This window comes from Anaerococcus vaginimassiliensis (assembly GCF_900626155.1).
GTDB lineage: Bacteria > Bacillota > Clostridia > Tissierellales > Peptoniphilaceae > Anaerococcus > Anaerococcus vaginimassiliensis.
Map to the genome: position 1 here is coordinate 115,344 of NZ_LR130844.1, position 57,671 is coordinate 173,014.

Below are 57,671 nucleotides of genomic sequence, written 5' to 3' on the forward strand. Positions count from 1 at the left end.
TTGTTATTTTGTCCAGATCTAGGATTTGCCTTTCTTCTGTACTGGCGAGGAGATCTTGATCTTAGAAGTTTGTCTCTTTCTTCTTTCATCCTTAGATCATTTAGACTTGATATGTTTTGATCTCTCCATGTTTTTACAAAACCCATTACATATTTGACATCAACATTTCCACTTAACTTAGCCTGCCTAAAAGCTTCAGTTACAAGTTCTGGATCACAATTATATTCGAGAATTGTTTCTTGAATCCTCGTAATATCTGCCGGTGTTAGATTTCTATTTATCATTGTTTCAATATTTGTAAACATGATTGATTTTCTTTGAGCTAAATCATAAGCAGATTCACTTGACTCGTTATCCTCACTGTCGCCAAAATACATCTGCCTTAGGGAAACTATTTCTATATAATCAGTTCCATTGTCAGCTCTTTTTTGTCTAAAAATCCCCATGTTGACCCAATATTCAACAGCCTTATCGAATCTTTCATCAGAAAATCTCAACTGCCTTTTAATTTTTCCCGCATCTACCCTGTTGTAGTTATAACAATCCTTATAAATTAAAAGATAGACTTTAATAGCATCGCCGTCAGCCATTTGAACGTAGGTATTTAAAAACATATTTTCCAGTGGAGTTGTTCCCATATCTAGTTTCAAATCTTGCATCTTAAAGTCCATAATAATCATCCTTTTTAATTTTCATAGTGAGTATTTTAGTATATATCAACCCCGATTTACACTCAAAATACTCTTCGTCACATTCTATATCTTGATTTTCAAATACTTCTTCCTTGTAGTAATCTTCTACAAAACCACATTTTTTGTAAGCCTTTAGAGCTCTTTTATTAAACAGATTTACATCAAGAGAAACTTCCCTTAGCTTGTATATCAAAAAAGCTTTTTCTAATAATAAGTTGATAGCTTCTGGTCCATAACCCATTGAGGTATAGGCACTATCAAATACAATTCCAAGCTTGGCTTTTTTAGTAAGTGGATTAATTTGTTTTAGTCCTATAAATCCTATAAATCTATCGTCTTCTAATTTTTTTACTGCAAAATATTTCTTTCTTGGAGTAGAAATTGATCCATACCAAAGTTTTATTTCAAAATCTGATAGCTTGGAATAGTTGTAACCAACAAGCCTTGGATCAGAAAAGTCAATCCAAGTTTTTATTTCTTCTGCAGTTTCTTGATTCATTTTCTCTAAATAAATCCTAGGCATTTTCTTCTCTTTGACTTAGGTCTCTAAAGGTTGTACATGGTTTGTTGAAAAATAACTCAACAGTACCTGTTGCACCATTTCTGTGTTTAGCAAATATTAATTTCGCTATATTTGGATTATCTTCCTCATCATAATAATCTTCTCTATATAAAAGCATAACAACGTCTGCGTCTTGTTCTATAGCTCCAGATTCTCTCAAGTCTGATAGAATAGGTTTATGATCTGATCTTTTGTCTGCTTCACGAGAAAGCTGAGCTAGGGATAAAATTGGGCAATTTAATTCTTTTGATAAAGATTTTAATCCTCTAGAAATAGAAGCAATCTCATTTTGCCTATTTTCTTGTCTACCATCAGCTTGCATCAACTGTAAATAGTCAATAACAACAAGATCGAGTCCTGCTTCTGCCTTTAGTCGTTTTAGTTTACTTCTCATCTCTGAAAGTGTAATTCCAGGTGTTTCGTCGACATATATATCTTTTGAAGTAATTTCTTTGGTAGCGTGAATTAGAAGCTGCCAATCTTCATCTCTAATTGATCCGTTGATAATATTTTCAAGGTTTACCATAGAAACCATAGATAAAAGTCTTTGGTTAAGTTGGTAGGTACTCATCTCTAGTGAGAAAAAGGCAACAGATTTACCAGCTTTCGCTGCATTCCAACCTATAGTTAGACCAAGAGCAGTCTTACCCATAGCAGGTCTTGCTGCAAGAAGAATTAGCTGAGATTGTTGAAGACCTGACAGTTTGTTATCTACCATGTTTAAACCAGTAGTAACACCAGTTATAGTTCCATCGGCAAGAGTTAATTCGTTAATCTTTTGAAGTGTCTCTTCCATAGTATCTGAAAGTCTTACCAAGCCTTGATTGTGATTAACTTGAGAAACTTCAAATATCTTTGATTCTGCTGTTGATAATATAGAATCGATCTTTCCATCATGCCTGTAGCTTAAATCGATAATATCCTCACTTGCCCCTATTAGACTTCTTAGAATAGATTTTTCTTTTACTGATCTGGCATATGTATCGATATTTGGAGTATAAAATGAGGAGAGGGTAATCTCTGTGATAAACTCCTCCCCTCCAACTTCTTGTAAAATATTTTCATTCTTTAACTGGGATAACAAAGAAATCTCATCTACCTTGATGTCCTTTTCAAACATCTTGATGATGGACTTATATATCCTCTGTGTTCTAGAATCATAAAAGTCTACAGGTTTAATAATTTGATTGACACTATCGAAAGTTTCATTTTTTGCGAGAATACTTCCGATTATAGCTTGTTCTGCTAAGAAGTCATGTGGTAGGGGCCTTAGGCCCTCAGTCATTATTCTGCCTCAGCAACTACGTTAACTTTAAGGTCTGCGTTTACTCCTTCATAAAGTCTAGCATTAAGTACGAATTCACCAACTCCGTTGATTTGTTCAACTTCTTCGATTCTCTTTCTATCGATTTCGATTCCTTCTTCAGCTAGGCTCTCAGCAATGTCTTTGTTAGTTACTGAACCAAATAGTTTGCCGTCTTCTCCAACTCTTACTTTCTTTGTGATTGTTAGAGCTTCGATTTTTTCCTTAAGAGCTTCAGCTTCTTTTCTATTTTCAGCTTCTTCTTTCTTAAGTTCTTCTCTCATTTTTTCAAGTTCAGCCATATTTTCTTTAGTAGCTTTTACAGCTTTGCCTTGTGGATCTAGGAAATTTCTAAAATATCCTGGTTTAACATCTACAAGGTCTCCCTTAACTCCAACTCTTACAATATTATCTGTTAGTATTACTTTCATTTTCTTCTTCCTCTCTTAAATATTCATTTATTGCTTTCCTTAACATGTCTTCAGCATTTTCCAGCGTCATATCTAATTGGGTTGCAGCAGCTGTTAAGTGACCGCCACCTCCGATGCGCTCTAATATTAATTGTACCGATATATCGCCTAAGCTTCTACCTGATATGTGAATTTTATTGTTAGAAATGGTTAGCACAAAGCTTGCCAAAACTCCCTTAATATTTAACAAATCATCCGCAGCTTGCGAAGCTATTAAAGTCGATCCATCAATATCTCTTTTAAAGTGGGCTATAGCTATAAAATCATTCACTATAAATGAGTCTGCAATGACTTCTGATTTATATTTTACTATTTCAAAATCATCTTTAAACATTCTCTTGATATAAACAGAATCTGCACCCCATCTTTTAAGAATTGATGCTGCTTCAAAGGTCCTTACTCCAGTTTGGTAGACAAAGTTTTTGGTATCTACTGTTATTCCTGCAAGAAGGGATTCTGCAACAGCTGTCCTTGCCTTAAAGTCCTCATCTAGATAAGATAAAATCTCTGTAACTAGCTCTGATGCACTTGAAGCGTAAGGTTCGATATATGAAATAGTCGCATTTTCAATATAATCCTTACCCCTTCTGTGATGGTCGATAATAAATATATTATCGCTCTTTTCAAGAAGAGCTGGCGATTCAGTAGAATTCTTCCTATGGTTATCAGTTACTATTATAAGTGATTGGGGACTAATCTTTGCTAAAGCTTCACTTTCGGTTAAGATGTTTCCCTTTAGTTCATCTAATTCACTGGTGACCCTATCATACATATTTTCAATAGGTCTAGTAACTTCATTTAGGACGATGTAAACATCCTTTCCCATATCAAAAGTTCCTTCATATATTCCTAGTGACGAACCAAAAGAGTCCATATCAGGATTGTTGTGACCCATGATGTAAATATCAGGTGATGATTGGATCATTCTCTTTAGAGCTTGGGATATTACCCTAGATCTTACCTTGCTAGTTTTCTCTATCGCCTTAGTTTTTCCACCAAAGTATTCATAATTATCTTCAAGTTTGACTACAGCTTGGTCTCCTCCACGAGATAGGGCAATATCAACTGCCTCTCTTGAATCCGAATATATTTCTGTTGGATTTGATCCAGCTATACCAACACCAATTGATAAAGTTGGTGGCAAGCTATTTCCCTTGTCAATATTTCTAACTTCATCTAAAATAGAAAACTTAGATTCGTGAACATCTCTATAGTCTTGATATTCACTAATAACCATGAACCTATCATTTTCATATTTTCTTATCAGACAATTATGCTTTTTAAAATACTCATTTATAACCCTATCAATTTCGCCAAGAACAGCTGGTCTATCAACTGACTCGGTTGCATTTCTAATATCTTCATAATTATCTATGAAAACAGAATAGAAAACTAGTCTCTTATCCTTAAATAGCTGCTTGATGGACTCATCATAGGTATTATCTATACCATATAAGAGCGTCTGACTTTTGCCAGTTTCCTTGTTAGTTACAGTTTGATAATAAAATTGTAAAATTTTATCTTTGATGGTTATATTTTTAGGTAGTTTCAAACCATCACTTTTAAAATCTACTTCCTTAAAATCCGGTAGAAAACTTTCTAATTCACTACCTACAATAGATTTATTATCAAACAAGTCTCTAAAATATGTGTTATGCCACTTGATTGTTCTATCATCCTCAACGATTACTATAGGAAAGGGCATCTCAAAGACTACGTTTTTAGTTATAATGTCAAAAGAAACATTCATATCATCAACGTAGGCTTGGAGATCATCTAATCTCTGTTTGTTGATACTTTTTAGATAAAAGTACAAAACAACAGTCAGGATTATACCAATCGTTCCAAGAATCTGATTATAATAGAATAAAATCAAAGAGACAAGACTAGGCAGGAGTATTATAGCAATAATATTACTCTTTCCTACATACTCATCTTTCTTCTTCATTAAAGCTCCTTTTCTTTCTTACATCTAATATTATATCAATAAATCCCAAGATTATGAACAATATTATAAGAAATTGTAGCAAAATAATTACAAAAAACCACTGGAATCCCCTAGATAAGGGAATATTTGACTTTGAAATCATGTAATCATATGCTGACAATCCATTAAAGGCGAGAATTTCTACAAGTATAGCCAAAATATTGACTTTAACATAAGTCATATTTAACTTAAGAAAATTGCAGACAATATATATAATAGCCATAAATGCAATAATAGTCAAAATATCTTTGCTTTCAATTCTTATTTCGTTTATATTATCTAAATCCTCTAGGCTTCCTTCTTTTATATTTACATAATTTCTAATTAACTTTATCCCTAAAATAGAATAAATAACAGAAAAGAATGTAAACATACTTGGAAAAAGCGCAAGGCTTAATTTGTAAACATCTAAGGAGAAGTTATAGTCCAAACTACTTTCCAAATATTCTTTCATGTTACCTGCCAAAGAATCTAAACTTGCGCCTTCCCTTTTCATAGCAAAAACATATAGGCCAATGAAGATCAAGCTTAAAACTATAGCTACTAGAACAATCTCAGCTTTATCACTCTTGATATATTTAATCGCTAGTGTAAAGAGCAAACTTATAGCCAAAATCGAGATAAAAATAGCAAGGCTATCATACAAATCCAAATATAAAAGACTTATGCTAAAACTTAAAACAAATACTAAGAAAAACTTCCTAAAGCCATTTCTAAATATGTAAATACTAAAAAGTACGGGAACTAAAGCCAAAGGAATAATTGAAATATTAGATACGAATACTAAAATCCCAACCAAAGATAGCATAAAAACAGCTTCAACTATATTATTTAATTTCTTGTTAATATCCATAAATTTCCTTTCACTTAATCTAATAATAATTAAGCTATAGATATTTTACTACATCTTTCTCTTTACTCAATTATAAAGATTATAAATCATATCTTATAAGGCTTGGATTTATAACAAAGAATAAGTATCTTCATCAATTAATTTTCTCCTCTTAAATATTTTTATAGTAGATATTGAACATAGTAAAGAAAGACCATAAACTAATACCGAAACTAAAAGAGTTAAAAGACCTGCGACCTGAACAAACTTTGAATCTGGCACAAAAATGTTTACTATAAAAAAAGATGTCCATACAGAAATTGATGAATTTAGGGGAACACTTAAATATATTGATTTGAAATCAGTATATTTTCTAAAGATTATAAATGTTATAAAGTCAGCAAGAAAACCTGCTAGACCTACAGCAATACCTCCATAGATACTAAACCTAATTAATAAAAGTCCTAAAAGTCCTGTAATTATTGACACGGTACCAATTTTTTTTGTTTTTAAGACTGCCCCAGTTAAGATAAAGGTAAAAAGTGGGGTAGTCGTAAAAATTCTAGATCCAGGTATTGGGAAAAACCTAGATAATATGTAGAGTCCCTTACCAAATATAAACATCAAAGCAAGTGATATACCCATAATACTAATATCTTTTGTAGTTAACTTTTTCATAAAATCCCCAGTCTATTTTAAAATTTATCCTGAATAGAATAGCTATTCAGGATGATTTTTTAAGCATAAGAATGCAGCGATGGAAGGAGGGTGTTTACTCCAATATAGGTAAAGATTACACAAATAAAACCTACTATAGAAAAAATAGCAGCTCTCTTACCAGACCAACCCCTAGATTTTCTTAAGTGAAGATAAATTGCATAAACTATCCAGGTAATTAAAGACCAAGTTTCTTTAGGATCCCATGCCCAATACCTACCCCAAGCTGATTCTGCCCAGATAGATCCAGTAATCATAACTAGAGATAAGAAAATAAAACCAAATGCAGATACCCTATAAGATATTAAGTCTAAGTTTTCTTTATCAGGAAGGTTCTTAGAAGAAAAGTTATCATTAGTGAATTTATCTCTTGCAAGATACATCGCAGATACTCCTGCTGCAACTGCAAAGGCACCATAAGATACTATTGCAAGAGTAACGTGGACTGCCAACCACTTGCTATCAAGGGCTGGCATCAAAGGTCTAACTGATTTATCTCTCATAGCTGCATATCCGATTATTAAAAATAAAATTGGACTGACAAAAGTACCCATTGCTAATAGTTTGTACTTTCTCTCAAATATTAAGAAGCATAAACTAACTCCCCAAGCAAAGGCATTCGCAAATTCGTACTGATTGGATAAAGGAATCCTTCCTGCATTTACCCATCTTACTATAAGCGCTAATGTATGAGCAATAAAACCTGCTGTTAATACTTTCTTTCCAAGTTGACCCCATTTTTCGCTTTTGTTTACAAACAAAAGAACGAATAATACAACCGATACAAGATACCCTGCCAAGGCAAGATAAAATAATATATGTTCAATTTTTAATAAATCCATTATCTATTCTCCAATTCTTCTAAAATTTTATTTACTTTTCTCTCAAAAATTTTATCATTTTTACTTTGCTTTATAAAAATTTTGTTTTTATTTCCATCTTCTTCTACTAGTATCATTTCTTTAGGATTCACATAGAAGGATAAAAATAAACCTACTAATAAAATTATCCCTCCAACAAGAGCTATTGGAACCGCTGGATCTTTTGCTACTTGTAGCAAGGTAAACATCCTAGGATTTTCTAATACAAAGGTGTATTCTTCCCACTCGATTGGATCTCCTACGTGATTTAAACCCATATCCACTCTTTCTCCATCATAAAATAGTGCATATAAAGCTACAGGATGTTTCAAAAATGGAGTCACAGTTCTAGGTTTTGTAGGATTTTTCGAATCAAAATCTGGATAAAAATCTGCAAGCTGCAAGGCTATTTTCTTATCATCTTCTACAAATACTTCAGATTTGTATAAAATTTTTTCCTTATATGATTTTTCATTCTTAAACAACAAAGCATCTACAGCCCATCCCGTTGAATTTTGATAAACATTAAAATCACCAAACCTAAAAGGATGATTTACCATAGATGTACCTTTTTTTACTTCCTTGCCATCTTTGTCAAGGACAGTCAGCTCAGTTATGTATTGTTCAACAGTAAAATCTTCTCTAAATAATACATTATAATTATCTATTCTAATTTTATAGTCCGAATTTTCTAGCTCTAAAGTTTCACCTGGAACTCCATACACTGTTTCATCGAAACCTTTGTATCTACCATAACCAAAGGCAAGTATGATCACTATTATGGATAGGTGGGTTAACCATGAACCTAAGTGACCAATTTTATTTGAAAACTTGTATTTTATATTATTCCCATTTATGGTAGTTTCTTTGTAGTCGCCAAAACCTAAGTCCTTAAAAAGTTTTCTACTATCATTAACCTCGCCTATATCTCTAAAATCATTGATACTAACTAGCTTTTTTTCTAGATCCGGGTCTTTAAAGGAACTTTTTATTATAGGTCTAAATCTGTTCACAGAACATAAAAATAGATTAATTAGTAAAAGTCCTGTTAAAAACAAATACCATGGTGAAAAATACATATCATCAAGCTTGAATGCTAGAATAATTTCAGCCATTAGCGGTGAATAAGTATGCCTATAAAAGCTAGGATCGTTTCCTTGAGGAATTACCGTTCCAATTAGCGATGCAAGAGCTATCACTACTAGAAGGATTATCCCAACTTTCATAGTATAAAAAGATTTTATTATTCTTTTAAATATGTTATCTTTTTTCATGTAACTCCTTTAATATAAAAGGACTCAATTATTTAGTCTAATTGAGTCCTTGAATTTTATTTGTACTTATTTAATATCTCCATACCTTCATCAACAAGCTCTTCTGCTTCATCAAGGTTTTTGTGAGCTTTATTAGAATTGTGGAATCCTTCTCCATTTTCTACAAATACAAAATCCCATTTGAATTGAGCTTTTCTATGAATATCTTGAAGTTTAGCCTTGTCTTCTTCTGACAAGTCTCCTTTTTCGATATGAACTGCAAGCTCATCAATATAAGCTTTCAATTTATCACTAACTTCATTGGTTCTATCAAATACTCCGCCTTGAACTTCCTCAACCCATGCTATCAATTGATCTGCATCTTTATCTTTATGACAAGCAGTACAAGTATTTTCTAAAGTTTCCTTATTCTTTAGTGGACTTGTCCAGTGATGAGATTTAACCATAGACCCATCTTCTGCCTCTACTTCTGGCATATGACAATCTATACAGGTTAGTCCTGCTGACTCATGAGCTGATCCGTGGAATGTTTCGAATTCAGGATGTTGAGCCTTCAATAAGGATGCTCCCGTTTGTGGATGCTCCCAATCCTTAAATTCAATTTCGTCATAATACTTTAACATGTCGTCTGTCTCGACTCCATATTTTGTTGGCATGATTACTTCTTTAGTTTCATCATCTAAGTAATACTCAACGTGACATTGGGCACAAGCCAAAGTTTCAACTTTAGTTGTACTTGGCATTTCACCTTTTTCTATTGCATTTTTAGTATGTTGTCTAGTTACTTGGATATTAGGAACATCGTTCATATGACAATCATAACAAGATATAGTAGACATATCTGGCTTTGAATCTACAAATTCATCAAAATCCATAGAGTTTACATCTACTCCATCTTTCTCTAAGGCTACAACAAAATCAGCAGTTTTACATGCCAAACAACTTGCACCAGCCTTAGGTCGTTTAGTATTTAGTACATCCTCCAAAGCATAGTTGTGTCCTCTTGCCCTATCATATTGTTTAGAAAATCCATAACCTTCATAGAACTCTTTTAGATTAGGATTTTCTTCTAGATAGTCAACTTGGACGGAACCACCATATTTGGTCTCACTCATGTCAGCATTAGCTTGATATGTAGCATAAACATCTGGGTACATTTCTTTCCAATCTTCTGCTCTTTTTATTTCTGTATCTTGATTTGAACAAGCAGAAAGAGAAAATGCAAAAGCGAGGGAAGCTACTATACCCAACAATTTCTTTTTCATAGCTCCTCCTTTATATTTCTTATACTTTATTTATAACTTATAAGTAAAAATTTGTAAAAGAATTATCATGTTATTTTTGTAATTTATAATGTCGATATGATACGAAAGAAAAAAGTGCAAGTAAATATAAAACTTGCACTTAAAAGTTAATCAATGTTCAATTTTTCTAGAATTTCATTTCTATATTTTGTAAATTGTTCACTAGTTCTTTGCCTTGGATAAGGAAGATTTATATCTACTACATCCTTTATCCTTCCAGGATTTGCTTGCATGATTATTACCTTTGTTGACATGTAGATTGCCTCATCTACATCGTGGGTTACCATTATGGTTAGGTTTTTTTCTTCTTGCCACAAGTCTAAGATTAAATCTTGCATATTCATTCTTGTAAAGGCATCTAAAGCTCCTAATGGTTCATCTAACAGCATTATTTCAGGCTTATTTATTAGAGTCCTAATGAGAGATACTCTTTGTGCCATACCACCTGAAAGTGCGTTTGGATACAGATTCTTAAAATCTTCTAGTCCTACTTTCTTTATAAGACTTTCTACTTGTTTGTTATCTGTATTTTTCTTTAAGTCACTTGCAAAGGACACATTTTCTTTAACGCTTAGCCATGGGAATAAATTCGCCTTTTGAAATACCATTCCCCTATTTACAGAAGGACCTTCGATATTTTCCCCATCGAGACTTAGTGATCCAAAGCTTGGTTTAATAAGTCCTGCTATTAGTCTAAGCATAGTTGATTTCCCACATCCTGATGGGCCAACTATAGATATAAATTCGCCTTCTTTTGCCTTAAAGCTAACATCTGCTATGGCATGGGTCAAGCCATCTTGGTCGGCCCTTTGAAATAATTTTCCTACATTATCAAGTACCAATTCACTCATTAGTTAACCCCTTCCTTTTTCCAAACGAGGATTCTATCGCTAATTTTTTTAATTAAGATATTTACAATAATAAAAGTAATAGCTAAGAGAATTATCGCACCATACATTGCAGAATAGTCTGCCCATGAGCTCTTCCATGTTATATACCAACCAAGTCCTGATTCAACTCCCATCATCTCTGCAACTATAAGTGCATTACAAGCAGCACTCATAGCAGATACTAGTCCTTGGAAAATATTAGGACTTGCTGATGGTATGGCGATTTTTCTTACTATCTGCATATTGTTTGCTCCTAGGGTTTGAGCTGCATCATAGTAGGCTGGGTTCACATTTCTAATACCTGTAATTGTTGATAGACTTACTTGAAACCAAACTCCTAGGGCGATGATAAAGACTGCACCTTGGAACAAGTTAATTGCTAAAACCATTACAACTGGTAGCCATGTTGTTGTTGGAATTGGTCCTAAAAGTTTAAGAATTGGATCGACCCAATAATTTACCTTATCAAAATATCCTGCTAGTATTCCTGTTATTATTCCAAGAAGTGATCCTATGATATAGCCTGTAAATAATAATTTTAGTGATGATACTACAGACTCTAATAGATAAGATTTATCTGCTGCCATAGAGTTTAAAATCATATCTAACCATGGAAAATATGGCAATTTTAGGATAGCTTTTTTTAGGGTAAGTACATCAAAAATTATAAATATTACAAAAACAGCTGTAAATAGAGGCCACTTATATGATAAGCGGTCTCTAAGCCTTTCAATTTTAAATGATAGGATTAGCTCTATTAGATAGATTGCTATTAAAAATCCTAGAAACTTTGGATATAGATTTGTTGCACTTACACTAGGATCCGCATTTGGTAATAATAGATACTCTCCTATGGCTAAAAAAGCAACTATAAGTGGAATTAGAAGCTTAAAGAATGATGTTTTCTTACCATTATTTTCTAGCTTTTTCAAATCTTTTTTAGTTAGTTCATCTCGGATAGCATTTGTATCTTCCATACTAATCTATTTCCTTTCTTGGATTTTTACTTCTCCATTTCCTAATGGTCTCCAATATTCACTTATATAATCTTCTGTTGATTTAGATGAATCTATAAGGTTTAACTTCTTGTAATCGTCAAAGTATGCTCTGATTGTATCGAGTCCATCTTTATTGTCTAAGTTATAGTCATATTTTTTCAATAAATCAACAGCTACATCTGGATCTCCAGAGGCTAAATTTTTAGCTTGTAGTTTTGTTACAGCATCTTCAGGATTTTCTGCAACATATTGATTTCCCTTTTCAATTTGTTCTGCAACAAGCTCTGCAAGCATAGGATTTTGATCAACAAAGTCCTTGTTAAAGGCTGTTACACAGCAAACTTCTTTCTTGAAGTCCTCATCTGTTGTTAGAGACCTAATTGGTCTAATCTTGCCAGATTTTAGAAATTCTTGAGCAAATTGGTCATCAAGAACAGCTCCTTTTATTTCTCCATTTTCTAAAGCTTGGATAACAGCAGCTGGATCTACCGGTTTAATGTTTACTTCGTTTGGATCTATTCCATCATTAACCAAAAATCTTAAAAGTGTGTTGTGACCGCTGTTTCCTATACCGTTTGTTACAGCAATATTTTCTTTTACTAAATCTTTAGTTGATTGATATGAACTTTCATCTAGTACATAAAGTGATTTACAACCTGAATGACTTGCTGTAGAGAAGACATAGTTAAGTCCCTTAGTTGCCGGAACTAGGAGTCCACCGAATTCTCCAGTCATAACATCAATTTGTCCACTTCCTAGTGCATCTTTACCTGATTTAGTATTTACAAATTCTACATCAATATTGTTTTCTTTGAAGTACCCTTCGATTTCAGCCATGTTTTGACCTGCTATACAAAGATCTCCATCAAAACCGATTCTTACCTTTGTTCCGTATCTTGGTTCTTCATCAATAAAATGATTTTCATCTAGAACTTTTCCTTCTGTCTTTGTTTCTTCCGTTTGTGATGTTTCTGTATTTTGTGATGTTTGTGCCTCTTCTCCATTCTTAACACAAGATGAAAGGCTTAGTGCCATCAAAAGAGCTAGCGCAATTGTTTTTTTGTTTTTCATATTCTCTCCTTATTTACAACATGAATCGTATTCAACTTTTTCTATATCAAAGTTTGGATCGTCAAAGTTTATAATTTCTTCTTCTTGATAATCAGCAGTGCTAGCTTTCACTTGACTAGTTGCTGTAATTTTATTATTATCGATTGGATTTGTTTTTTGTTCTACTTTAGAAGTAGAACAGGCAGTCAAGATTGTAAAGCTAGAAATTATAGCTAGTTTTTTAATAAATTTCATATTACCTTCCTATATTTTTTTAGCATACAAAAGACCCCGCCCTGTAAAAGGACGAGGTCTACCCGTGATTCCACCTAAATTCATCTCTAGAACAATCTAGAAAACTCATTTGCGATATAACACTCGCACTGTCATAGCCTAATTAGTCAGCTACAAAACTCAAAGATGCACTTCCATACAAATAAAATCTAGGCTTTCTCAGCTATCACCCTCTCTGTAAGACTTATTCTATATGTACTTTTCTTATCATGGTTTTATATGGATTTTATATACTACTGTTTCAGTATACTATGTTTTTTAATTCCTTGCAATATGCTAGGAATTATTTTTCTAGATGTAAATTGAAAGCTACTAAGTATAATGAATATAGAATTATAAAGAGGAAAATATGAACAAAGAAACAATAAAAGATTTTGATATATCAATAATTTCAGATCCCCATGTCCTAGCTGGAAACTTGATGGGAACTAGCGAAAGTTTTATAAAAGAATTAAAAGTTGAAAGAAAGTTGGTCGTAGAAAGTGAAGCTTTATTTAAAAGAGCCTTAGAAATTGTAGATAGAGCCCAAAGCGAGTATCTAATTCTCCCTGGAGATTTAGTCAAAGAAGGAGAATATGAGTCTCACAAGCTTGTGGCTACATATCTAAAAATTTGGAAAGAAAAAGATCCTAAGAGAAAAATCTTCATGATTCCAGGCAATCACGATTTAAACAACCACAGGTCTTATGATTACAAAAAAGATCAAAAGACCAAAAATGTATCTCCTAGAGAATTTGAAGAAATCTATGATTTCATCTACAAGGATGATTCTATAGTTGAGTTTTATAGAGATAGCGATATTTTTAAGTCTTATCTGGATAAGGTAAATAAAATATATGATAGGTCTTATGAGTTTTCTTACTACGCCCATGGATATTTTTCGTATCTTGCAAGGATTAAGAAAAACTCATCAACAGAAAATGGACTATCTATAATTATGGTAGATACTTCAATTTATTCTGCTGATACTGAGGAAAAACATAGGGATGGTAGGGAAAATATCCCAGGATCTATTACCATAGAACAAATCAGATGGATTGTTCAAAAGATTGAAGAAGCAAAGTCTAGAAAGGATATGGTTATACTTGTCGCTCACCACGCCCTTGTACCAAACTTTAGAAATCAAGAAGTAGCCTTCTCTCCATTTATAATCAAAGAATGGAGAGACATATTGAACGATCCAGATCCAAGGATTAATAGAAAAACTCCAATAGAAGTCTTTGCTGATTGTGGGGTCAAATTTGTATTTACTGGTCACTTGCATGAAAATGGTACCGCCAAGTATACAAGTGCCTTGGGTAATTCAATCTATGATATCCAAACTGGATCTACTATAACCTACCCACTTCCAATCAGGCATATTTATATTGAAAATAAAACCTCAACAGATCACGGTTTTGATGTTTTTGTAAATACTGAGCTAATAGATAAATTCATCTATACAGATCATTATGGAAAACATCACAAAGTAGACGATGCAATCCTTTATACAATGACAGACCAACTAAGCTTAAATGACGTCATCCATAATTATATTAGGATCCAAGCAAATAATCCAAAGCTCGATAAATTGCATTTCAAAAAGGAAATTATAGACAATATAAGCTCAAAGACAGGTATCAATATTCCTTATGAAAACTATATGAATGAAATAGTTTTTCCTAAGATTGCTGATAGATTTCCCATTTACAGCAAGTTTATTGGAAGGATTATAGTAAATGACGTAAACAATCACTACGAATTTAGAATTAAGGCCCTAGCAAATACCTTATTTATAAAGGCAGAAAATATAGAAGAAGCTGTAGATAATATTCTAGCTCAGGCTGAGAAAATTTTGACACCAACTTTTGTAATCAATGCTATGGATAGGATTACTAATAAAATATTTTCTATGCCTATAGATGATGAAGGTCACACTTTCTATGATTTTGCCAATTACATTTACCAATATAGATCTACTAATCCAAAGGAAAAACCTGCCTATATCCAGCAGATGATTGATAATATAAATGATCATTCCTACGATATAATTGGAACCTTGCTTGATTATGGAGCAAGCGAAATCAATGAAGTATTTGATAAGGTGACTAGCGAAACAAAGCTTGAAAAAGATGGGTCAAATAAGAAATTTTTTAACGATTTGATTCAAACTAAGGGATTTCCTGTAAATCTCGCCTACAAATATATGGTAGCAAGAGTTACAACGCTCAGAGATTTACTAAACTTCTTTTCTAGATTTATAACTAAAAAATCTAAGATAACAGGAGTTGACTTGGCGAAAACTATTGCTTATTCAAGAGTTATGACAAGAGCTAAGGAAAATATATCAAATAAGATGTTCGGTCAAGCATCTTTGAGATATTTTGTCTTAGGTCTAATCGGTGAAATCAACCAAGAAATGACCTCTATTTATCAAAATGCCAACTTAAATGAATTAGACCACTATTTCAATTATATCGAATATGACGATACAAATAATTAATTGTTAGCTTAGAAAATTTATGTTACAATTTACTTAAAAATTAAAAAGGAGAATAAATATGGACGATGGAGCCTTATGGCCGAAATTAATACTTATAATTATACTAACAATGGTAAATGCCTTTTTTGCTTCTGCAGAGATGGCTATGGTTTCTGTAAACAACAATAAAATTAAAGAATTAGCTGAAAATGGAGATACTAGAGCTAAAACTTTGATAGCTTTATCAGCTGATCAGACAAGATTTCTATCAACTATACAAGTTGCCATTACCCTTGCTGGATTTTTCTCATCTGGTTCAGCTGCAACTAGTATATCAAAAGTTTTAGGAGACGTTTTTAAAAATCTTGGAATCGGATACGGACAAACCATAGCATTTATCCTTGTTACCTTTGCCCTATCCTATGTGACTTTGGTCTTAGGAGAGCTAGTTCCTAAAAGAATTGCCCTCCAAAATCCTGAATCTGTCGCATTAAAATCAAGCAAAATCATAGCAATAGCATCCAAATTGTTTTACCCTTTTGTAAGATTGCTTTCCCTAACAACAGTTTTGGTTTTAAAACTAATAGGTAAATACTCAGAAGATGTTGAAGAGAAAATATCTGAGGAAGAATTAAAATCCTACATTAGAGTTTCAAGTCAACAAGGTGTAATAAATAGCCAAGGCGAGGAGATGATTGTCAATATTATGAGCTTTGATGATAAAATCGCCAGAGAAATCATGACTCCTAGAACATCTATATATATGATAGACTACGATGAATTTAATATAGATACTATAAATGATTTGCTAGAAGAAGGGTACTCTAGGGTTCCAGTTTATAAAGATAGCATAGACAATATATTGGGCACAGTTTATATAAAAGATTTATTCCTAGAATATAAGAGAAATGACTACAAAAAAATAAATCTAGATAATTGCATAAAAGATGCCTACTATGTACCTGAAACTAAAAAGATAGATATCCTCCTTAAGGAACTTCAAGAAAATAAAAACTACATAGCAATCCTAATTGATGAATATGGTGGATTTTCTGGAATGGTAACTGTAGAAGATATAGTTGAAGAAATCGTAGGCGAAATAGAAGACGAATATGATGAAAAGCTTCCTGAAATACAAAAGATTAGCGAGGATGAATTCATTGTTGATGGAAGTATGGATATAGATGATGTCAATGAACATATAGGTACTTATCTTTATTCTGATAAACACGAAACTATATCAGGGCTTATAATAGAGAACCTAGATTTTATTCCTAGTGATAATACTTTAGATACACTATCAATTAGCTGTTTCGGTTGCGAGATAAGAAAAATAGTTGTAGATGACAAGAAGATTCTAAAGGCTAATATACTTATAAACAAAGATCAACAAGAAGAAGCAAAAAAAGAATACAAACTTCATTATAAGAAAAATAGACCCTAGCTAGGGTCTATTTTTAGTATTCATATTCATCGTGATGAAGGACTGGATCTTGGGTAAAGTTGATACCTAGTTCTCTAAGCATTCTTCTTTGATTATCCTCAAGGATAACTGTAGAGTGAGCATCAAGTCCTCTTAGCTTTTCAATTTGTTCCATAGCCATATGGCTTAATGGATTTGTAGTAGCTGATATAGATAAAGCTATTAGCATTTCGTTAATAGATAAGGAAGTTTCCTTGCCACCCAAGGATTTAGTTTTTAACTTAGAAACTGGCTCTATAATATGTGGTGAAATTAATAGAATCTCATCATCAAGCTTACCTAATTTTTTAAGTGCGTTTAATATACAAGCTGACGGAGCTGTTAGTAGGTCGCTTTTCTTACCTGAAATAATCTTTCCATTATCAAGTTCAATAGAAAATGCTTCTGTCTTACTAGTTTTAGCTTTATCCCTCGCTTTAACAGCTACAACCCTATCTTCGGGACTAATTTCTAATTGGCTCATTAGCATTTCTATTTTTTCTAGGGCATGGTAGCTTTCTTTGGCAAATCTATAGTCAATTAAGGTATTGTAATATCTTCTGATGATTTCTTCTTTGCTCGCTGTTTTAGCAGCTTCTTCGTCCTCTATACAATAGCCTACCATATTTACACCCATGTCTGTTGGAGACTTGTAAGGGCAAGATCCCATTATCTTTTCAAACATTTTCTTTAAAATTGGGAAGGCTTCAACATCTCTATTATAATTTACAGCAAGTTGACCATAAGAATCCAAGTGATATGGATCTATCATATTTACATCATCAAGGTTGGCTGTAGCTGCTTCATAGGCCATATTTACTGGATGTTTTAGGGCAATATTCCATATTGGAAATGTTTCAAACTTTGCATATCCAGCATTTATTCCAGCTTCATGGTCTAAATACATTTGTGATAAACAAGTTGCCATCTTGCCAGATCCTGGTCCTGGAGCTGTTATAACTACCAAAGGTCTTGTAGTTATGAGTCTTTCGTTTCTTCCAAAACCATCCTTAGAAATAATATGGTCTATGTTATTTGGATATCCTTCTATATCGTAAGTTTTGTAATTTGGAATATTAAGATTATCCAGATATTTAAGGTATTTGATAGCTTTTGGTTGGTTATCAAATTGGGTAATAATAATCCCACTTACATAAAAACCATAATCTTCAAAGGCCTTCTTTAGCCTTAGACTTTCAACATCATAAGAAGTTTCATTGTCACCTCTTACCTTGTTGTTTTCTATGTCATTGGCATTTATGGTAATTATTATTTCCGCTTGGTCTTTTAAGTTTAGGAGCATTTGTAGTTTAGAATCTGGCAAAAATCCTGGGAGAACTCTTGATGCGTGCTCGTCATCAAAAAGCTTTCCTCCAAATTCTAAGTATAATTTATCGAAACTTTCTATCCTCTCGAGAATCTTCTCTGATTGCAACTTCAAATATTTATCGTTATTAAAAGCTAATTTCACTCTGACCTCCAATCATATTCTTAGATTATACCAAAAAATCTTCTACAAAAAAAGTTATTTTTTGGGCATCATATGTATTTATTTTCTACTTTTATCTTATCGTACTTTATAGACAAATAAAAAAAGAGATGGGTATCCCACCTCCAATTTCTACTTATCTTCCATGGCTTCCCAACCATCTGTTTTAAATTCATTTCCTTCTGGATCAATCCAGTATGCTTCAATTCCATTTTCCTTAGCCTTTTTTAGTCCTGTTTCGTGGTCAACTATAAATAAATATGTTGACAAGGTATCTGCAAGAGCAATGCTATCTGCTTTTACTGATACTGATTTCCATTTATTAGATGGATATTTGGTAGCTGGATCTATAATATGGTGATAATTTTTGCCATCAACTGTGAAAAATCTTTGATAGTCACCACTTGTTACTACTGATGTATCTTTTACAGATACGATTGATGAATATGGATTTTCCTTATCTTCTAAGAAAGGATTTTGAACTGCAATCTTCCATGCTCCATTACTTGAGTTTGGATTTACTCCAATGATTACATCATCGCCACCAACTGATAGTATTCCTCTACTAAAGCCATTTTCCTTTAGCTTGTTTGCCATTTTTTCAGTAGCAAAGCCCTTTCCAATAGCTCCGATATCAATTTGTACATTTGGATCATTGATGTATACAGTTGAGTTTTCCTTGTCAATTTCAATGGCATCTATATTTTTATGCTCGCTTTTAGCTACTAGCTCTTCTTCGCTAGGAATGGCAGCTTTAGAGGGATCGTTGATTGACATTTCCCTATATTCGTGCCACAAACCTAAGAGGGAACCCATAGCTATATTGATATTTCCATCTGTAAGCTCATACATTTTCTTAGAATATTCAATTAACTCGATTATTTCAGGATCAACCTTTACAGGTTCTATCCCTGCCTTATCGTTAATTGTTTTAAAGTTGTTTACTCCTTCAAAATCGTCATAGGAGTTGTATAGCTTATGATATTTTGCAAGCTCTTCTTCTAAGATCTCACAAGATTTGTCAAAACTTTCCTTATCATCTGAGTATGTTAATAAAGTAGTTACTGTATCAAAATAATCGTAATATGTTTTGTCTAGTTTTTCTAAATTGTTTTCTTGAGGACTAGCATCTATTGTTTCTTCTACTTTATTTTCATCTTCTTTTACACTTACATTTTCTTCTGCCTTGCTAACTTCATCTGTAGCAGGTTCTTTATTATCCTTATTGTTGGCACAAGACGCTAAAACTAATACAAGTGCCAAAGGGTAAAATATCTTTCTTAATCTCATAATTTATTTATATTAATTGTCTCCATATCTTTATTTATTGGGATTGATTCGCCAAGAGCCCATGTTAGTAATATATCTGCTGCTGCTTTATCTCTAAAACTATTCCACTCACTTTCTAGACCTTGCTCATAGACAATATCTAAAAATTCTTCCCTAGGATCAATTCCATCATAATTATCCAGGAAATTATCTCTTTGATGTCTGTCAAGACTTGCAATAAAAGCTTCCCTAAGTTCGTGCTCGTCAAGCTCATCTGCAGTTGGTAGTAGCACGAAGTTTTCCACGTCTTGGTCTATATCAATATAGCTTTTTTCTATATCTTCTGGAGTTTGTATTTCCTGATTTATTCTTATAAAATCTAAAGATTCTGTATTTAACCACATATTCTTTAGATATGAATCTTCATCTATCAAGGTCCATTTTTCAACAAGCCACGATAGATTGATTGGTTTTCTAACGCTCATAAGTATTTATTTTTAGCACAAGTGCCTCATATTCCCAAAGCTCAAGGGCTAAATCTTCTCCTTTCTCTATTTTTATATTTCTCTTATCCCACCTACTGTTGCCATAGATTTCTGATAATGAGTCTATTACCTCTACAAATTCTAACTCTTCGTCATAAGGAATTTTGTAAGATGCTTTGTAAGTATTAGTCATGTTTAAAACAACCAAAAATCTGTCATCTCCTGATCTTCTTTCGTAGGCAAATACTGAGTTTACATTATCGTCTACAACTTTCCAAGAAAATCCTTCTTCATCAAAATCTTTCTCGAAAAATGCCTTCTCAGTTTTATAGAGGTAGTTTAAATCTTTTATAAATCTATTAAATGAATCATGCACTGGGAATTTCAATATATCCCAATTTATTGATCCACTCTCGTTCCACTCATCAAAGGTTGCGATGTCATTACCCATAAAGTTTAGCTTCTTGCCCGGGTGAGTCATTTGATAAGTGAAAAGTAGCTTAAGTTGTTTGAATTTTTCCTCATAAGATCCATTCATTTTATTCACAACAGCACCCTTTAGGTGAACGACCTCGTCATGACTTAGTGGGAGTACAAACTTCTCATTATAAAAGTAAAACATAGAGAAGTTTATATTTTGTTGATGGTCTACTCTATTCATAGAATCAGTCTTAAAATACCTCAAGGTATCATTCATCCAACCCAAATCCCATTTATAGTCAAAGCCAAGTCCGTCCTCATCAACACTTGCTGTTACCTTTGGATAGTCGGATGAGTCTTCAGCTATTAACATCACATCTGGGTGGTCACTTGCAATAGTTTTATTTAAATCTCTAATAAAGTTTATATTATCTTGGTGAACTCCACGGTTCTTATTTCCATTATAGTGAATCATGTAGCTAACGGCGTCAATTCTTATGCCATCGAAATGGAAATTTTCTATCCAATATGAAAAGGCTGATTTCATAAAACTTCTTACATGACCCTTTGAGTAATCGAAATTGTTGGAACCCCACTCAGAATATTTAAGGTCGGGATAAACTGATTCATACATTCCAGTTCCATCAAAATGATCGAGACCATAAAAGTCTGACGCAAAATGAACTGCAACCATATCAAGTATTACCCCTATCCCATTTTGGTGAAGGATATCTACAAATTTCTTTAGGTCAACTGGACTGCCGAACCTAGAGCTTGTCGCGAAAAATCCTGTAGATTGATATCCCCAGGATGGATAATATGGGTATTCAGTTATAGGCATAATCTCAACGTGAGTGTAGTTCATCTTCTTGACATAGGAAACTAATTCATCTACTATATCTAAAAAGTTGACATTATCTCCATAACGCTTCCAAGATCCTATGTGGATTTCATATATATTTAGTGGCTTATCGAAGTTCTTGCTCCTATTTTTAATGAAAGTATCATCAGCAAATTCGTAGCTATCATCTGTAATGATACTTGCAAAGTCTCCTTCTTTATCCATAGCCTTGGCAAAAGGGTCAGTTTTTTCTACAAAATTGCCCTCATGATTTACTACATACTTGTAATAGTCACCAACACTTGCCTTAAGCCTTATAAAAAAATAACCATACTCATAGTTTTTAGTCATAGCTACATTTTGCCAAGAAGTAAAATCACCCTTGATGTAAACTTCATCTGCATTTGGTGCGAGTACTCTAAAAATATAATATCCGTCACAATCTTTTTGCGCTCCCCAAATATCAGCTCCTGCACTTGAATGACCATCTATATAATCTTTAATATAACTATGGTTAGTTTCAATTATGTTAACCTTCATTATCTTCCTCAATCAAATGTTTTATATGTCTTTTCAAAATCTGAATTCCCTTTAGGTTTCTAGCACCTCTAGGGATTATTATATCAGCGTATTTTTTGCTAGGCTCAATATAAGTTTCATGCATAGGTTTGACCTGACCGATGTATTGAGTCAAAACAGATTCTAGGCTTCTGCCTCTCTCCTTGGTATCTCTTAGGATCCTTCTTTGAAGTCTTACATCACTATCAGCATCTACAAACACCTTGGTATCTGTAATTGACCTAATCTTTTCATCATATAAAACTAATATTCCTTCTATTAGAATAATCTTTGTAGGTTTAACCCTAACAGTTTCTTTGCTCCTAGTGTGATTATTATAATCATAAGTAGGCATATCAATCTCTTTGCCATCTAGAAGTTTTACTAGATCTTTATAGAACAAATCATTGTCAAAGGCACCAGGATAATCATAGTTTAAAGTTTTTCTTTGTTCAAAACTAATGTCATCATGAGCCTTGTAATAATTGTCATGTCCTATAACTGTAAGATCATCCTTAAAGTAGGCCGCAATTTCTCTTACAATAGAACTTTTGCCGCTGGCAGATCCACCAGCGACCGCAACAATTTTTACATCGCTCATAGCTTAATCTCGTTAACGATATTTCCTTCTAGATATTGGTAAAGATTGTCAAATACTATATCAGCTCTAATTTCCATTGCCTCTTTTGTATAAAAAGCAACGTGATTTGTTAAAATAACATTTTTAGCATTTCTTAGTGGATAATCTTCTGGAAGAGGTGGTTCCATATCAAATACATCTATTCCTGCTCTTAATTTATCTTCATTTAATAGTTTTGCTAGATATTCATTATCTACAACTGCACCTCTAGCACAGTTAATTAGTACAGCGTTATCTTTCATTAGATCTAGTTCAACTTTTCCCAAGAAATGTTTTGTTTCTTTGTTATTTGGAATGTGAAGAGAAACAATATCACTTCTTTTTAGAAGGTCTTCAAGGCTAACATATTCTACATTTTTAGCCTTAATTTCTTCCTTTTCTGTTCTAGAATATGCAATTATTTCACATCCAAAAACGCTTAGTAGGTCGATTAGTTTTGATCCGATGTTTCCAGTTCCGATGATACCGAATGTTTTTCCCTTGATTAGCTCCCCAAGTAGGTAGTTATTTTCACCATCAAAAATATTTCTTCTATTTTCATTAAACTTTCTTAGTACACCGATAGTTAGACCTAAAACAAGTTCAGCTACGGAATCATCAGAATATCCACTTGCATTTTCTACGACAATTCCCTTTTCCTTGCAAGCGTCAAGATCTACATGGTCAACTCCAGTAAAGGCAACATCTACTAATTTTAAATCAGTTTCTTCGATTACCTTTCTAGTTAATGGTTTGTTAGTAATCATTGCTACATCAGTACCTTGTAGTCTTTGAATTTTTTCATCATCATCTTTAGCTGACTTATCAAAATATTCGAATTCATGGCCTAATTCTTCTATTTTTTTCTTGTGATCTTCTATTATTTTTTCATCAACTTCTAATGGATCTATTAGACTAATTTTCATTTCAATCTCCTTTATCTAAATGTATATCGTTTACTTGATATTATTATACTCGATTTACATATAATTAAATAATAAAGCTCTGGAGATTTTTATAAGTTAACTTGTAAATATTAGTTTATTGTGATAAATTAATAATAGAATATAGAAAGGAATTAAGATGGCAGTTGGATTAGCTTTTACAGATGGTAAATGTATAGAAGCAATACATTATTATTGTGAGGTTTTTGGTATTGAGGAACCTAATAAGATAATTAGGTATAGTGATTTTAAAAAATATAATCATCCGGACGAGATAAAAGACAGGATATACAATTCCCATATCGACGTCTATGATAATAGGATCTACCTATATGATGTTACTAATGATAGTATGATTATAAATGGCAACAATGTGAGAATTGTAATAGAGACAAGTTCAGATAATTTATATAGAGCCTATATGAATTTTAGAAAAGACTCCACTGTTACTATGGAGCCTCAAAAAATAAACAAAAAATTATTTACAACTTTAATCGACAAGTACAATATATCTTGGCAATTTATTGCTGAAATTCAAGAATAAATCACTTCGATTTGTTCTTTTTCTTTTGCCTCAAATACCTAAAAAAAGTCTGGATTTCATAAAGGCATTCTTCTTCTGCTAGGCCAAATTCCGCATCAAGATAGTGAAGCTGACTTCTATCACCTGTTACATTTGTATTTGACCCACAAGCCCCTCTTTTGGGATCTCTAATGCCAATCACAAGCCTATCTATCCTAGAATTAATTATAGCACCAGCACACATGGAGCAAGGTTCCATAGTTACATACATTGTACATTCTTCTAGTCTAAAATCATCCATATACTCGCTAGCTTCTTTGATTGCCATTATTTCAGCATGTTTTAGGGCAGATTTTCCTTTGAAGGTATAATTGTGACCCCTACCTATTATCTCACCCTTATAAACTATAACTGCTCCAACAGGAACTTCTTCTACAAAACGAGCAAGCCTTGCCTCGCTAATTGCCTCTTGCATGAAAAACATATCCATCTTAGAGAAATTATTTTCTTTTTTATCTATCTCATTAACCAACTTAGCCTCCTAGAATTTCGCATAAAAATAAGCTGTTGATAACCAACAGCCATAATTTTGGTGTACCGAAGAGGATTCGAACCTCCGACACCCGCCTTAGGAGGGCGGTGCTCTATCCAGCTGAGCTACCGATACAAGTAAGGACTAAAAATTTAGTCCTCTATTATTATAACACTTTTTACCTTGCAATCAACAATTGAAGCAAGAAATTGACATTGTTTTTCACATTTCTAGTAATCTTTCCAAATGTACTTGCTTCTTCTACATCATCTTTAGAAAGTAAATCTATCTTGTAATCTTCTCCTTCATAGTTGACATCGACACTACCTAGTACTTGTCCTTTTTTGATTGGAGCTTTGATATTTTTATCTAGGTTGATTTTAGTAGCCACATGTTTTTTATCTTTAGAAATAATTGTTAAGTCTTCTGCTGGATATAAATCAATGTAGCCTTGTTTAGCAGATACTTCTTCTACGCTTTCTACACTTCTATTTGTATCTAGGACCTTCTCGCATGAATAGTATCTTGATACGTAATAGATCAAATCGCTCATTACACTATCTCTTATATCCTTTTCATCTGCTCCGAGTACTACTCCTACACACCTAAAATCGTCATTTCCATCTAGCTCTTTCATATCAAGTGTAGTAATCAAACAATAGCCAGCCTTTTCTGTAGTACCAGTTTTTAAGCCATCTACTCCGTCGATTTCATTTTTTAGTGGAATAGTTGAATCTTTTTTAATTCCTTTGCCTGGAATATTAACCTCATCCATAGATGAATAATTTAGAATATCTGGATATTTTTTAACCAAATCCATGGATAGCTTGTACAAATCTCTCGCTGAAGAGACATTTTCTTTGTCATCTTCTGTATCAATACCACTTGCATTATAGTACTTTTGACTTTCCAAGCCTAATTCCTTTGCTTTTTCGTTAATTTTTTTAGTAAAAGCTTCTTCAGATCCAGAAACAGCCTTAGCCAATAGATGAGCACAGTCATTACCACTTACTGCTATTAGACCTTGGAGGAGTTCTTCCACACTGTAAGTTTCATTTTCCTTTAGTCCTAGAGCGGAATATTCCCAACTAGTAAGTTCTTCTGCACGTTTGTCTGCCTTGACATTTGTATCTAAACTAATTTTTCCTTCTTCTATGGCATCTCTTACCAAATAAAAAGTCATTAGCTTTGTTAGAGATGCTATTGGTCTAACTTCATCAGCGTTTTTCTCATAATATATATCGCCAGTTTCCTCATTACCTATTAGGTATGCTGAAACATTCTCATCAAGACCAACTATTCTACCTTCACCCTTGGCATAAGCCATACTTGTAAATAAAAATACAAATATACTTAGAAGGCTTGCCAACCTAAATTTTCTTGTTTTCATATAAACCTACCTTAAAAAAGATTCTAGCTTTCTATAATTATCCCTCAATAGCTTTAGGGTATTTACATCAGCTTCTTTGTTGTATGAATAGTTAAGATTTTCTGCCTCAGCCATGCCTACTTTTCTAAAAAGTCCACAAGCTTTAAATAGGCAGTTGTATATATCTAACAATTCATTTGTTGGGAAAGTCAACTCCAAGTCTTCTCTATATTCCTTGCTCAAAGTATGAACTAGGTTTGACCCATCAACTCCTATATTTCTAAGACCATAAAACTTGTTTATAAGATGAAAATCTAACATCTTTAAAAGTTCATCTCTTAAGTCATCCATTTTGATACAAGCAGCTATTGGATCTTTTTGGTTTATATATAAAGAAACTTCTATGGCATTTGCAAAGAAACTGTCTACACATGTTTTAAACTCGTACTCTTTTGGTAGACTGTACTTAAAGTCTTTGTTTACCTTAAGCATTTCTTCATTAGGCTTGTTGTAGATATACTCAATATCTCCTGGCAAAGTTCTCATAAAATCATTTGCCAAATCCTTAGCTATGATTGACTCAGATATTTTCACATTATCCTTCTTGTAGGCTTGGATTTTGGTATAATTTTGTTTGTTTTTATCAACATCAAAACTATCCTTCACCCTATTTATCAATATTATATCATCAAATAAAACCCTTAGATCATCTTCAAGTTTACCTATTATAATTTCATCTACAACAGTATATAAGTCGACAAACTCTTCGTTTGTATTTGATTTAATACAAAAGATCGATACAATGGATTCCTTGTCCCTGCCATAGTCTACGAATCTTTTTTTTATATCACTTCTCATTACTTGTCCAGCTTTCTATAAAAATTTTCAAAAGTTTTGCTGTTAATCCCCAAATCACAGGTTCAGTATTATAGAAATACATATCATGATATCCCGTAGTAAATTTATAGTCTCGTCCATTTGGAATTTTATCAAAGGGGAAATCTTCAGGAAAATCCATCAAGAAGGGTGCCCTATACATGATTGGAGGATTTTCTTTGAAATATTTGACTTTGACAGCAAAAACTGACTCTACTTCCTCATTATACTTTATATCTTCAAAATTTTTCTTAATTCTCCCATAATAACTTTTTATATGTCTAAAAGATGAATTTAATATCATAGAAGAATATCCCATATACTCTATATATTCTCTATCTAATAGAAGCTCTTCTGTGGTTTCTCTAATGGCTGCATCTTTGAAATCTTCGCCATCTTCTACCCTTCCTCCAGGAAAAGAAACTTCGCCCGGCTGGGTAATATTCTTGCTTCTAACTTCAAAAAGAATATGATCTTCACCGTCTATTTCTACTAGGGGAATAAATACCGCATAGTTTTTTAATTTATTATAAAATTCGTCATCTACTAATAAATTTTTCATCTGTACTCCTATATAAAATGATATTAAATTCACTTATCAAAGTCAAATTTATAGTTGAAAACTTTTATCAATGGGTATAATATCTACGAACGTTTAGATATATTAATAGGAGGAATTATGTTTAAAGAATTTAAAGAATTTATCGCCCGCGGCAATGTTTTAGACATGGCTATCGGTATCATTATGGGTTCTGCTTTCACAGCTATTGTTACAAGCATGGTTGATGATATCCTAATGCCAATTATCTCAGGGCTAACAGCAGGTATCGACTACCAAGATATCGTAGTTAGTGTTGGTGGTGCAAGCCTTAAAGTTGGTAACTTCATCAACGCTGTAATTTCATTCTTAATCATTGCTTTTGTAATGTTCTTAATTGTTAAGGGATTAAATTCTCTACACAAAGAAGAAGCAAAAGAAGAAGTTACTGAAAAAGAATGCCCTTATTGTAAAAGTTCTATTCCAGTAGAAGCATCAAGATGCCCACACTGCACATCAAAATTAGATAATTACAATAACGTAAATGAATAAAAAATTGCTGGAAGTTTTCTTCCAGCTTTTTTTCTATCTTTTTTTCTCTTTTACATAGCCACATGATGAGCATCTTATCTCATCTGTCGACCTATTTTTCTTATGAATCATCAAAGATCCGCACTCAGGACACTTCTCTCCTGTTGGAGGATCCCAAAGTGCAAAGTTACATTTTGGATAGTTATCACATCCATAAAATCTTTTGCCTCTTTTGCTAACTTTTTCAATCAAGGTTCCATCTTCACATTCAGGGCATTTTACCCCAGTTGATTTTACAATAGATTTTGTGAAATCACAGTCTGGAAATCCAGTACAACCGATAAACTTACCATTCCTACCGTGTTTTATAGCGAGGTTCTTGCCGCATTTTGGACATTTCTCATCGAGAACTTCATCTCTTACCTTGTAGTCCTTGCTATCTTTCTTGACGCCTTTCATGTCTTTTTCAAAATCTTTGTAGAATGATTTCAAAAGTTCCTTCCAGTACCTATCGCCAAGAGCTATGTTATCCAAAGCATCTTCCATTTCTGCAGTAAACTCGACATTTATTACATCATCAAAATTTTCTTGGAGGAAAGTATTTACAGTTTTTCCAAGATCAGTTGGATATATACTTCTTCCTTCAAGCTCAACGTAGTTTCTTGAAATAATTTGATTGATTGTTGCAGAATATGTTGATGGTCTACCGATTCCAAATTCTTCCAAAGTTTTAACTAGGGAAGCCTCTGTATATCTTGCTGGAGGATTGGTAAAGTGTTGGTCTTTGTCAATCTTTTTAGCAGAGATTACATTCCCCTCTTTTAGTTCAGGTAATATATTTTCGCTCTCGTTTGCCTTTGATAAGATATTATAACCGTCAAATATTGTTATTTTGCCATTAGTCTTAAAGGCAAGTCCATTGTTATCAAATAATATTTGAGTTGAAAGATATTCATAATCAGCCATTTGGCTTGCTACGACTCTTTCCCAAATCATCTTATATAATTTATATTGTTGGTCTGTTAGGTACTCTTTTATTTCTATCGGACTTCTCTTTATGGATGTTGGTCTAATCGCCTCATGGGCATCTTGGCTGCCCTTTTTCTTGCCAGCGTAAGTATTTCCTTTGCCAGCGTACTTATCTCCGTACTTTTCTTTTATAAAAGCTAGGGATTCATTTACTATATCTTTGGATATCCTGTTAGCATCTGTTCTCATGTATGTTATAAGACCGACAGATCCATCGCCAACGTCTATACCTTCGAACAATTGTTGGGCAAGCTGCATGGTATATTTGGTAGAATATCCAAGCCTATTTGATGCATCTTGTTGGAGGGTTGAAGTTGTATGTGGCTTTTGAGGTTTTCTTCTCTTTTTAGTTTTATTAATTTTTACAACTTCAAACTTATCCTTATCTATTTTCTCTAGGACTTTCTTAGCTCCGCTCTCATTTGATATCTTAACTTTTTTACCAACTTGTCCATAAAACTCTGAATCAAATTTAAGTTTGTCAACGTCATGATGAGCTGTTATTGTCCAATATTCTTCTGGAATAAAGTCATCTATTTCTTTTTGTCTATCTACAATTAGCTTTAGGGCAACAGATTGAACTCTACCAGCGGATAGACCAGATTTTACTCTCTTCCAAAGGATTGGACTAATCTCATAGCCTACTATCCTATCCATCACACGTCTTGCTTGTTGGGCATCTACTAGATTTTGGTCGATTGTTCTTGGATTTTTGATTGCATTTTTTACATTTTCTTTTGTAATTTCATGAAACTCGACCCTGTTTTTATCTTTTGGATCAAGTCCTAAAAGAAATTGCAAGTGCCAGCTTATAGCTTCTCCTTCCCTATCAGGGTCGGTTGCCAAATAGACCTTTTCTGCCTTATCTGCTTCTTTTTTTAGTTCATTAATAGTTTTCGCCCCACCTCTAACCTTTATATATTCAGGTTCAAAGTCATTTTTTATATCTACTCCAAACTTGCTTTTTGGTAGATCTCTAAGGTGACCTATAGTTGCCATCACCTTATAATTTCTGCCGAGCATTTTGGAGATTGATTTTGCTTTGGTTGGAGACTCTACTATTACTAAGTTCTTAGCCAAATACTCACTCCTTTATGATAAATTCGTTATTTCCAATATTTTCTATATAATCCTTTAGCTCAAGCGAAGTCAATAGATAATTAATAACATCTATATCCAAATCTAGTTTTTCTTTCAATGTATCAGCGCTTGAATTAGGAAAGTTCTCAATGTATCTTACCACTTGAGCTTCGTTCTTATCAAGTTTTGTATAATCTAAAACTTTCTTCTCCCTATTTATATCAACCAAATATGAAAGCTCTTCTATTATATCATCTGCAGATAGGACAAGCTTTGCTCCTTCTTGGATCATCTTGTTAGTTCCCTTAGAATAAATGGAATTGATATTGCCAGGTACAGCAAATACCTCTCTACCTTGATCTAAAGCACATCTTACAGTAATCATTGTTCCAGATTTTTCCTTGGCTTCAATCACTGCTGTCCCAAGAGAAATCCCTGATATGATCCTGTTTCTTCGTGGAAAATTGTAGGCTACAGGCTCTGTTCCTAGGGGAAACTCAGAAAGTATTAGACCATTTTCTTCAATTCTCCTGTACAAATCCTTGTTTTGTTTAGGATAGATTTTATCAATACCACACCCTATGACACCTATAGTTCTCCCACCTACATCAAGACTTGCCTTATGGCTTGTCGCATCTATCCCATAGGCAAGACCAGATACTGTTGTTATTCCTGCTAGAGAAATCTTTTCTGCCAATGTTTTGGCTGCCCATTTTCCGTAGGCTGTACATTTCCTAGATCCTACAAAGGCCAAGGAATTTTTATCCTTTATTTTGTCAAAATCGCCCTTATAGTACAAAACAGCTGGTCTATCATCTATATACTTTAGATTTTCTGGATAATCATCATCTAATATAGTGACATACTTGTACTTATACTTATGAATCTTATCCATATACTTGGCAAAGTTTTCCAAACTATCATTTGAAAAAATTTTCTCATATTGCTTATCTGTTATAAAATCATAGAATAACCTATCCTTATCAAAAAAATCTTCAAACGAAGTTTTATCAAACATTTCTAGAATTAGGGAATTATTTATGTATAGGTAATTTAGATATAAAAAGATTTCTTCTTTCGTAAGTTTAAAAGGCGTTTTCAATGTAATTAATCCCCCCATCTACTCTTATAACTTCTGCCACATCAAATCTAATGATTGAATCGGTCAAGTCATTTTCCATGAGATAGGCTTGGCTTGCTTTTATAATTTTTTGTTGTTTTGAAATAGTTACAGCCTCGCTTGGATTGGCAAAGTCTTTATTTTTTCTAGTCTTAACTTCTACAAATACCACTATTTCATCTATCCTTGCTATTATATCAATCTCACCAAAGTGCTTTCTAAAGTTTCTATCAAGAATATCATAGCCTTTGTTTCTAAGATATTCTTCAACCAAGTCTTCTCCAAAATCTCCTACTGTTTTTTTATAAGTCGTCAAAAGTCATCTGCCTCTCATGAAATTTTCTTAAAAATGATTGCCTATGGATTGGAGTTTCTCCGTATTCTTCCAAGCCTTGATAGTGTTTTTTCGTTCCATATCCCATGTTAGTATCAAATCCATAATTAGGATATAACTTAGAGAAATTGATCATTATATCATCTCTTCTAATCTTTGCTAGAATTGACGCGCAGGAGATTGAGTATTCATTCAAATCTCCTTTTACAATATTTAACTGGGGAATATCGGTATCAATTCTTTCTGCATCTATTAAAACAATCTCAGGTTTGATCTTTAGATTGTTTAGAGCATCTTCCATGGCCTTGTGGGTAGCATTTTTTATATTGACTCTATCTATCATGCTTGGATTTGCGTAGCCATAAGCATAACAAATTGTATCTTCTAGGATTTTTTCCTTGAGATTTAGCATCTTTTTTCTGGTTAGTTTTTTAGAATCTGTTATTCCTTCAATAGCAGAATCACTTTTCATAATCACAGCACAGGTTACAACAGGTCCTGCCAAAGGTCCTCTGCCAACCTCATCTATACCAGCTATTAGCTTATATTTGTCATGGATTTCTTTTTTTATCTGATCGTTATATAAAGAGTATCTCATGCTTTTTCCAGAGTAATCTTTCCTAGTTTTCCTGACCTAAAATCATTTAAAATGATGTTGGCTGTTCTAGTATAGTCGTAGTCGCCACCAGAAATAATTGCTCCACGTTTTTTGGCAATCGCTTCATATATAATAAGAGCAGGATCTTCAGGATTTATTCCATATCTTTCTTTAAGAGCTTCTGGTTTTGTCTCTTTCATCTCCTCCAAGAACTTTAGGGTTAGATCTTCTATATTTAAAACTTCATCTTTGATAGCATTTGTAAAGGATAAGTGTAGACCAACTTCTTCGTCAAACTTAGGCCACAAAACCCCAGGAGTATCTAGAAGTTGGATATTTGATCCTGTCTTTATCCATTGTTTGCTTTGAGTAATCCCTGGTTTATTACCAACCTTAGCTCCCTTTTTCTTTGAAACTTTATTAATAAAAGTGGACTTACCAGAATTAGGCACACCGACAATCATCATTCTTATTAGAGGATTTTCTATGTTCTTCTCTTCATTTTTTTTAAACTTTTCGCTAAGCAGATTTTTAGCCTCTCTATAAATTCTATCGACATTTATATTTTCCTTAGAATTCATTGCGATAGCAGGTATTCCTTGACTTTTAAATTTATCTATCCATTTTTTATTCTCACTTGGATCAGATAGGTCAGATTTATTCATAATAATCATTCTAGGCTTATCAGCAATTATTTCGTCAAGCATTGGATTTCTAGATGAATTTGGAATTCTCGCATCAATTATTTCAAGAACTATATCTACAAGTTTTAAATTATCAATAATAATTTCCTTGGTCTTCTTCATATGACCTGGAAACCAATTTATATTCATTGTCATAGTTTTTCTCCAATCTTCTTTGCCATATGCAAAATTTACAACTATCTATATTATACATAAATTATTTAGAAATACACCCTGACAGTAATCCATTTTGCAATTTAACATGATAAATTTTTCTATATAAGTTATAATATATATAAGAATAAACAAGGAGAGAGAAATGGGTAATAAAATCTTGGCAGTTTTATTTGTTTTACTTAGCATAAGTGCTTGTGGCAACAAAAGCTCAAATGACAAGGTAAATGTTAGAGTAAAAACCGAAAATAAGGTAGAGAATAAAACTAATACCGCAACAGATAAAGATACTAAAAATGGTAAAGAAGAAGTAGCTAAAAAATCCGACAAAAACCTATCTAAGAAAAGTGATGAGGCACAGGCGTTTTTCAAAACAATAGAGGCAAAGAAGTTCGCTATACCAAGTGTAGCTAGTAAGGTCGAATCAATCTTTCTATATAATGATGGCTATTTTGATGGAATGATTAAAAGCGGAAACGGTGATGCCGCCTACATTGGTCTATACAATGGCAAGCTAGACTATGTTGAAAAGATTGATGATTTAACCTACAAGGTAAAGCTTGCTAAGTTAGAAATGGAAACTCCAACAGGTCAAGAAGAGCAAATAAATATGGGAGGCATAGACATTAATGTAGAATATGTAGATTGGACATTTTTCAAGGAAGATATGATAGGCAGTGAATACCTAATCCACCTACCAAAAACTAAAGTTAGTTCCTTAGACGATACTAATAGACAAATGTTAGAAATGGCAGATAAATATATAAAGGATGACAATGCCAACATATTTTTTATAGAAGCTTTAGATGACAAACCTGGTCTAATGTATGAATTTATTAGGGAGAATTAAATGAAAAAATTATTAGCGGCATTGATATTTCTAAGTCTAGTTCCAACTAGCTTTGCTAGTGGCGAATATAAAGATATAAAAGAAATCAGAGGAGATAAGAACCACTACTATGACCTAGCATTTTCTTATCACAACCTAATAGTTGACGAAAGCCAAATAAAGCCTAAGACAAATGTAAAAAATGATACAAAAAGTGAAGCACCATCCACCCAAACAAAAGGAGGACTCACAGACGATAAGGTTATAAGCGAGTTAAGTGGCAAATCTTTTGTTTTATCATCTGGAGCTGGAGCTTGGGCAAGTTTCATAGATATAAAAGATAACAAGGGTAATTTTGAAATAAAATTTTCTGATGCTGATATGGATCACATATACTTAGCAGCAGGCAAGGGTCAATTTGAAATGGGAGAAAAAATTGACGATTACACCTACAAGTTAAAAGTAAAAAACTTTGAAAGAACTAGTCCCGAACCTGGTATTTATGAAAAAGATTCGTATGGCAGAGATCAAGAATATATTGCTGTGCCTCATGGACTAGAGACATCAGATATAAATGATCCTAAGCCAGTAGAAAGCCTAACCCTCTACCTACCTTTTAAAAACATCGACGAAATCCCAGATGGTGAAGGAGCTAGGACTTGGCTAAATATGTCAGTAAGTGAAGGTGTTGGGAAAATAGGAAATGAACTAAGGGTATTTGCAATAGTTAACGATGGATATCCTTTCGTAGAAATGGTTGGTCAATAACAAATATAAAATGCTCAAACCTTGATAAAAGGAATGAGCATTTTTCTTATATTAAAATTTCACAGATTTAGCGGTTCTTTTACACTAACTTAAAATCCTTAGTTTCTATGGTTTTCTTATCTTTTATTTCAATTATTTTATCATAGTATTTGCTGTAGTCTATATCTCTTCTGTGAGAAATGGATATGATTGTTTTATCGAGTTTGGCGAAAATCTTTTCCAGTTCGCTTGCCATTTTTAAATCAAGAGCAGATGTCGCCTCATCTATAAGGATAATCGAACTATCCTTGTATAAGGCTCTCGCAATTTCTATTCTTTGCATCTCCCCACCAGATAGGTTAGATCCCGCATCTTTGATTACAGCGTGATAGCCATCTTCTAGGGTGTCAAGCAATTTATATAGTCCAGATTTCTTGATTGCTTTATCAAGCTTCTCATAGTCAATCTCATCTGGAGTTTCAAACAAGACAATATTTGCTAGGATACTATCTCTAAATATCATTGGTTTTTGGGCTACTATTGAAATATCCTCGTATATTTCTTGTCTACTAAGAGCGTCTATATTATTATTTTTTATAAAAATATTTCCAGATTTTGCAGTAAGCTCTTTGGTAATAAGTTTAAAAATAGTTGATTTTCCTGTTCCGCTTGCACCACTTATAATAACGTGCTCGTCTTTGTTTATGGAAAATGATGCTTTATCTAAAATTTTTTTATTAGTATAAGAAAAACTCACGTCAGCAAATAGAATATCTTGATTTTTAGAGATATCACTTTTATTATAACTATCTAAACTAGATATTTGATTTTCTTTTTTAGAATAATCATCTTGTATTCTCTGTCTTATTTTTTTAGTAGAATTGATGTCACCATAGCTATCAGCAATCTCTTGCATTGGCCAAATTATAATATTCATCAAACTTAGAAGAACTGGAAAATAGAAATCTTCAATTTTCCCCCAATAGACAAAAAGAGCTGATAGAAGCATCAAGAAAGTCTGAAGTATTAAAGATGATTCGTTTATTATACTTATCCTAGAACCATTGAGGAAAACAGATTTCTGATGGATCTTTTCATTTTCCCTTGTTTTTGGTCAAATTTTTTAAGAAAGTGACTCGTCTTATTAAACCTAAACAAAGTTCCATAAACGTAAAAAGAATCATTTAAGATTTCGTTGTATTTGTTTATAGATTTCATATAATTTTCGTTCTCATTAGAAGATAAGGATGAAATTATCTTAGAAATTATCATGATTATTATCCCAAAAGCGAATATAATCATTGTTATTTCAACATTTATAGTAAATCCATATCCTAGGCATAAGACTAGAAGGAAAATACTTGATACTATCCTATCTATGGCAAAAATATAGTTTTCCTCAATAAATTTCAAATCATTATTGAAGAGTGATATGTACGATGCCTTGTCTTTGCTCTCAAAATATATAGGATCTCTCCTTAAAATATTTTCCATCAAGTCTTTTTTCACTCTAATGTTCCACATACACGAAACCTTAGCCTTAATCTTTGACCTAGAAAATCTGAGAAAAAAAGAAATCACAGCCCACAAAATAAAAAATATAACAGTAGATTTAATTAAAGTAGCATCCTTGTATGTAACAATTTTAGAAAATCTCTCTATTAATTTGGTTAGAAAATATTGTTCCAAATCGCTAAATATAGATACAAGTATAAATACAACAAAAATCCAATTGATTTTTACAAATCTAAATCCACCCTTACAATAATCTAATTTTCCCTTCATATAATCCGCCTTCGTTATGTACAATTATTATATTATCACTTTAATAAATTAGTTTGTTATTAATTTATTACTAATAACTATACGTTTTTTATACTAATTTTCATTAGATAGGTTAGTAAATATTTGAATAAATAAATTATAAAATTTCTAAATTTGCCACTAAAAAAGGACCTTTGCATTTTTTGCAAGAGTCCTTCTTTTTCTTAATAATTTGTTTTTTCTTTAACTTTAGCTGCCTTACCTTGACGATCTCTAAGGTATTTAAGTTTAGCTCTTCTAACTTTACCACGTCTAACTACGTGTAGTTTTTCAATTTTTGGTGAGTTGTATACAAATGTTCTTTCTACTCCAACTCCATAGCTGATTCTTCTAACTGTGAAAGTTTTGTTTATTCCACCTTCGTTGATGTAGATTACTGTTCCTTCAAAGTCTTGAAGTCTTTCTTTGTCACCTTCTTTGATTCTGTAGCTTAGTCTTACTGTATCACCTACTCTAAAGTCAAATTTTTCTTCACGTAGGTTTTCTTGTTCAATTTTTTTGATTAAATCCATCTTTGCTCTCCTCTCGTAAGAATTGTTCATATAAGTCTGGTCTTACTCTTTTAGTTTTCTCTATTGCACTTTTCCTATTCCAAGCGGCAATCTTCTTGTGGTCTCCGCTTACAAGCTCACTTGGAACGAAGTATCCGTTGAAGTTACGAGGTTTGGTATATTCATCTTGTTGCAATAAAGTATTGTAATGAGAGTCTGTAGTCAAGGATTCCCTTTTTCCTACAACTCCATCTATAAATCTTGCCATTGAATCTATAAGCACCATGGCTGGGATTTCTCCACCTGTAAGTACATAATCGCCTATAGATATTTCATAGTCGATATAATGGTTAGTAATTCTCGCATCTATTCCTTCATAATGACCGCAAATTATGATTAGATCTTTAATTTCTGCAAAGTCGATTGCTAATTTCTGATTTAATTTCTTGCCTGCTGCTGACATGTAGCAGACTTTTGATTCTGGTTTTTTCACAGACATCAAAGCATCATATATAACTTGGGGTCTGATAAGCATGCCGGCTGCCCCGCCGTATACTGTATCATCTACATGGTTGTGCTTGTTATTGCTAAAGTCTCTTATATCTACTAAATTTATTTCTAGTTTTTTGTTTTGAATTGCTTTTCCTATTACCCCATAAGTTTTAAGGAACTCAAAACTTTCAGGAAATAGGGTAAGTATGGTAACTCTATTCATAATCTGCTAGGTTATCTACTTCTATTTTCTTGTTTTTTATATCAACATTTGTGATTACAGTTTTTAATGCTGGTAATAGGACTTCTATCTTGTCAGTTTTTTCTATAACATATACATCGTTTGGATAAACTCCACTGATTATGTCTTTGACTTTACCCACTTTTTGCCCATTGGAGTAAACATCAAGTCCAATCATTTCATATATATAAAACTCTCCATCAGAAAGCTTGCCACGATCTTTTTCATCTATGGTTATATCTTTTCCGACAAGTTTCAGGGAATCATTTATGTCGTTGTATTCTACAAATTTTAGAACCTTGAATCCTTTTTGGTCGAAGGAGTCTTCTATTGTTAGAAGTTCATCTCCTATATAAACTTTAGATCCTTTATCAAACCTCTTCTCATTATCGGAAAATGGTCTAACTTTAACATTTCCTCTAATGCCGTGGGTTGTTATTACCTCTGCAACTGTTATTCTCATATTCTTATGTTGACCTTAACATCTTCCTTGATCGCTGCTGCTCTAGCTATGGCTCTGATGGAATTTATTATGTTTCCACGAACTCCTATAACTCTGCCCTTATCTTCTTCTGCTACATGGATTAGTAGGTCTACTTCTCCATTTTCGCTAGTTTCTTCGATAATTACAGCGTCTTTGTTTTCTACTAATTCTTTAACAATTAATTCAACTAGGTTTTTCATCTTATGCTAATACGTCGTTATCTTTGAATAATTTTTCAACTATAGATGTTGGTTTTGCACCGTTTTTAATCCATTGTTTAGCTTTTTCATTGTCCACTCTAAATTCTTTTGGATTTGAGATTGGATTGTAAATTCCGATTTCTTCGATGAATTTACCATCTCTTGGGCTTCTTGAATCTGCTACTACAACTCTGTAAAATGGTTTTTTCTTTTGTCCCATTCTTTTTAATCTAATTTTAACTGCCATTGTTTCCTCCTATTTTAGTTTAGGCTTAAAAGAAAGGCATCTTTGGAAGTTTTCTGCCTCTTTTATTTTTTGTCATGCCTGTCATTTTCTTCATCATTTTTTTCAGTTCTTTGAACTGTTTGAGCAATTTGTTAAGTTCTTTTACATCAACCCCTGAACCTTTGGCTATACGTTCTTTTCTGCTCTTGCCAATTATTTCAGGTTTTTCCCTTTCTTCTTTGGTCATTGAATTTATTAGAGCTTCAATTCTCACAAATCCAGTATCATCGACGTTAACTCCCTTTAGCATCTTTGAGTTAACTCCTGGAATCATGGCTAGAAGATCTTCCAATGGACCCATATTTCTAATCTGTTGAACTTGTTCCATGAAGTCATCCAAGGTGTAAGTTTGCTCACGCATCTTACGTTCAAGCTCCTTGGCGTTTTCTATAGATAGCTCTTTTTCAGCTTTTTCTATTAGGGAAAGGACATCTCCCATTCCTAAAATCCTGTTTGCCATCCTATCTGGGTGGAAAGGCTCTAGGTCTTCTAGTTTTTCACCAACACCTATAAATTTGATTGGTTTTCCAACAACTTGTCTGATTGAAAGGGCTGCACCACCTCTTGCATCACCATCTAGCTTGGTTAGAATTACTCCTGTTATGTCTAGATATTCGTCAAAAGTTTTTGCAACATTGACTGCCTCTTGACCTGTCATTGCATCAACAACGAGTAGGATTTCGTCTGGATTTACAGCTTCTTTTATATTTTTAAGCTCATCCATAAGGTCAGTATCAATTTGTAAACGTCCTGCCGTATCAAGGATTATGACATCGTGATTGTTGCTTCTTGCATAATCTTTTGCTTCCCTTGCGGTTTTTACTGGGTCTTGCTTATCTTTGTCAAATACTTCTACACCTGCAGTCTTACCTACAACCTTAAGTTGTTCAATAGCTGCTGGTCTATAGATATCAAGAGCAGTAAGCATTGGGTTTCTATTTTCCTTCTTTAACTTTAGGGCAAGCTTACCCGAATGAGTAGTCTTACCTGAACCTTGAAGTCCTACCATCATTACTATATGAGGAGTAGATCCCTTAAAGTCTAGCTTGGAATTTTCCTTTCCCATAAGAGCAGTTAGCTCTTCGTTTACAATCTTTACAACCATTTGACCTGGTGATAGGGAAGTCATAACATCTTGCCCAAGTGATCTTTCCTTGATTGTCTTTACAAAATCTTTTACGACCTTGTAGTTAACATCTGCTTCTAGTAAAGAGAGTCTAATCTCTCTCATAGCGGCATCTATATCTTTTTCACTTAATTTTCCTTTTCCTGTAAGCTTACCAAGAGTCTCTTGGAGTCTTTCCGAAAGGCCTTCAAATACCATAGCATCCCTCTCTAAATCGCATCTATTACGTCTGTTATTTCTCTAATTGCTAATTCATAATTTGAACTTTCCATCAGCTCTCTTATACTAATAAGAGAATCTTTCAGTTCCTCGCGGCTTTTCAGTAAAGAAAGCTCATCTTCAAACTCAAATAATTTATCCTCAGATCTTTTGATCATATCTGATATAGCTTGCTTGCTCCTATCAGTATTGTCTGCAATCTCCTGAAGGGATAAATCTTCGTTGTAATAACAATTAATAACATCTCTTTGTTTTTCATTAAGAAGTGCGCCGTATATATCGAATAATTGAGCCACTTTTACTATTTTTTCCATAAAATCACCTGTCAAGTCTTTTACTTGACCTATCCATTATACACCCTTGTTTTAGCTAAGTCAACAAAAAATATTGACCTAGATATATTAAAAAAGCTAGGATTTCTCCTAGCTTAATTTTAAAAGATATTTATCTTATTTCTTAGATTTATGGAAGATTGAAAAATGGATTAGATAATCCTTCGTCCATATCTTCATTAGTGTTTTCATCTTTAGAACTTGGTTTTGCCTTGTTATATTCATCTACATTTGATGTATCTATATTAAACTCAAGGTCCAAATTCTTTTTCTTGCCATCTCTATATACTGTAATGGTCGCCTTATCCCCTACAGAATAGCTCAACAAGATTTTTCTTAGAGAGCTCATATCAGTAACTTCTTTGCCATCAACAGCTGTTATTACATCACCCTCTTCTATTTGGCTATCCTTATCGAAAATAGAAACAACATACACTCCTTCATCAACACCAAGTTTTTCAGCATTGAAATTAGGGATTTGTTTTAGATAATCAATAGATTGACCAGTTATTCCTAGATAAACAGAGTTAAACTTGCCTGTTTTTCTTACCTTTTCTATTACAGGTTTTACAGTATTGATAGGAATTGCAAAACCAATTCCGTCGCTATTACCTGCCTTAGCAGTATTAATTCCTATTAGCTCTCCTCTTGAGTTTAGTAAAGCTCCACCAGAGTTACCAGCATTTATTGCGGCATCTGTTTGCATTAGTCCATCCATTGTAACACCAGTATTAAACTTAACAGACCTATTTAGTCCAGAGATAATACCGCTAGTTACAGTTGATTGAAGTTCAAATCCTAGTGGGTTACCAATAGCAACTGTCCTATCACCTATACCTACTTCATCACTATCTCCAAGCTCTATTGCAGGAAGATTTTTCTTATCTACCTTTATAATAGCAAGATCTAGCGAAGCATCGTTCCAAACAAGCTCAGCATCAGCAGTTTCCCCGTTTGAGAATAAAACATTAATTTGAGTGACATCGCCATTGCTTACAACGTGAGAGTTAGTCACAATATATCCATCCTCAGTTACTATAGAACCTGAACCGATACCCTCAACATAACCTTGTTGTTGACCGAAGAAAGATCTTTGAGTAACTTGAGATATTGTATTGATACCAACCACAGAATCAATTGACTTCTTTACAACAACTGATTCCATAGAATCATCAGATTTAATATTAATATCTTTGCTTGTATTCTTTTCTTCCTTACTTTCTATTTGATTTGGTTTATCATTGTTTTCTGTTGAAGTGTTATCATTATTCATTGCTCCACCGAGGAGAAAATAAATAACAAAACCACCAACTACAGCTCCCAAAAGAGCTGATATAAAATGTGAAAAGCCTCCATGTGCTTTATTCTTTCTCATTAAAGTCTACCTCCTATTTAATCTATCATACAAAATATTTGTGGTAACACTTTGTTTTTGTAATTAAATTCATATAAAATTAGAAAACTTCTTCATTTAATTAATAACTTTCTAATTTTTTTATCTTTATTCTATCTATTACGAAATTCAATATAGCGAGTATAACTCCGAAGCCTACTAGTATAAGAATATTTTTAATGTAAATTTCTTTATCAAAATTGTAGAAAATCAACTCATTATTTGCTACATAATAGAAACTAGGAAACAACTTTCCAATCGTAAGCGCCTTTTGAGATAGTAGACTCTGCGGTACAAAAACACCAGCTAAAAATGATGAACCAAGAGAAAATATATTCATTACAGCAGTAACAACTCCACCTTTATCTACTACATTTGAAATAAATACAGCTAAGCTTACTGTAACTAAAACAAAAACTAAAGAGTTGATTAGAAGTAATTTAAATGATTCATCAATCGATCTCATCCCATTAAGCACTATAAACAAGATAATATATACAGCCCACGATATAATAGCAAAAACAAAATTTCCTAAAAGTATTTCTAAATTTTCTCGAAATTTGCTAATAGGAGCTACCGAATTTCTATTGGCTATACTTTTTTTCTTATAAGTTAAGCTTATTAAAGAAACTACTAATATTATTTGGTTGAGGAAGGCATATGATAAAAAGTTAAAGTAATTAAGTACATTCTCTCCCAAACTTGACCTTGAATTATTCTCCAAAGAAACTTCTACATTTTTATTGAAATCTTCCTCGGTATATTTTATTGCATCTTTTGTATCATAACCTGATATTTCATAGCTTTTTATTTGATTTAAGAAAAGATTTATAGAATCTTTTACATATATAGAATAACTATCCAATGGACTAGTCTTTATTTCCACTTGTCTAGTATTTTCAAAATCTCTAGGTATTTTTATATAGACCGTTATTATTTGATAGAAGAGATTGTCATCTATATTTTTCCCCTCTAAATCAAGTATGTTATTTTCTCTTCCAAGATGGTCTATAAAGGCTCTCGATAAATCACTATTGTCCAAATCTTCTATATAGATATCGGCTCTTGCCTTAATGTAATTGCTAGTATCATTACCACTTTTATTCGAAAATACAACAAGAAGTATGAATATAAGAGCATACATTATTATAGCTTTTAAATGTCCCCTTACAATTTTAAAATAGTTTCTAAATACTATCATATTGCTTCCCCTTTGTGTATATAAAAGATATAAAGCCAAAAACTAATATTAATAATGCTAGATACTTAATATCTTGCCAATATCTATCCAGTCCATCATAGTAGTATAAGCTATACATTCCATCATTTATAAGGGATACTGGGTTTAATTTGAACATTATAGGAAATTTCTCTTGAATAATAATCTTTGTGTCTGAGTTCATCATTCCTGACAAATATGATAAGAGCATGGTAATTGCAATGCCAATACCATTTTTGATCTCAATTGTAGCTTTATTGGATACACCTATTAGAATGCCAAACAACACACCAAACATACTAGAAAGTGCAACAAGAAAAATTAACGGCAATATCTTATTAGAAAAATCTATTCCATATAGTTTATTAAAAACAAAAATAGTAAAAAGAACAATTATAAAATTAACTATAAACCCAGCTAACAACGAAGAAAGCAAATTTGTAGTCTTACTAATAGGAGCTACAGAGTTTCTTTTAGCAAGTGTGGATAAATTCGCCTCGTGTTTGTATACGATCATTAGACCTAAGCTATATCCATATAAAGCCTGCATACCTATTAATGAATAGAAAAAGGTATTTATTATATTAAGATTTTTCCTTGACTTATCTACGATATGATTCTTATTGACATCTAAATTTGCGATATCATACTCCGGTTTATCTTTAGATATTCTCTTATACATATTTGCTTTTCTAAGATAGTTATTTAAGATATTTTCCATCAAAGACTCATAAATACCAGATTTTTTAAATACAATCTTGTCATAATCTTTTATGGAAGCAGTAACTTCTTCATCAGATAGCTTTACCCCTTCTTTGATTTTTATAATTTTCTCATCTTCTAGTTCATCTAAAAAGTTATTAAAATATATATCATCTCTTAAACTTTCATTAACGGAAACATTTATAGGTTCAAATTCCCACGAATCAAACATATTTCCTAAAGCTATACTAAAAAAGAAACCTAAGATTATAGGAAATACCAAAGACCAAAAGATTAGAAACCTATCTCTAATAATCACCATAAAGGTATTTTTAAAGTTATGTAAAAACATACTAATCCCTCAATTCTTTTCCAGTTATCTCAAGAAATACATCGTTAAGGCTTGGTCTCGAAGAACTTAGATGATCGTAATCTACACTATAAGCATCAAAAATATCAATAAGCTTATTTATATTATTATTTGATTTAGAAAAGTTAAGCTCAACAAGTCTACCGGATACAGAAACGTCAATTAATGAATCAATTGATTTTATTTTTTGGATAGCCTCATCTGAAATATTATCTGATTCAAAAGATATCTTTTCCTCAAGATCAATCATATCTTTAAGACTATCACTATCACCCTTGGCGATAACTTTGCCCTTATCTAGAATAACAATATAATCACACAAACTTTCAACTTCATCCATATAATGAGAGGTATAAATTATACTTGCTCCGTCTTTATTTAACTTTTTGATGCCTTCCAAAATATTATTTCTCGATTGGGGATCGACCGCGACAGTCGGTTCATCAAAAATAATTAATTCTGGTTTATGGGCAATGCCACAAGCTATATTAAGTCTCCTCAAAAGACCACCAGAAAGTTTTCTAGGTTTAAACTTAAGAAAATCTCCTAGTCCAACTAAATCTACTGTTTCTTGTATGTATGCTTTTCTTTTGTCCTTATCTCTTATATAAAGTCCACAAAAGTAATCAATATTCTCATAGACACTCAATTCATAATAGACTCCTACATCTTGGAAAACAACTCCTATCTTGCTTTTTATGTCATAGGAGGCAGGACTCATTTCCTCACCAAAGATCTTTATCGATCCACTATCTTTACTGAGTAAAGATAAAATACAAGCAATAGTAGTAGACTTGCCAGAACCATTTGGACCCAATAAACCTAATATTTCGCCCTTATACAAATCTAAATCCAAATTATCAACAGCTACAAGATCCTCATACTTTTTAGTCAATCCTTTAACCTCTATTATTTTATCCGCCATAACATTCTCCTTTTAAATATTATAACATATCATATAAATTGATAAAGTAATGATTAGGTAAAGAAAATGTAAAGTAAGCATAAAAAAGACGCTGATTTCTCAGCGTCTTGCACTTATTGGTGCGGGATAAAAGCGATACTTAAACGCTGAAATTACAAAGGTGTAGATAATGACTAGCTCACACTAGGTGGCACTAGCTGAAAATGTTTGTAGGTTACCCACATGTTGCCCACACAATAATAAGGGAGGCTTAAGGTCTCCTTTTTAAATTCTCTTGATCCTTGTATTCTTTTATAAAACAAAAAAGGAGGACCTATGACCCTTTCGTATAAGTAGTTACTCATTGATCAAGTTTAATTCTTTTTTTAGACCTTCTTGGAGAATGTAAGAAAAATTTATATCTTTTTCTCTAGCCATTATGTCTAACCATTGAGGAATAGTCAATGTTTTCTTTACAGACTTATTATTTATTGCCTTTCTTACTGTTGGCATCCAAACACTAACTAATACTGTTTTTTGATTATCTCCGACTTCTATATCTTTTAAATTAGTAGGCACTGGTATTTCTTCATTATCTTCTTCTAATTCCACCATCCACAATCCTAATACATCTTCAGCCATGTATAAAGCTTCTTCATCTGTATCAGCACATGAAAAACATCCTGGTAAGTCTGGAAATTCTATGCTAATACCGTCTTCATCGTAAGAAAAAAGTGCAGGATATACGTACTTATCTTTCATAAAATCACCCCTTTAATTTAAGAACTTAGGGGTTATAATTTAACCCCTGTTTGTCTCTCAATACTTTTTAAAGTCCTGATTGGATAAGAATCTCTAGGACAGGGTACAGTAACTTTTCCTAATCCAGGTTTATCTGGATTAATCAAGTACTTATGACTCCCCCTCTGGACTCCTGTTTCAATCCAACCGTTCTTTTTAAGTATCTTGAGTAGTTCTTTTGAGTTATAACTCTTCATAAGAAGCGTCCTCCTTACATTAATAATATACGTGTTATTATACGTGTGTCAAGATTGTACAGAAGAAAAATAAATAATATATAACATATTCCCTGTACCCCTTGCAATCACTGGCATAGACCCTAATTCATGATATAAGCGATTTTATATCTTTAGGCATACTATAGGTATACTGATATCAACTATAATTTTATTACTTTTAATTTTAGGCACAAAAAAAGAGACAGTTTATAAAAAACCATCTCCAATTTCACCTTTGATAGACACTTCTATCTTTCCCCTACTCACGAAAGGACTTTTTCGCTTTCCGACTAGCCTTATATACTATACCACAAACAAAAAATCCCACCATAAGGCGGGAAATTTCGCAGTCAGCCTAAAGCACGACCAGGTATCTATACTATACCATTCAAAAAAGCCCCGCCAACATAATGACGGGGCAGCATGATATTACGTAGAACTTTATTCTACTAGATTTTACTACTTTTTATTTTTATTTTCCCAAACTTTGGCTTCGATCGCTTCATTTAAAAATTTATTGGAATTTTCAAATTCGTTTTCTAGGATTTTTTTTGTTTCGCTATCCAGCATTTCGATAACTTTGACCTTGGTAGCATTGAAAGCTTCTTCTGCTTCTTTCTTTCCAAAACCTCCCTTGTCTTTTAGTTCTTGTACAAAAGTTTGATTTGTAATATTTACTGCCAAACTTACAATTTCCAAAGCTTTTTCTATCGCTCTTTTTGCTCTTTCATCTTTGATTTTGTACTTGTTTTCATTGATATACTCTGTAAGATATTTAAGTCCTATAAAAAGGGCAGCTGTTAAAATTGTCAATATTATGTTTGTAACTATATTGTTCATTTCTTCCTCCTAAAATTTAGCACTAAAAAAGCGACTACTTTCGTAATCGCTTTAAGATTTATTTTAAATTAAAATATCATCCAAGGTGTAGTATCGCCACTAAGTCTTCTATAAGCTACATATCGTCTTTTTCCGGATGCATCACCAATATAAGATATCCAACGATATCCGTCTCCTTCATATACAGAGTCGTAGTAGATATTTTCCCACGCTCCGTATTGTGCTACTATTGGTGCATCCGTACTTGGATACGCCCTCACATTACATACGGTAGTAGTTAGGCCATGCCAATCTTCATCTTTAACCTTATGCCATTTAGTAGATGAAGTGTTTTTCTTTTTTGGCTTTGGTGTATCATTCGCCCCTATTGGTCTGAAAAATCGCACTGGATAGTCAGAATTATCTAGATACCACCAATATCCCTCAGATTCGTCATTTGTGGTGACAGTCCAGTTTGAGCCAGCGTTACAGTGAATTATCTCGCCTTTTCTTAAAAAGATACCAGTGTGTCCATATGCTCCACCGCTTGCACCTTCTACACCTTTTACAAAGATGTCGCCTTGTCTTACTTCTGAGTAAGAAATCTCTTTTAGGTACTTGCCTTGTCGTGCAAGTCTAAAAAGGTCTTCCGTAGAACCATTCCACATTGATTCAGGGATAAACTCACCTTTTTTAAGGGACTTAAAGGCAAAAGATGAGCAATCGTCAGTATCACTGTAATAGTCGGCTTCTGCCCCTATTCTGCCGCCACCCATCACATACTTAGGCTGATGCCATCTGCTTTTGGCATAATCTACCATTTTCTTTACACTTCCCATACTAACCTCCTTGTGTAAATGCTTATGATAATTTTTTCTCTAAATTTCAACGTTCTTTCTTTACTTTGTGCATATCCGTGTGCACATAAAAGGGACTAGTTTTTACTAGTCCTCATTTTCCTTCTCATTATCAATTATAATATTATCAACTTTAGTATTTAAAACAGTAACATCCTCTTGTATTTTCTTGACCCCTTGCTTAATTTCAGCAAGGGAAGCTCCAGAAGAAGTAGAGTGTACCTCTAGTTTCTCTGACAATCCGCCTAGTTTGCTATTAGTTCCATTAGTACTTACCGCAAACTTTTCATTTAGATCAATTAGCTTTTGGTTACTTTCTTTCTGTAACTGTCTATCTTCTCTCCTCTCTTCTCTTTTAGTATTAGTATCATCTATATATGTCTTCAAGAAGATTGCTGCTATTATTACTAGTGGACCATTTTTAACTATAACTGCTGCCAACCAATCAAGTGTCATTTTATCACCTACCTTTTGTGAGTAATTAATTTTATCCTATCTTCTTCCACCCGTCTGCAAACTCGGTAGGACTAAAAACATTCGCATCTATGATTGACTCATATATAGCCCCCTCAAAGCTTACCTTGTCCCCTTTTTGGTAGGCATCATGGGCACCTGTAGGCTTTTTAAACTCTGCCACTACTTCGCTTGTATTTCCTTCTTCATCTTGGATTTTAACCTTTAGAAATTCCTTATAAAGTGCTGGTGTTTCAGATGGTATCCATGTAGTTTGGCTTGTGTGAGCTTGGATAACTTCGTATATTTTTCCTTGGTAGGTGAATTTATCCCCTTCTTGGTAAGCCTTATCTGTCTTGTACTCATCATATCTTGATAAGATTTCTTCCTTTTGATCGTCTGATAAGTCTTTAGCTAAAGTGATAGTTTTAAGTATAGATTTTATAGTCCTGTCTTGCTCTTCTTGTATCTGTACTAGGTCATCAAGAGCTTTACTTGGATTAAATTCCCTTGCTAGCTTAGATATAGCTCTTTGCTCTAGGATATCATCAGAAAGGTCTGATAAGTCCCCCTTAAAGCTTACGACAAAGTCCCTGTAAGGCTCTTGTAGTGTGAGTCTTACCTTGGTCTCGTCCGTTCCTGTGTAATATGCTTTTTGAATTCTGTACATAAATTCCTCCTAAATTTGTATTTAAAAAGAGAGTCAAACTCTCTTAAATCGCTTGTATTTCCTTGTATTCTCCCTCTGGTGGATATAAGTTTTGTAAATTAACTTCTAAAGACTTTTTATTAGGCACGTAAACATCAGAAGGATAATCCTTATACACTCCTAGTCCATAAATGTATCCATTGGCACTCTCATTAGATAAAATATAAGTCGCCCCTTTTATCTTATCCCCTTTAATTTCTATATAGTGGAAGTCACCAATAGTTTTAGCAGTCTTATAAGTATCACCTTTGTATATCTTTAAAGTTTTATCGATTTTACCATATACCCCTACGTAGTATGTGGCGTTTGGATCTATACTTTCGGATAGTGTTTCATTTGCTCCATCTACAGTCATATTGGATATGAAAGAGTTTAAGTTATCAAAGTAAATTTTTCCATCTTTAAAACTTATTATAGCTTTTCCTTTCTCATAACTAGGCACTGTTAGTTTATTATTATTTAGGAGCAAATTCTCATTTATTCTCATAGTCCCTCCTCTCTTATGATTGATACCTTATCCTCTGGCATAGATACGGTAGTAAAAATCATTTCACCTTTTACTTTTTTACCAAAATTAATTTGATAGTCACTTATATTTGGGGTTACATGGATTGCATATCTTAAAGATTCATCAGTCATGCTATAAAAAAGGATAACCCCTTTATTACTTGATTTGATCCTAAGATTGTACACATCAGTATCAACTTGAACTTTTAAAAAGTCATTTTCTACAAGTTTTCCAATTTCTTTAGGTTTTATCTTTACTTCTCCACCTTCTACCACAGTATCTAAGGTGTAAATCATATTATCTTGATATCTCACATTACTATCAAATATAAGGTCTTTTACTTCTTGTACTTGATTTTTCACATCTTCTTTACCTGCTTTTAAGTCAAGGGTTTTATCTAGATTGTCAAGTTTTGTTTTATAATCGTTAGTAAAGTTGTTATCTGATAGCTCCTTACCTACTTCTTTGTCTACTTTGTCATCTACAACACCGTTTGTAGATGTTATTAGACCTTCTATACGGTGAATTTCATTTGTTAAACCACTAACATCATTCATTGCGTGAGTATGTTGTTTATCAGCTTTGTCACCTAGTGACACACTTAAATTACCAATTTGTTCTCCTAATTCAGAAGCTAATGCCGTATAAATATTATCCACATCTTTTTGCTTAGCATACTCTTTAAGCTGATTGCTTACATCTACACTTGCTAAATCAGCTTTTTTATTGATTTCTTGTATAGATGATTGTTTCTTAGCTTCAATCTCAGCTACTGCGGATTCCTTGTTTGTACCGATAAGCTTTATATACTCTTGTCCGTCTTTTTCTATAGCTTGGATAGTGCTTTCGCTTTTCTCATCTATCTTTTCAAGCTGACCTTCAAGCCTTTTCTCGGACTCCTTTTCAACACCATCTCTAATTTCTTCAAAAGTTTGTTTCGCTCTTTCTGCTCTTTCAGTATTTGGTAGGTCTCTGAACCCTTTAACTACCCTTATGATAAAGTCCCTATCAGATGGAAAGACATAGCCTGCTACACTTATGTCAAGGATATAGTCATCTTCACTTAAGTTTCCAGGCAAAGAAAAAGAGACTATAGAGCCTTGCACTCGACTTGTAATCTCCCAGTATTTACCTTTTAAAGTGTATAAGGCAACTTGTGCTGTTTGACCGTCAAGGTCTACTTCTCTACCTATAGCATCTTGAAGGATAAAAGACATAGTAGAAGACCTATCAGCTTGCTTGATGACTGTTCCGCCTGCTATCTGCCTTAGGTTTGTAGTGTCCATCTACTCCTCCACTTCTTCGTCTTTATCTACTTCTTTCTTAATTTCTTTAAAGTCTTCTAGCTCTTTTTTAAGTTGTTGATTTTCTTCTTTTAAATCAATGTTCATAGCTGTAAGTAACGCTACATCGTGGTTACTTTTAGCCAGCATATCTGAGTAAATTGTAATTATATCTGCCATATATCCTCCTATAGTTTTCTGAGTTTACCATTAGTTTTTACATACACGCCATCTCTAGAAATGACTAAGCCGCTATCAGCGCCTCTTATCAAGAAACCTACTCCGTCACTGTAATTTTTAAATTGAATGCCGTTCATATAAATATCTGTATTGAAGTATGCTAGACCTTTAAACTCCGTATTGTGGTATACCGTGATAGGAAACCCCGACCTACGGTTTAATCGTCCCCCATAGTCCATAGAGATATAACTTTCCCAAACTCTTTTACTGCCGTTCCAGTAGGCTAAGCTTAGATAGGCCGATGTATAGTGACCAATACTCATAGCCATTTCTCCTGAATCATATCCACGTGTAACTCTGACATTTCCATATTCTCCGCCATCGCCTCTGTAGTCAGCAAATCCTATACGGTTATGCTCCATCTTGATACCGACTCCGTCATCTTTGTCTATAGTCTCAAAGCTCCCTTTAACTGTAACATCACCTTGTAAGTCTATCCTAGATGCTGCTATTTTTACTTGCTCAGGCGATTGGTTTATTTCGGATATAATTTCATTCTTTGAAACTTTATGAGTAATTAGACCAGCAGCCATATTAAGTTGCGATTGAACTGTGGAAATTGTATCTCCTTGTCGGAGTAAATATTCACCAAAAGTATTGACGGTTGTTTGAACTTCTCCTACGCTAGCACTTATCATCTTATCAGTTTGGTATAAACTTGCGTAGTTATTAGATACATAAGTCTTGTAGTTAGATAGCTCCCTGTCAGTATAGGTCTTCATCTCACCTTGAAGATTCTTAGCATAAGTCTTAGTTTCCGTTATTTGTGCTTCAACACTTCGAGTAAGCGAGCTTACACTAGTACTTATCTTTTCATTAGTTATATCCACCTTAGACTTCATCTCTAGAAGTTCCCTTTCAAGGGTCACATCTTTTATTTCTCTCTCTTTTTTATAAGTGATGAAGTCGTTTTGGTTTGATTTTACAAGCTCATCGAGATTTGTCATATCATACTTGACTGTACCTATCTGTCTTTTTAGATCTTCGTCTAGCTGGTATATCTCTTCATGAAAAGAGTTGCTCTGGTTTTCCATCTCTTTACGAGTTTCTGCTATTCTTTCTAATGCTCCTGCTATCTCAGCCTTTCTTTGCTCGATTTCTTGGATATTTTTATCTTGCGTATACTTATAGTCGGCTACCGTGATATTTATACCGTCGATAGTCTTGTCAATTTCCATCTGCTTATTGACAATCGGCTTGGTTTGCCCTGTTTTAGGGTCTACATAGGTGGTTGACTCTGATATTTTTTCATATATCTTTTTATCTGTTTGGAGCCTCTCAGTCTTGTAGGTCTTAAAACTATCGTCAGTGTACCTTTTTGCGGTAGCTACTGAACTTTTAATAGCATCCTCTGTGGTTTCAAACCTTACCCTGGTCTCTTCCCACATCTCTTTTGTAAGCTCGATAGTTTCGTCTAGGTCGTCCACCATATCTAAAGGCTTGTTTGCAAGGCTTATGTCATTATTAAAAGGCTTATAAGGATAGAACTTTCCTGAAAGAATTCTATATCTTTCTTTAACTTTTCTATCTCTATCTACAAGATATACATAATCTCCTACATCATACTTTTGACCTTTTACCCCTACGGCATCAGATAAGTCTTTGACCTTAAGTTTTATGGTAATTCTAGGTCTTGATAAAGCTTTAAGCTTTCTAGCTGCTTCATCTTTCAGATTTTGGATATTGGTATATCTTTCATCTTTCCAGTGATAAGTTATGGTCTTAAAACAATAAGATTTATCTTCAAGATAATCTTTTCCGTCGTTGATTTGGTTGATTTTAAGTCCGTTCATACCCTCAGGAATTATCCTAGTGGCAAAGTCAAAGGATTCTTCTGTGATATCCTTATCGTCAATATCTAGATCATCAAAGAAGCACTTGCCCCTATCTTCGCCTAGCTCTTTGCCAAAGATGATTAAGTTTTCTTCTGCGTGTATTTTAAATTCACAATCAAACTTTTTTACCGCTAACTTTATAGCTTCCCATGAGTCCATGTGATCGGCGGTCATAGTTCTACGCCCTTCAATTTGCCCTACAATCTTATAAGACCATGAAGAAGGTAGAATTCCCTTGATTATGGTTTCAAAGTCCTTGTGGGGGAAGTTTACACTCTTTAAAAAGTTATATTGTAGAGTATAGACCGCCTGTCTTGCCTCTATCTTGTATCCCTCATAAAAAGGTTCAATATTCTTAACTTCATATGTCTCTTTATCATGACTGATTAAGCATTCCGCTTGAAAAAGGTATCTGAAATCTTTAGGGATTTCAAAAAATACTTTAGTAAGCTTGTTAATTTCCTTCTCATACTCTAGGTTCTTGTATAAGGAAAAAGGGGACTCTTCCATATCTTGTAAAGTGTATACTAGCATATAACTCTCCCTTCAAACTCCATAAAGCACCTAATATCTCCGTCTGATTCAACTAGTAGCTCTACATAATCATCTATATAGGGAAAACTGAAAGTATAGTACTGATATTCAATAGTTGCCTGATATAAGCCTTCTTCTGCATCAATTCTAGTCGTTTCATCAACATTTAAAAGCTCTATATCATCATCAAATCCCTTTATACTTACCCTTGGCGACTCTCCTTCAAAGTAAAAGCGGCAAGGAGTGGGTAAATTCCCATTATTATATATAGTTACTTTTTTATTTAGAGGTAGTTCTATACGCTGAGTATTTAGCATAGCTATAGCCTTGCCTTTGAAGGTGACTACTTGATACCAATATCTAGTTTCTACGCTCTCAGCTAAAAATCTGCCTTTATAAAAAACTTCATTATCAAAAGTTATTGTTGCTATATCTAGTAATTTAGATACTTTATTTCTGTTTTCTCTTATCTTTTCTTTACTTCCCTTAAACTCTATAGAAAAAGAGACGGGCGTAAAAGCCAATCTCTCTTTACTATAAAATATCAAACCTGTATCAGATATAAATTCGTCCCTGTCAATTTCGGTATTCCCTATATCAGGATACGCCAAAACATGGGCATCATACTTTCTTAGGTCTTTAATTAAATTTATAGGTAGTTTTTTCAACCTCTACGCCTCCTTTCTTTTGATATTTCTTGGCTCACTATCGGAGCTACTGCTTTTCCTATTTCTCTACTATCTAGATTGATAACGCTAGTTACAGCCCCATTCTTCACCTCAACTTGTACGTCTTGTTGGTGCTGGATTGCCCCACCACTAAAGTTATAGGCTAAATCAGTTCCTAACTTGCTGTTATTTAGTAGAACTGTTTTTTTTGCTTTGTCTCTTATAGCTTCCATGGTATTTCTAATCTTTTTAACAGCAAAACCTTCTTCATCTTCAATACCAATTCCTAGACCTTTAGTAAGCATGCGACCAACTTCGTCTCTCATCACTCTTGAAGGTGAATGGATAGCAGCTGCTCTTTTAGCTGCCCATACTGCAGATTGCATAACTGAAACTGCAGCTGATATTACACCAGATCTACCGCCATATATACCACCTGCAAGTCCAGACATAAGGTTATATCCAGCAGAAGAGAAAGAACCTCGATAGCCATTTACAGTTCCAACCATACTAGAGCACATAGAAGATACGGTTGACTTAGCTCTACTTGCTCCACTACTTATAGCGGATACAAGACCATTCATCATAGAAGTAGCTTGACTTTTTATAGCACTTGACGTTGACCTCATCTGAGACTTTATGCTATTTCCCATAGAAGTGAATTGAGTTTTTGCTTTATTTGACCCACTAGTTACTGTTGAAGCAAAGTTATTCATCATACTTCTAGATTGACTAGTGATATTTGAGCTTAGGCTTGTAAAGGACGAATTTATATTGGATTGTAGTCCAGTAAAAACCCCCTGTACTCTGTTAGCTCCGCTTGTCACACTAGATGTTATGCTATTCATCATAGAGTTAGCACTTGCACTAGCGTTGCTTGATGTAGCGTTTAGGCTTGATTGAATTTGGTTGCCCATGGAGTTTACATCAGCTACCGCTTTACTAGATCCTGAGCTTATAGCACTTGTATAGCCTTCCATAGAGGTTTGCCCTGCACTTGCGAAGCCTTGTGCCTTACTGTCTAGGTTATCTACTGCACCTTGTCCTACCGCTTCTGTTGAAGCATCTACAGTAGGCTTGGATAGGTCTATACCTCCCGCAAACTGAGTGCCTAGCTCATTACCTTTGGTTTGGGCTTGTTCGCTACTTGCGTCTAGGTTGTCTGTTGCGGTCTGTCCTAGCATTTGTGACCTTGTAGTTACATCCATGGTAGAGCTTTCTATACCATCTGCGAAGTTGGTACCAGTATTCAAACCTTTTTGTTTTGAGTTATCAAAAAGTAGGGATGATCTAGCCTCTAAAGGATTAGAAAATGTATTTTGGTAGGCTGTTGATACATCCGCTTCGCCTGATGATACCCCTTGACCATATGCTGTGACATTGTCATAGCCTAATCGACTCAAAGCTTCTTGAATATTAGCTTCACTTAACCCCATGTTTTTTAGAGCAGTATAGGCTTGTTCTGCTGTTGCACGGCCTGCATCTGTACCTGCACCAAAGCCTTCCATATTAAGATATCCAGCTTGGTTCATTGCCTCTATAGCTTGTAAAGAGGTTAATCCCGATGCTATAAGCTGTCTGTATACCCCTAAGGCTTGTTCACTAGCTGAGCCTGAACCTTGTGCAAAGGCATCTACATTTATCTGCCCTTTGCTAAACATCTCGTCAAAGGCTTCTAGTTCAGTAAGTCCCATATCCATCATGGTCTTATATTCATTTAGGATGCTTTCTTTGCCCTCGGCGGTTCCTGTTTGATAGCCTTCCATATTCTTTCGGGCAATCTCGGTGGTTTTTTCTACAGCTTCTATTTCGCTAAAGCCATCCTCCATAAATTGTTGGAGCATTTCTCTATAAGTTTGCCCACCTTCTTCTGTACCATTGACGTATCCGTCTATATTAAGACCTGCAACCTCAAAGAACTTTTCCGCTGCTTCCATAGTATCAAGACCAGATGTTCTTATAGCTGTGTAAGCACTTCTTACATTCTCTGAGCCTTCGTATACTGCTTGGGCATATTCTTCTACGCTTGCCTTACCTTCTTGTCTTATAATAGCTCTAGCGTCTGAGTCTGAAACTCCACCTTGGATTAGGTCTTTATAGGCTGTTGATATATCTGTAGTTCCCTCTTTCAGACCATCAACTACTCCTTGAACCATGTTTTCTCCAGTAGGCTTGGTTTCTCCTCCGTCTACTGAATCATTTACTTTTTTAGGTAAGTCTTTAGCCTTGTCGGAAACTTTATTTTCGTTTTCTTCCCAACCTTGCTTGATACCATCTACAAAGGATTTACCTATGTCTTTAAGTTTGCCTACACCAGCTTTTAGCTTGCTACCTAGTACTGATATAAGACCTTTAGAGTGGACATCAGCAAAGAAGCCTTTAGCTGCATCTATACCATCGCCTATCTTATTAACTAAAGATTTTCCGACATTTACAAGAGCAGAAGCTCCTTGTTTTATCTTATTGGCAATAGATCCTACTATTTTACCCGCTGAATTTGCTATCTTAGGTATATCAAGGTTGAACCCTTTGGCAATAGCAATCGCTAAAATTCCGCCCGCTACAACTAAGCCTGCTGGATGTGAGAGGATTTTAATTATAAATGGAATTATTTTCCCTGCAACTGCTGATATTTTCCCAAAACCTAAAGACATTCCATGCCCTAGTTTATCTAGTATAGCTTGTCCACTAGGACCAATAAGAGACTTAGAGTGACTGTCAATCGCAGATTTTATAGTATTTACTAGGCCTTTAGCAGAGCTTTTTAGTCTATCTTGACCCTCCAAAATAGATATAGCTAATAAATCGACTGTATCTTTTCCGCTTTTAGCGATAGGTCCAATAGATTTATTGATTCCATTTGTCAAGAATTTGATAAGCTTACTGCCTGTTTTATTTAGCTTAGTTCCACCGTTGTTGAAAGATGTTATTAAACTACTAATAACGCCATTAGCAGACTTACTAACAGCTACTTTCTCACCTAGTATTCCTTTGGCTAAGGAAGCCATCATCTTTTTAGCAACATCTACTCCCTTGAAAGCCATAAATGCAATAGATAAAGCTTTTAATACCTCTGGTGCTGCTTTAACAATTACATCAGTATTATCTACAATTCCTCTAGCTATAGCTTTAAGTAGGTCAAACCCAACTTTTAAAAGTTTTGCAGCATTTTTATTAAAGCTTTCTGCTAGCTTTCCTATAATCTCTATAGCTTTTGGCACTAAGATATGAGCATTTGCTGTAAGTCCTTCTGCAAGTTTAACTAAAATATCTCCACCTACTTCAAAAAGCTTTGCCCCTACTTCCATAAAGGCAGAAACTAGAGTGGTTATAATTTCCGCTGCACTACTTGCTAGCTTGTCAGAATTATTTTGTAGCCCATCAAGTAAACTTAAGATTATAGTCTTACCTGCTTCTATAAATTTAGGAGCTTTCTCCGCTATCGCAACTGCTCCCTCTGCTATCATATCACCTAAGACTTTTGGAAGGCGTCCTATATCCCTTGTAACAACCTTGTTGAGTCTATCAACCTGCTTAGTTACTGATTGGACTACTTCTCTAAAAGGTGTGTCTACATGCTCAAAAAGTGCTATACCTAAGCCTTCTAGTGCTGACTTTAAGATGGTGATATCCCCTTTGAGGTTATCATTCATGGTCTTAGCCATTTTTTCTGCAGCACCTGCGGAGTTGTTTATTGAGTTAGTTAAGCTGTTAAAATC

Annotated in this window: 60 protein-coding genes, 1 tRNA gene and 1 other annotated feature (2 of these 62 cut by a window edge); of the genes, 6 read left to right on the plus strand and 55 right to left on the minus strand. The window is 33.6% G+C overall.

Annotation, left to right across the window (positions count from 1 at the left end):
- The 14 genes from E0D87_RS00565 to E0D87_RS00630 form a co-directional block, all read right to left on the minus strand.
- Positions 1-671, minus strand: partial view of a DnaD domain-containing protein gene (locus E0D87_RS00565; RefSeq protein ID WP_130818926.1) — the 5' portion only. 94 nt of this gene lie to the left of the window's left edge; only the first 671 of its 765 coding nucleotides appear in the window; its start codon is at positions 669-671; the stop codon falls past the left edge of the window.
- The gene (locus E0D87_RS00570; RefSeq protein WP_130818927.1) at positions 661-1,215 is read right to left on the minus strand and encodes a GNAT family N-acetyltransferase; all 555 of its coding nucleotides are present in this window, start codon (positions 1,213-1,215) and stop codon (positions 661-663) included. The genes E0D87_RS00565 and E0D87_RS00570 overlap by 11 nt, the downstream gene beginning before the upstream one ends.
- Positions 1,208-2,539: a replicative DNA helicase gene (dnaB, locus tag E0D87_RS00575; RefSeq protein WP_130818928.1), complete on the minus strand. Its 1,332-nt coding sequence runs from the start codon at positions 2,537-2,539 to the stop codon at positions 1,208-1,210. The genes E0D87_RS00570 and dnaB overlap by 8 nt, the downstream gene beginning before the upstream one ends.
- Positions 2,539-2,988, minus strand: coding sequence for a 50S ribosomal protein L9 (rplI, locus tag E0D87_RS00580; RefSeq protein WP_004835216.1), 450 nt, complete (start codon positions 2,986-2,988; stop codon positions 2,539-2,541). Before rplI ends, dnaB begins: the two co-directional genes overlap by 1 nt.
- Positions 2,966-4,975, minus strand: a complete 2,010-nt coding sequence (locus E0D87_RS00585) for a DHH family phosphoesterase (protein WP_130818929.1) — start codon at positions 4,973-4,975, stop codon at positions 2,966-2,968. The genes rplI and E0D87_RS00585 overlap by 23 nt, the downstream gene beginning before the upstream one ends.
- Positions 4,959-5,867 (minus strand): DUF2232 domain-containing protein, encoded by a 909-nt coding sequence (locus E0D87_RS00590; RefSeq protein WP_130818930.1) that lies wholly within the window; start codon positions 5,865-5,867, stop codon positions 4,959-4,961. Before E0D87_RS00590 ends, E0D87_RS00585 begins: the two co-directional genes overlap by 17 nt.
- A 108-nt stretch (positions 5,868-5,975) precedes the next feature.
- Entirely contained in the window at positions 5,976-6,524 is a 549-nt protein-coding gene (locus E0D87_RS00595) for a hypothetical protein (RefSeq protein WP_130818931.1), read from the minus strand.
- A gap of 59 nt (positions 6,525-6,583) precedes the next feature.
- Positions 6,584-7,405 carry a c-type cytochrome biogenesis protein CcsB gene (gene ccsB / locus E0D87_RS00600; protein ID WP_130818932.1) on the minus strand — a complete coding sequence of 274 codons (822 nt, stop codon included), beginning with the start codon at positions 7,403-7,405 and terminating at the stop codon, positions 6,584-6,586.
- The gene (gene resB / locus E0D87_RS00605; protein ID WP_130818933.1) at positions 7,405-8,697 is read right to left on the minus strand and encodes a cytochrome c biogenesis protein ResB; all 1,293 of its coding nucleotides are present in this window, start codon (positions 8,695-8,697) and stop codon (positions 7,405-7,407) included. The genes ccsB and resB overlap by 1 nt, the downstream gene beginning before the upstream one ends.
- Positions 8,698-8,753: 56 nt before the next feature.
- On the minus strand, positions 8,754-9,962 hold the full coding sequence (locus tag E0D87_RS00610; RefSeq protein ID WP_130818934.1) for an ammonia-forming cytochrome c nitrite reductase subunit c552: 1,209 nt from the start codon (positions 9,960-9,962) through the stop codon (positions 8,754-8,756).
- Between the two features lie 146 nt (positions 9,963-10,108).
- On the minus strand, positions 10,109-10,852 hold the full coding sequence (locus E0D87_RS00615) for an ABC transporter ATP-binding protein (RefSeq protein ID WP_130818935.1): 744 nt from the start codon (positions 10,850-10,852) through the stop codon (positions 10,109-10,111).
- Positions 10,852-11,868, minus strand: a complete 1,017-nt coding sequence (locus E0D87_RS00620; RefSeq protein ID WP_207278244.1) for an ABC transporter permease — start codon at positions 11,866-11,868, stop codon at positions 10,852-10,854. Before E0D87_RS00620 ends, E0D87_RS00615 begins: the two co-directional genes overlap by 1 nt.
- A 6-nt stretch (positions 11,869-11,874) precedes the next feature.
- Complete coding sequence (locus tag E0D87_RS00625; protein WP_130818936.1) at positions 11,875-12,960, minus strand: ABC transporter substrate-binding protein; 1,086 nt, start codon at positions 12,958-12,960, stop codon at positions 11,875-11,877.
- A gap of 9 nt (positions 12,961-12,969) precedes the next feature.
- Positions 12,970-13,194: a hypothetical protein gene (locus E0D87_RS00630; RefSeq protein WP_130818937.1), complete on the minus strand. Its 225-nt coding sequence runs from the start codon at positions 13,192-13,194 to the stop codon at positions 12,970-12,972.
- A 44-nt stretch (positions 13,195-13,238) separates the two neighbouring features.
- Positions 13,239-13,453, minus strand: a binding site (T-box leader).
- Positions 13,454-13,582: 129 nt separating this feature from the next.
- On the opposite strand from E0D87_RS00630, the gene E0D87_RS00635 reads away from it, so the two are divergent.
- Together E0D87_RS00635 and E0D87_RS00640 are read left to right on the plus strand one after the other, a co-directional pair.
- Positions 13,583-15,715, plus strand: coding sequence for a metallophosphoesterase family protein (locus tag E0D87_RS00635; RefSeq protein WP_130818938.1), 2,133 nt, complete (start codon positions 13,583-13,585; stop codon positions 15,713-15,715).
- 58 nt (positions 15,716-15,773) lie between these two features.
- Positions 15,774-17,138, plus strand: coding sequence for a hemolysin family protein (locus tag E0D87_RS00640; protein WP_130818939.1), 1,365 nt, complete (start codon positions 15,774-15,776; stop codon positions 17,136-17,138).
- 13 nt (positions 17,139-17,151) lie between these two features.
- Here E0D87_RS00640 and E0D87_RS00645 read toward each other — a convergent pair whose 3' ends face one another.
- The 6 genes from E0D87_RS00645 to E0D87_RS00670 form a co-directional block, all read right to left on the minus strand.
- Entirely contained in the window at positions 17,152-18,627 is a 1,476-nt protein-coding gene (locus E0D87_RS00645) for a DUF1846 domain-containing protein (protein WP_130818940.1), read from the minus strand.
- A 150-nt stretch (positions 18,628-18,777) separates the two neighbouring features.
- On the minus strand, positions 18,778-19,908 hold the full coding sequence (locus E0D87_RS00650) for an FAD:protein FMN transferase (protein WP_242618423.1): 1,131 nt from the start codon (positions 19,906-19,908) through the stop codon (positions 18,778-18,780).
- 23 nt (positions 19,909-19,931) lie between these two features.
- Positions 19,932-20,399: a UPF0158 family protein gene (locus tag E0D87_RS00655; RefSeq protein ID WP_130818942.1), complete on the minus strand. Its 468-nt coding sequence runs from the start codon at positions 20,397-20,399 to the stop codon at positions 19,932-19,934.
- Positions 20,389-22,200 (minus strand): 1,4-alpha-glucan branching protein GlgB, encoded by a 1,812-nt coding sequence (gene glgB, locus E0D87_RS00660; RefSeq protein ID WP_130818943.1) that lies wholly within the window; start codon positions 22,198-22,200, stop codon positions 20,389-20,391. Before glgB ends, E0D87_RS00655 begins: the two co-directional genes overlap by 11 nt.
- Positions 22,190-22,819 (minus strand): uridine kinase, encoded by a 630-nt coding sequence (gene udk, locus E0D87_RS00665; RefSeq protein WP_130818944.1) that lies wholly within the window; start codon positions 22,817-22,819, stop codon positions 22,190-22,192. The genes glgB and udk overlap by 11 nt, the downstream gene beginning before the upstream one ends.
- Positions 22,816-23,763: an NAD(P)-dependent oxidoreductase gene (locus tag E0D87_RS00670; RefSeq protein ID WP_130818945.1), complete on the minus strand. Its 948-nt coding sequence runs from the start codon at positions 23,761-23,763 to the stop codon at positions 22,816-22,818. Before E0D87_RS00670 ends, udk begins: the two co-directional genes overlap by 4 nt.
- 157 nt (positions 23,764-23,920) lie before the next feature.
- Between E0D87_RS00670 and E0D87_RS00675 the strand changes: the two genes are divergently transcribed.
- The gene (locus E0D87_RS00675; protein ID WP_130818946.1) at positions 23,921-24,325 is read left to right on the plus strand and encodes a VOC family protein; all 405 of its coding nucleotides are present in this window, start codon (positions 23,921-23,923) and stop codon (positions 24,323-24,325) included.
- Position 24,326: 1 nt separating this feature from the next.
- Here the strand turns inward: E0D87_RS00675 and E0D87_RS00680 are convergent, their stop codons facing one another.
- The 5 genes from E0D87_RS00680 to E0D87_RS00700 all read right to left on the minus strand — a co-directional run bounded on the left by E0D87_RS00680 (position 24,327) and on the right by E0D87_RS00700 (position 27,643).
- Positions 24,327-24,794, minus strand: coding sequence for a nucleoside deaminase (locus E0D87_RS00680; protein ID WP_130820164.1), 468 nt, complete (start codon positions 24,792-24,794; stop codon positions 24,327-24,329).
- A 100-nt stretch (positions 24,795-24,894) separates the two neighbouring features.
- Positions 24,895-24,971 (minus strand) — tRNA-Arg (locus tag E0D87_RS00685).
- Between the two features lie 43 nt (positions 24,972-25,014).
- Positions 25,015-26,226, minus strand: a complete 1,212-nt coding sequence (locus tag E0D87_RS00690) for a D-alanyl-D-alanine carboxypeptidase family protein (RefSeq protein ID WP_130818947.1) — start codon at positions 26,224-26,226, stop codon at positions 25,015-25,017.
- Positions 26,227-26,232: 6 nt separating this feature from the next.
- Positions 26,233-27,063, minus strand: coding sequence for an aminoglycoside 6-adenylyltransferase (locus E0D87_RS00695; protein WP_130818948.1), 831 nt, complete (start codon positions 27,061-27,063; stop codon positions 26,233-26,235).
- The gene (locus E0D87_RS00700) at positions 27,053-27,643 is read right to left on the minus strand and encodes an NUDIX hydrolase (RefSeq protein ID WP_130818949.1); all 591 of its coding nucleotides are present in this window, start codon (positions 27,641-27,643) and stop codon (positions 27,053-27,055) included. Before E0D87_RS00700 ends, E0D87_RS00695 begins: the two co-directional genes overlap by 11 nt.
- A gap of 117 nt (positions 27,644-27,760) precedes the next feature.
- Between E0D87_RS00700 and mscL the strand changes: the two genes are divergently transcribed.
- Positions 27,761-28,171 carry a large conductance mechanosensitive channel protein MscL gene (gene mscL, locus E0D87_RS00705; RefSeq protein ID WP_130818950.1) on the plus strand — a complete coding sequence of 137 codons (411 nt, stop codon included), beginning with the start codon at positions 27,761-27,763 and terminating at the stop codon, positions 28,169-28,171.
- Between the two features lie 33 nt (positions 28,172-28,204).
- On the opposite strand, the gene topA is transcribed toward mscL, so the two are convergent.
- From topA to ylqF, 5 genes are read right to left on the minus strand one after another with little or no spacing between them, the layout of a single operon-like run.
- On the minus strand, positions 28,205-30,259 hold the full coding sequence (topA, locus tag E0D87_RS00710; protein WP_130818951.1) for a type I DNA topoisomerase: 2,055 nt from the start codon (positions 30,257-30,259) through the stop codon (positions 28,205-28,207).
- Positions 30,260-30,263: 4 nt separating this feature from the next.
- Positions 30,264-31,361, minus strand: coding sequence for a DNA-processing protein DprA (gene dprA, locus E0D87_RS00715; protein ID WP_242618424.1), 1,098 nt, complete (start codon positions 31,359-31,361; stop codon positions 30,264-30,266).
- Entirely contained in the window at positions 31,345-31,695 is a 351-nt protein-coding gene (locus E0D87_RS00720) for a YraN family protein (RefSeq protein ID WP_130818953.1), read from the minus strand. The genes dprA and E0D87_RS00720 overlap by 17 nt, the downstream gene beginning before the upstream one ends.
- Complete coding sequence (locus E0D87_RS00725) at positions 31,682-32,311, minus strand: ribonuclease HII (RefSeq protein WP_130818954.1); 630 nt, start codon at positions 32,309-32,311, stop codon at positions 31,682-31,684. Before E0D87_RS00725 ends, E0D87_RS00720 begins: the two co-directional genes overlap by 14 nt.
- Positions 32,308-33,144: a ribosome biogenesis GTPase YlqF gene (gene ylqF, locus E0D87_RS00730; RefSeq protein WP_130820165.1), complete on the minus strand. Its 837-nt coding sequence runs from the start codon at positions 33,142-33,144 to the stop codon at positions 32,308-32,310. Before ylqF ends, E0D87_RS00725 begins: the two co-directional genes overlap by 4 nt.
- A 169-nt stretch (positions 33,145-33,313) precedes the next feature.
- Here ylqF and E0D87_RS00735 point away from each other — a divergent pair, with 169 nt between their 5' ends.
- Both E0D87_RS00735 and E0D87_RS00740 read left to right on the plus strand, forming a co-directional pair.
- Positions 33,314-34,018, plus strand: coding sequence for a hypothetical protein (locus E0D87_RS00735; protein WP_130818955.1), 705 nt, complete (start codon positions 33,314-33,316; stop codon positions 34,016-34,018).
- On the plus strand, positions 34,019-34,765 hold the full coding sequence (locus E0D87_RS00740) for a hypothetical protein (RefSeq protein ID WP_130818956.1): 747 nt from the start codon (positions 34,019-34,021) through the stop codon (positions 34,763-34,765).
- 79 nt (positions 34,766-34,844) lie between these two features.
- Here the strand turns inward: E0D87_RS00740 and E0D87_RS00745 are convergent, their stop codons facing one another.
- The 25 genes from E0D87_RS00745 to E0D87_RS00860 form a co-directional block, all read right to left on the minus strand.
- On the minus strand, positions 34,845-35,681 hold the full coding sequence (locus E0D87_RS00745) for an ATP-binding cassette domain-containing protein (RefSeq protein WP_165442714.1): 837 nt from the start codon (positions 35,679-35,681) through the stop codon (positions 34,845-34,847).
- 113 nt (positions 35,682-35,794) lie between these two features.
- The gene (locus E0D87_RS00750) at positions 35,795-36,529 is read right to left on the minus strand and encodes an ABC transporter transmembrane domain-containing protein (RefSeq protein ID WP_130818958.1); all 735 of its coding nucleotides are present in this window, start codon (positions 36,527-36,529) and stop codon (positions 35,795-35,797) included.
- A 203-nt stretch (positions 36,530-36,732) separates the two neighbouring features.
- Positions 36,733-37,080: a 50S ribosomal protein L19 gene (rplS, locus tag E0D87_RS00755; protein WP_004834868.1), complete on the minus strand. Its 348-nt coding sequence runs from the start codon at positions 37,078-37,080 to the stop codon at positions 36,733-36,735.
- A complete protein-coding gene (gene trmD, locus E0D87_RS00760) occupies positions 37,058-37,774 on the minus strand; it encodes a tRNA (guanosine(37)-N1)-methyltransferase TrmD (protein ID WP_004834851.1) in 717 nt (238 codons plus the stop codon). The genes rplS and trmD overlap by 23 nt, the downstream gene beginning before the upstream one ends.
- A complete protein-coding gene (rimM, locus tag E0D87_RS00765) occupies positions 37,767-38,255 on the minus strand; it encodes a ribosome maturation factor RimM (protein ID WP_130818959.1) in 489 nt (162 codons plus the stop codon). Before rimM ends, trmD begins: the two co-directional genes overlap by 8 nt.
- Entirely contained in the window at positions 38,252-38,476 is a 225-nt protein-coding gene (locus E0D87_RS00770) for a KH domain-containing protein (protein WP_130818960.1), read from the minus strand. The genes rimM and E0D87_RS00770 overlap by 4 nt, the downstream gene beginning before the upstream one ends.
- 1 nt (position 38,477) lies before the next feature.
- Positions 38,478-38,723: a 30S ribosomal protein S16 gene (gene rpsP / locus E0D87_RS00775; RefSeq protein ID WP_004834865.1), complete on the minus strand. Its 246-nt coding sequence runs from the start codon at positions 38,721-38,723 to the stop codon at positions 38,478-38,480.
- A gap of 25 nt (positions 38,724-38,748) precedes the next feature.
- Complete coding sequence (gene ffh / locus E0D87_RS00780; RefSeq protein WP_130818961.1) at positions 38,749-40,086, minus strand: signal recognition particle protein; 1,338 nt, start codon at positions 40,084-40,086, stop codon at positions 38,749-38,751.
- 11 nt (positions 40,087-40,097) lie between these two features.
- Complete coding sequence (gene ylxM / locus E0D87_RS00785) at positions 40,098-40,421, minus strand: YlxM family DNA-binding protein (RefSeq protein WP_130818962.1); 324 nt, start codon at positions 40,419-40,421, stop codon at positions 40,098-40,100.
- Between the two features lie 148 nt (positions 40,422-40,569).
- Positions 40,570-41,814: a S1C family serine protease gene (locus tag E0D87_RS00790; protein ID WP_130818963.1), complete on the minus strand. Its 1,245-nt coding sequence runs from the start codon at positions 41,812-41,814 to the stop codon at positions 40,570-40,572.
- Positions 41,815-41,914: 100 nt separating this feature from the next.
- Positions 41,915-43,033: an ABC transporter permease gene (locus tag E0D87_RS00795; RefSeq protein WP_130818964.1), complete on the minus strand. Its 1,119-nt coding sequence runs from the start codon at positions 43,031-43,033 to the stop codon at positions 41,915-41,917.
- Positions 43,020-44,105 (minus strand): ABC transporter permease, encoded by a 1,086-nt coding sequence (locus tag E0D87_RS00800; RefSeq protein ID WP_130818965.1) that lies wholly within the window; start codon positions 44,103-44,105, stop codon positions 43,020-43,022. The genes E0D87_RS00795 and E0D87_RS00800 overlap by 14 nt, the downstream gene beginning before the upstream one ends.
- Before the next feature lies 1 nt (position 44,106).
- On the minus strand, positions 44,107-45,048 hold the full coding sequence (locus tag E0D87_RS00805) for an ABC transporter ATP-binding protein (protein ID WP_130818966.1): 942 nt from the start codon (positions 45,046-45,048) through the stop codon (positions 44,107-44,109).
- Between the two features lie 336 nt (positions 45,049-45,384).
- Entirely contained in the window at positions 45,385-45,789 is a 405-nt protein-coding gene (locus tag E0D87_RS00810; protein ID WP_130818967.1) for a type II toxin-antitoxin system HicB family antitoxin, read from the minus strand.
- Between the two features lie 32 nt (positions 45,790-45,821).
- On the minus strand, positions 45,822-46,025 hold the full coding sequence (locus E0D87_RS00815) for a type II toxin-antitoxin system HicA family toxin (RefSeq protein ID WP_130818968.1): 204 nt from the start codon (positions 46,023-46,025) through the stop codon (positions 45,822-45,824).
- A gap of 480 nt (positions 46,026-46,505) precedes the next feature.
- Positions 46,506-46,886, minus strand: coding sequence for a hypothetical protein (locus tag E0D87_RS00820; protein ID WP_130818969.1), 381 nt, complete (start codon positions 46,884-46,886; stop codon positions 46,506-46,508).
- Positions 46,887-46,954: 68 nt separating this feature from the next.
- The gene (locus E0D87_RS00825; RefSeq protein WP_130818970.1) at positions 46,955-47,704 is read right to left on the minus strand and encodes a peptidoglycan amidohydrolase family protein; all 750 of its coding nucleotides are present in this window, start codon (positions 47,702-47,704) and stop codon (positions 46,955-46,957) included.
- 105 nt (positions 47,705-47,809) lie between these two features.
- A complete protein-coding gene (locus E0D87_RS00830; protein ID WP_130818971.1) occupies positions 47,810-48,178 on the minus strand; it encodes a hypothetical protein in 369 nt (122 codons plus the stop codon).
- 31 nt (positions 48,179-48,209) lie between these two features.
- Positions 48,210-48,845: a carbohydrate-binding protein gene (locus tag E0D87_RS00835; protein ID WP_130818972.1), complete on the minus strand. Its 636-nt coding sequence runs from the start codon at positions 48,843-48,845 to the stop codon at positions 48,210-48,212.
- 43 nt (positions 48,846-48,888) lie between these two features.
- The gene (locus tag E0D87_RS00840; RefSeq protein ID WP_130818973.1) at positions 48,889-49,371 is read right to left on the minus strand and encodes a hypothetical protein; all 483 of its coding nucleotides are present in this window, start codon (positions 49,369-49,371) and stop codon (positions 48,889-48,891) included.
- On the minus strand, positions 49,368-50,678 hold the full coding sequence (locus E0D87_RS00845; RefSeq protein WP_130818974.1) for a hypothetical protein: 1,311 nt from the start codon (positions 50,676-50,678) through the stop codon (positions 49,368-49,370). The genes E0D87_RS00840 and E0D87_RS00845 overlap by 4 nt, the downstream gene beginning before the upstream one ends.
- Positions 50,679-50,855, minus strand: coding sequence for a hypothetical protein (locus E0D87_RS09055; protein WP_165442715.1), 177 nt, complete (start codon positions 50,853-50,855; stop codon positions 50,679-50,681).
- Positions 50,856-50,863: 8 nt separating this feature from the next.
- Positions 50,864-53,284 (minus strand): phage tail protein, encoded by a 2,421-nt coding sequence (locus E0D87_RS00850; protein ID WP_130818975.1) that lies wholly within the window; start codon positions 53,282-53,284, stop codon positions 50,864-50,866.
- A complete protein-coding gene (locus E0D87_RS00855) occupies positions 53,278-53,952 on the minus strand; it encodes a hypothetical protein (protein ID WP_242618425.1) in 675 nt (224 codons plus the stop codon). The genes E0D87_RS00850 and E0D87_RS00855 overlap by 7 nt, the downstream gene beginning before the upstream one ends.
- Positions 53,949-57,671, minus strand: partial view of a phage tail tape measure protein gene (locus tag E0D87_RS00860; protein ID WP_130818976.1) — the 3' portion only. It continues 927 nt past the right edge of the window; the window shows 3,723 of its 4,650 coding nt (coding positions 928-4,650); the start codon falls outside the window, past its right edge — the gene reads right to left on this strand; its stop codon occupies positions 53,949-53,951. The genes E0D87_RS00855 and E0D87_RS00860 overlap by 4 nt, the downstream gene beginning before the upstream one ends.

Coding starts and splice junctions, on each gene's coding strand:
- E0D87_RS00610 (WP_130818934.1), bottom strand. CDS start 9,962: ATGAAAAAGAAATTGTTGGGTATAGTAGCTTCCCTCGCTTTTGCATTT.
- rimM (WP_130818959.1), bottom strand. CDS start 38,255: ATGAGAATAACAGTTGCAGAGGTAATAACAACCCACGGCATTAGAGGA.
- E0D87_RS00595 (WP_130818931.1), bottom strand. CDS start 6,524: ATGAAAAAGTTAACTACAAAAGATATTAGTATTATGGGTATATCACTT.
- dnaB (WP_130818928.1), bottom strand. CDS start 2,539: ATGACTGAGGGCCTAAGGCCCCTACCACATGACTTCTTAGCAGAACAA.
- resB (WP_130818933.1), bottom strand. CDS start 8,697: ATGAAAAAAGATAACATATTTAAAAGAATAATAAAATCTTTTTATACT.
- trmD (WP_004834851.1), bottom strand. CDS start 37,774: ATGAATAGAGTTACCATACTTACCCTATTTCCTGAAAGTTTTGAGTTC.
- E0D87_RS00700 (WP_130818949.1), bottom strand. CDS start 27,643: ATGAAAAATTTATTAGTAGATGACGAATTTTATAATAAATTAAAAAAC.
- E0D87_RS00845 (WP_130818974.1), bottom strand. CDS start 50,678: ATGGACACTACAAACCTAAGGCAGATAGCAGGCGGAACAGTCATCAAG.
- ccsB (WP_130818932.1), bottom strand. CDS start 7,405: ATGGATTTATTAAAAATTGAACATATATTATTTTATCTTGCCTTGGCA.
- ffh (WP_130818961.1), bottom strand. CDS start 40,086: ATGGTATTTGAAGGCCTTTCGGAAAGACTCCAAGAGACTCTTGGTAAG.
- udk (WP_130818944.1), bottom strand. CDS start 22,819: ATGAGCGATGTAAAAATTGTTGCGGTCGCTGGTGGATCTGCCAGCGGC.
- rplI (WP_004835216.1), bottom strand. CDS start 2,988: ATGAAAGTAATACTAACAGATAATATTGTAAGAGTTGGAGTTAAGGGA.
- E0D87_RS00695 (WP_130818948.1), bottom strand. CDS start 27,063: ATGAGAAGTGATATAAAAAAAAGATTCGTAGACTATGGCAGGGACAAG.
- rplS (WP_004834868.1), bottom strand. CDS start 37,080: ATGGATTTAATCAAAAAAATTGAACAAGAAAACCTACGTGAAGAAAAA.
- mscL (WP_130818950.1), top strand. CDS start 27,761: ATGTTTAAAGAATTTAAAGAATTTATCGCCCGCGGCAATGTTTTAGAC.
- E0D87_RS00750 (WP_130818958.1), bottom strand. CDS start 36,529: ATGAAGGGAAAATTAGATTATTGTAAGGGTGGATTTAGATTTGTAAAA.
- E0D87_RS00690 (WP_130818947.1), bottom strand. CDS start 26,226: ATGAAAACAAGAAAATTTAGGTTGGCAAGCCTTCTAAGTATATTTGTA.
- rpsP (WP_004834865.1), bottom strand. CDS start 38,723: ATGGCAGTTAAAATTAGATTAAAAAGAATGGGACAAAAGAAAAAACCA.
- E0D87_RS00675 (WP_130818946.1), top strand. CDS start 23,921: ATGGCAGTTGGATTAGCTTTTACAGATGGTAAATGTATAGAAGCAATA.
- E0D87_RS00795 (WP_130818964.1), bottom strand. CDS start 43,033: ATGATAGTATTTAGAAACTATTTTAAAATTGTAAGGGGACATTTAAAA.
- E0D87_RS00825 (WP_130818970.1), bottom strand. CDS start 47,704: ATGGGAAGTGTAAAGAAAATGGTAGATTATGCCAAAAGCAGATGGCAT.
- E0D87_RS00670 (WP_130818945.1), bottom strand. CDS start 23,763: ATGAAAATTAGTCTAATAGATCCATTAGAAGTTGATGAAAAAATAATA.
- E0D87_RS00640 (WP_130818939.1), top strand. CDS start 15,774: ATGGACGATGGAGCCTTATGGCCGAAATTAATACTTATAATTATACTA.
- E0D87_RS00570 (WP_130818927.1), bottom strand. CDS start 1,215: ATGCCTAGGATTTATTTAGAGAAAATGAATCAAGAAACTGCAGAAGAA.
- E0D87_RS00680 (WP_130820164.1), bottom strand. CDS start 24,794: ATGGATATGTTTTTCATGCAAGAGGCAATTAGCGAGGCAAGGCTTGCT.
- E0D87_RS00625 (WP_130818936.1), bottom strand. CDS start 12,960: ATGAAAAACAAAAAAACAATTGCGCTAGCTCTTTTGATGGCACTAAGC.
- E0D87_RS00790 (WP_130818963.1), bottom strand. CDS start 41,814: ATGAGAAAGAATAAAGCACATGGAGGCTTTTCACATTTTATATCAGCT.
- E0D87_RS00585 (WP_130818929.1), bottom strand. CDS start 4,975: ATGAAGAAGAAAGATGAGTATGTAGGAAAGAGTAATATTATTGCTATA.
- E0D87_RS00735 (WP_130818955.1), top strand. CDS start 33,314: ATGGGTAATAAAATCTTGGCAGTTTTATTTGTTTTACTTAGCATAAGT.
- E0D87_RS00740 (WP_130818956.1), top strand. CDS start 34,019: ATGAAAAAATTATTAGCGGCATTGATATTTCTAAGTCTAGTTCCAACT.
- E0D87_RS00820 (WP_130818969.1), bottom strand. CDS start 46,886: ATGAACAATATAGTTACAAACATAATATTGACAATTTTAACAGCTGCC.
- E0D87_RS00770 (WP_130818960.1), bottom strand. CDS start 38,476: ATGAAAAACCTAGTTGAATTAATTGTTAAAGAATTAGTAGAAAACAAA.
- E0D87_RS00850 (WP_130818975.1), bottom strand. CDS start 53,284: ATGCTAGTATACACTTTACAAGATATGGAAGAGTCCCCTTTTTCCTTA.
- E0D87_RS00745 (WP_165442714.1), bottom strand. CDS start 35,681: ATGAATATTATAATTTGGCCAATGCAAGAGATTGCTGATAGCTATGGT.
- E0D87_RS00655 (WP_130818942.1), bottom strand. CDS start 20,399: ATGAGCGTTAGAAAACCAATCAATCTATCGTGGCTTGTTGAAAAATGG.
- E0D87_RS00590 (WP_130818930.1), bottom strand. CDS start 5,867: ATGGATATTAACAAGAAATTAAATAATATAGTTGAAGCTGTTTTTATG.
- E0D87_RS00810 (WP_130818967.1), bottom strand. CDS start 45,789: ATGAAAGATAAGTACGTATATCCTGCACTTTTTTCTTACGATGAAGAC.
- ylqF (WP_130820165.1), bottom strand. CDS start 33,144: ATGAATATAAATTGGTTTCCAGGTCATATGAAGAAGACCAAGGAAATT.
- E0D87_RS09055 (WP_165442715.1), bottom strand. CDS start 50,855: ATGGCAGATATAATTACAATTTACTCAGATATGCTGGCTAAAAGTAAC.
- E0D87_RS00635 (WP_130818938.1), top strand. CDS start 13,583: ATGAACAAAGAAACAATAAAAGATTTTGATATATCAATAATTTCAGAT.
- E0D87_RS00815 (WP_130818968.1), bottom strand. CDS start 46,025: ATGAAGAGTTATAACTCAAAAGAACTACTCAAGATACTTAAAAAGAAC.
- ylxM (WP_130818962.1), bottom strand. CDS start 40,421: ATGGAAAAAATAGTAAAAGTGGCTCAATTATTCGATATATACGGCGCA.
- E0D87_RS00615 (WP_130818935.1), bottom strand. CDS start 10,852: ATGAGTGAATTGGTACTTGATAATGTAGGAAAATTATTTCAAAGGGCC.
- E0D87_RS00800 (WP_130818965.1), bottom strand. CDS start 44,105: ATGTTTTTACATAACTTTAAAAATACCTTTATGGTGATTATTAGAGAT.
- E0D87_RS00840 (WP_130818973.1), bottom strand. CDS start 49,371: ATGAGAATAAATGAGAATTTGCTCCTAAATAATAATAAACTAACAGTG.
- glgB (WP_130818943.1), bottom strand. CDS start 22,200: ATGAAGGTTAACATAATTGAAACTAACCATAGTTATATTAAAGATTAT.
- E0D87_RS00630 (WP_130818937.1), bottom strand. CDS start 13,194: ATGAAATTTATTAAAAAACTAGCTATAATTTCTAGCTTTACAATCTTG.
- E0D87_RS00805 (WP_130818966.1), bottom strand. CDS start 45,048: ATGGCGGATAAAATAATAGAGGTTAAAGGATTGACTAAAAAGTATGAG.
- E0D87_RS00725 (WP_130818954.1), bottom strand. CDS start 32,311: ATGAGATACTCTTTATATAACGATCAGATAAAAAAAGAAATCCATGAC.
- E0D87_RS00620 (WP_207278244.1), bottom strand. CDS start 11,868: ATGGAAGATACAAATGCTATCCGAGATGAACTAACTAAAAAAGATTTG.
- E0D87_RS00830 (WP_130818971.1), bottom strand. CDS start 48,178: ATGACACTTGATTGGTTGGCAGCAGTTATAGTTAAAAATGGTCCACTA.
- E0D87_RS00835 (WP_130818972.1), bottom strand. CDS start 48,845: ATGTACAGAATTCAAAAAGCATATTACACAGGAACGGACGAGACCAAG.